The organism is Mycobacterium sp. 141, assembly GCF_000382405.1.
In the GTDB taxonomy this organism is placed as follows: domain Bacteria; phylum Actinomycetota; class Actinomycetes; order Mycobacteriales; family Mycobacteriaceae; genus Mycobacterium.
The window spans coordinates 1-56,328 of record NZ_KB908264.1 but is presented as its reverse complement, the minus strand read 5'-3'; the positions used below and the strand labels follow the sequence as shown (position 1 = coordinate 56,328).

The following is a 56,328-nucleotide window of genomic DNA, read 5'->3' as shown; positions in this document are numbered from 1 at the left end:
GCCTTCCTGTCAAGGAAGGGTTCATTCACCAGGAGATCATCCAGCGCGAGATCGTGCCCACCGTCATCGCGGGCAAGCTGTTCTTCACTCGCCGTGACGCGTTGCAGTGGCTGCAGCGTCAGCGCCGCAAATCGCGCATCGCCGCCAACCTGAAGCGGCGCGAACGCGCCAAGCGTGACATCGAGGAGGCCACTCAAGAGCTGGCGCAACTGGACTCGTAAAACCTGATCACAAAAGGCGGTGAAGCCTAGTCAATAAACACAACGTGACCCGCTCACTTTTGACGGGAGAGAACGGATCACGTTGCAACGGAAGTGAACACGATTATGCCAGACTCTAACGCCGGTGTCGGCCCCAGCAGTGATGTGAGTCAATCTGCCGCTGAGGGTGTTGCGCCGCGGTCCAAACCATTCAGCACCAGCGATCATGCAGGACAAGTACGCCTGTCGCACTTTCTGGCCCGGTACTTCGACGGGCACCTGATCTATGTCAACAACACTCCGACCGGCTGGTTCTACTGGACCGGGACACATTGGCAGGAAGACGACATCGGCAGAAGTGTGGAGGCGGTCAAGGCCACCTTGAAACGCGCGGGAATCCGGGCGGTCGAGTTGCAGGCCACCGATCCCCAGCGAGCCGACAAGCTGCTGGTCGACGTGAAGAAATGCTGGAGCACCGCCAGCGGTGTGGCCGGTGTGCTGAAGATGGCCGAAAGCAATCCGGTGTTCGCGCGCTCGGTGCAGAAACTGGACGCAGACCCTTACCTGCTGAACATGCCCAACGGCACGCTTGATCTGCGTACCCTGCAGGTCAAGGACCATGATCCGGCAGACCTGCTCACCCGAATCACGCTCGGACGCTACTTCGGCGACCGGCGAGACAGCATCGGCCCGGTGTGGGACGCCCACCTTGACCGCATTCTGCCCGAACCGGTGCGCCGGTACTTGCTGCGGGTGTTCGGCAAAGGAGCACTGATCGGCACGCTGCCGGAACCGAACATGCTCGCGGTGCTGCACGGCCCGAAAGGCCGAAACGGCAAGAGCAAGACCTACGAGGCCATCATCACCGCCCTGGGCGGTCTCAACGGATACGGCTATCAAGCGAACTCCGAACTGCTGCTGGAGCAGAAAGGATCACCGCACCCGACACGGCTGTTTTCGTTGCGCGGCAGACGGTTCGTCGTCACCGCCGAGATCAACGAGGGACGCAAGCTCAACGCCGCACTGATGAAGGAACTGACCGGCAACCAATTCATTAACGCCCGCGCTATGCACAAGAACGAGGTCCAGCTGCCGGTGACGTGGCTGCTGGTCATGGTGACCAACAACCTGCCGCAAGTGGACTCCAACGACATGGGCGTGTGGAAGCGCATGAAGACCATCCCGTTCATGGTCGAGTTGGCCGAGAAGGACCAAGACGATCAGCTGGCCGCCAAGCTGGCAACGCAGCGTGAGGCAGACGGCATCCTCACCAGCCTGGTGCAGGGATACCGCGACGCCGTTCGCAATGGGCTGGGAGAGCCCGAAGAGGTCCGTGTGGCGACCACGCGCTACCGGATGACCAACAACAAGGCGGGCAGGTTCATCGATGAACGCTGCCTTGTCGGCGCGGAAGCCGCTGCCGCAGTGGAAGACCGCGGCGCACATTATCCGACGTCAACGGAAATCGTCGACGCCTACGTCAAGTGGTTCTACGGCGAGCATCCAGCAGCCTCTGCGATGCCTTTGGGGCCGAAACAATTCAGTCAGGCGTTGAAGGGCCTTGGTTTCGAGCGCAAACAGGGTCTGCCGGACAAGACCTGGCGGTGGGGAAACTTGGTTCTGCGGCAGGAGGAAGAAGATGTCTGACCTGGGATTTCGTGCCGTCACGGTTTGCACCACTTCGCGCCTATTCTCCCGATTTGCTTATAGGCATTTCAGAGAATAGGCCGCAAGTGGTGACAAGTGGTGAAAACCCTCTGACCTGCAGAAACGCTGCAGGAGAGAATTGCGATCGGGAGTAAACAGCATGAGTACCAACGACGACGGCATCATCGACGCCGAAATCGTCGACGACGACCGCCTTCCGGCAGTGATCGAGCGGGCATCAAACTCCGAACCCATCGAACTGCCCAATCGGCAAGACTCATTGCTGGCTGGAAATCCGGACAGACGATGCGTGGCAACCAACTCCAGAGGAGAACGGTGCCGCAAGTTCGCCATATACGGAGCAACGGTGTGCCGCACCCACGGTGGAGCGACGAAGAAGGTCAAGGAGGCCGCACGCATCCGCGTCGAGAACGCCTCAAACCGCCTGATGGGAAAGCTGATCGAGTTCGCCTTTGACGACACCAAGCCGCCAGACGTGCAACTGAAGGCCATCCAAAACAGTCTCGACCGAGCCGGTCTGAAGCCTCCCGCTGAAGTTGTTCTGTCCCAAGGCGAAACGAAGCCCTACGAGCAGGTCTTCGACAGCATCGGCGGTACACCGCCGGGCGAATCACTGGATACCAATATCGGTAACGGTGCAGCCAGCCATATCGCCGAATCTTCTCCCCAAGGCGACTTTTCCGCGCCAAGCCAACCACCACCGACCCACACCCAACCAACACCCAAGCCGCAGCCAGCGCGGGAAAACCCCGGATGGCCAGAAGGCCAGGACGGCGGACAGTCTTCGCACGGCGGACCGCTGGAACAGGCCGACAGCCACCAGGACGACCGCGAGCGTGACGCACAGCCACGCCACGAGGCACGCTCACGCCGCACAGACCACGACGGCCCACGCCCACCGGCTCGCACTCTGCACATCACTGGTGACGCCGCCATGCATGTAGCTGCAGAACTGACCCGAGAGCAACGAGCCATCGAGAGCCCGCACAAGCGGTATCCACGGCCATAGAGGCAGTGGAGCCGTCAAGTGATATTTGCCCAGGTCAGACATTGTAGCCACCGTTGTGCCAGTCGGCTAGAAGTTAAGGCGTAAGGCGCAACCGAGCGGTTACGCCCCGACGAGAGGACACGACATGCCGACGAAGGTAGAGAACCGAGAAGTAATGCAGCCGTTGATGTTTGGCTATACACGAGTGAGCACAGATGAGCAGGCGATGAGTCGCAACGGTCTTGACGCGCAACGTGACGTTATCGATAGTCAGGCGGCACGGCGCGGCTGGACTGTGGAGCATTTCGCCGACGAAGGCGTATCGGGTAAAGCCATCGGTCCCAAACTTCAGGAAGTGTTGCAACTTCTAGCGTCTGGGCAGGGTGACGGTTTGGTGGTTGCCAAGCTGGACCGCTTAAGCAGATCAATCGTCAACGCTTCCAACATCATCGAGTCAGCGCAGGCACAAGGATGGTCGCTGGTGGTCCTTGATCTCGGCGTGGACCTCACGACAGCAGCGGGCCGGATGCAAGCGATGATGCTGGTCAACTTCGCGCAGTATGAGCGCGAACTCATCTCGGAGCGTACGAAAGCCGCGCTGGCAGCCAAAAGGCGCAGAGGTGAGCGCATCGGACGGCCTAGAGCTGCATCGGCTTCGGTGGTTCGGCGTATTGTCCAAGACCGCAATGCCGGCTTGACCTACGACGCTATTGCTTCCGCTCTGACCGCAGACAACGTCCTATCGCCGCTAGGCAATCCGACTTGGCAACCAAGCACCGTTCGACGTATCTACACCAGCGCCACAGCTGAGGCGGTGTCGGCGTGAAGCGACACATCGAAGGCGTGGAGCAGCCTGACGCCGAGAAGACAGAACCTCAACCGAGCAAACCGCCAACCTGTGACGGTATGGCCGATCTGCCGGTCGCCGATGAGGAAGAGGGCGCCTCGTCCGCAGGGGAGGAAACTCGCTGATGGCTTACATTCGCGAACGCAGTACCGGCAAGCTGGATAAGTTCGGCAATCCCGTTGTGTCGTATCAGGTTGTCTGGCGTGAGCCCGTGCGGGATGAATTCGGAGCACCGACCGGCAAGCTCAAGCAAACCAGCGAGACCTTCCCGACCGAGCGCAAAGCCAAGGCGCACATGCGGAAAGTCGAGAACGATCTGGATACCGCCGCAGGCGTGAGCCCTAGCGCCGCAAAGGCAAAGGCCAATACCGCGCTGGGAACCTACGCCCGGCAATACCTGGACAGCCTTGTCGGCACTATCGACTCCAACACCATCGAAGGCTACGAGAAGATCTACCGGACACACATTGCCCAGGTGTTCGGCGCTACGCCCGTGGCGGCGATCACCACGGCTGACGTTGCGCGCTTTCGTGCTGCTCTTCTACGGCCGCATGTCCGCCGTCACGGCAGGTCCAAGGCCACCACACCGCGAACCGGCTTGTCCGGGGAGCAGAAGCTTGTCACCCGCAGCCCTAAGACCGTGAAGCACATTGTCGGAACCCTCAAGCGCATCCTTGATGTGGCGCAGGACGATCAGGCCATACCGGCTAACCCTGTGGTGTCCGGTCGTCGCCGCACCACCAAGCGCAGCGGCACGCCGTTCAAGCACCGACCGCTGTCGGCCAACCAGGTAGCGGCGGTATTCGATTGGATCGCCACCGAGCATGTGATGGTTCGCGGGGAAGGCAACTCTTCCGGACCGAAGGGCAGCACCTATGTCCGGCAGGCTAATCCGGTGTACGCGCTGGCCGTGCTGTTCGCCGCCCACACCGGCGTGCGGGCTTCCGAACTGCAGGGTCTGCAGGTGCAAGACGTGACCCTTTCCGACATACCGGGAACGGTCGGCAGCATTCGTATCCAGCGCACCGCCATGCGCAAACAGGGGCAGTGGATCTACGGCACACCGAAAAGCGATGCATCAAGTGACCGGGTGGTGCCGCTTGCACCGTGGCTGGCCGACGAGCTGCGGGACTACCTCACCGACGTTCACCCGTTCGGCAGCAAGGCTGGAAACGCCAGCAAGCACCACCCCAACGCTCCTCTGTTCCCGGGTCGGCGGAATCGCTATGTGTTCGATTGGGCTAAGCCGGTGTGCGCCGCGAGCCTGTACGAGCACTATTTGCAGCCCGCTTGCCGTGCGCTTGCGCTCGGTAACGTTCGTTTCCACGACCTGCGCCACACGTTCGCGACCATGAACCTGAGCGCGGGCGAGCACTACATGCAGGTGAGCAAGTGGCTAGGCCACTCAACGTTCGTGCTCACCCTGACCACGTACGCGGACTACATCAACGAGGACGAAATGGCCGCACCGAAAGTGGGCCGGGGAACTCCAACGGCTGGCAACGTCATCGCCCTCCAAAAACCAGTTAGCAATATGGCGTAACGCGAGAACGAGTTTCAGGAATGTGGCGCCCCGCCGCGTGGACAATAGACGGGTTACTAGCCGCGTCATACGATCGCGCATGTGATCACGCGGCAGACGGTCGATAAGACTCGGTTCAACCCGAACATGGGAGAACTGCCTTATAACCTGCGACAAAGCGACTTCGAGGCTGCGATGCAGGATGTCTACGATTTCTTCTACGACGTCAACACCAACCTAGTGGGGCGCAACTTGTCGCGGCTGGACGACATGATGCGACCGGCGGCGGTCTCGGGGCTCATTTCTGACATGTTGAGCGAAGCCATGGCAAAACATTCGCGTTCATTGACAGTGAATCAACACTTCAACGGGCATCCAGATCTTGTCGTGAGGGGCCGGTACCCTAATGACGCAGTCAAAGCAGGCGAAGACGGCGTTGAGATCAAGTCAACCCGGAAGCGCGGTGGTGCAGTCGACACCCACGGCGGTCGGCGCCAGTGGATGTGCGTGTTCGTGTACGAAGTTGATGACGTGACGGAACCGGCAATCGATCGTGCGCCGCTGATCTTTCGAGAGATCTACCTCGGGCACGTAGACCTTGAGGACTTTAGGTCGAATAGACGGAATACGGATGTCGGGACTCGCACAGCGACGCTTGATCGCGCTGGAATCGCTAAGCTGCGCGAGAACTGGGTGTACCTCGATCCCGCAGCTTAAAACCAGCGCAACTCATCACCAAGCGCTTCTCCGAGGCTCTGCGCCAAGAGTGGCGGTACAGCGTTTCCTACCTGCAGGCGTTGACTGGTTACAGGTCCGATGAAGTGGTAGCGGTCCGGAAAGGACTGCAGACGCGCACCCTCTCGCGTTGTCAGGCCGCGATGCTGGGTCGGATGGATGCAGCGTGTGCCTGATGGCTTGCCCAAATTCTGCGTGACAGCGACAGCGGGAAGCCACGACGCAAGGCGGCTATACGAGTTATGAAATCCGCCAGTCGGCTGGTACCTCGGCGGAATGGACCGGCGATTGCCGCCGTCGGGAATGTACGAAATCGCCTTCACCAGGTAGTCCGGGTGCTTACTGACAGTATGACCTTGAAGGTATCGGCTCTGCCGACGCATGTCCTTTTGGTAGGGCGTGTACGGCTCTTGGCCGTATTCCGTCGTGCCCTCAGCCGCGCTCAGCTGCGGCAAATCGCCTATCGCGTCGTCAACCGATACGAACGTATTGACATCATGGGTGACAGGCGGACCCTGGAAAATTCCACGGCTCTTGTGTCCGACGAAGACCACCCGCCGCCGAAGTTGAGGGACACCGTGTTCAGCAGCGGTCAGGATCATGAACCTGACCTGATAGCCGAGGGCTTTGAAGCTTTCCGCGACCTCTTGCTCAAAGCTCATGTCTTTGAGGCCAAGTACGTTTTCGATGACGAAACCATCGGGATTGATGCCCTTTACGATCCGCCGAAACTCTAGGAAGAGTACATTTCGCGGGTCCTGCCGGTTACGTTTGCCTACCGTGCTGTAACCCTGGCACGGTGGCCCACCGACGATCCAATCTGGCTTCTGCGGTAGCCGGCGTTTCAGTTCGGCAACCGTCAGCTTACGGATGTCGCTGTGGATGACCGGGTGGTCGGGCATGTTGTGCTGATAAGTCTCTATCGCGTCCACCCAGTGATCGGACGCGAGCAGGCACTGCATCCCCGCCTGCTGCAGACCCCATGAGAGCCCTCCGGCCCCGGCGAACAGGTCGACAAACGTCTCCACCATGGCGATGAGATTATTGGACGGACAGGTGTGAGGCGTGCAGGCGCGCCGTACATACTTCGCACATATGTTCGATCATGGTCAGAGGATAACTTCGACAGGTGACAAGTTCGTCATGGGCCACAAACAGTGGCGTCCGTGCGTCAATGCTGGCAAACCGCTCGCGAGACACCCGGCCCGAGGTGGCGTTGCGGCGAGAACTTCACCGTCTTGGGCTTCGGTACCGCGTGAATACGAGACCCATTCCGCAAATCCGCCGCACGGCTGACGTAGTGTTCCCGCGTCGTAAGGTCGCCGTTTTTCTCGACGGCTGTTTCTGGCACGGCTGCCCTGACCATTACACGGCCCCGCGAGCAAACGCGACATTTTGGCGGGAGAAGCTTCGGCGCAACGTCGCGCGAGACAGGCAGGTTGACGAGGTGCTCGTAGAGGCCGGATGGCGTGTGCTTCGCGTCTGGGAGCATGAATCCCCTGCGCCTGCTGCCGCGCGCATCGCGCAGATTGTGCGCGAGCGCCCGCCGCGCTAACTGTGTAACATTCGGCCGCGTCAGCACCGTGTCAGCAGACGGTCGGCAACTTGCCGACGAGGGCAAACAGATGCCACAGCCGCTAATGGATCGCTCATGGCGTTTCTGCATGGTTTGAAATGGGCTTTTGCAGCCGCTAATGGATCGCGGCGCGGTAATGCAGCTACCGCACGAAGGCCGGAAGGTGCGACTTAAAATCCGCACAGTGTCGGTTCGAGTCCGACTGGGGGCACTTCGAAAGTGCTGGTAGAGGCGAATTTTGACCGCTGGAAGCAGGCTCGTTCGACCCATTTCGGCCGCCGTGACAGCAGCGCGGCAGCGAAACGGCACATTGGCACTAATCGGAAAATGCGCACTTCGAGAAGGTGTGTGGTTCTGTCACGGCAGTTGTGTCGGTGCCATCAGGCACCATGATCGCCGTGAACGATGAGACTTGGGCCGGTCGCCGCATGTTGGATGAAAGGACACGGCGGATCGCGTACCGGGTCCGGTTTGGCAGGCTCGCAGGGACGTATGACGATGCTCCACCAGAATGACGACCTCCAGATTCGGCACAACATGCTGGCTGATCGGATTGAGGCATGCACCAAATGCAAGGGCATGAACAAGAAAGGTAGGACTCAAGCTTCGCCGGGATTCACACCCCTGAACCCGGGGCAGTCCCCAACGAAAGGCTGAGCAATGATAGGAACGCGATTTAAGACCGTTGCGGCTACGTTGGCTGTTTTCGTTGGTGGCTCTGCGGGTCTCGCTACACAAGCACCGGCCGATCCGATGCCCCCCTGCGGTTACTACAGCAATCTGCCGTGGTCGCAGTGCAACAAAATCTCCCCGTTTCAGCGCTATCCGGGTCAATATGATCCGACCGGGCGCACACCCGGCATGATGGGACCAGGTGGATACGTACCGATTCAAGGCGGTCGATAGACGACGGCGCCCCTACGATCAGTTGGTATGACCACCAAGCCCGCTCTGCTGTTGGTGTTCGCCGCACTGGCCACCGCTGCCCCGATCGTCGCGTCTGCGCCGGCCTCAGCTGCCCCGTGCCCCGATGTCGCGGTGGTGTTCGCTCGCGGCACCAATGAGCCGCCCGGTCTCGGTAGCGTCGGCGGTCCGTTTGTCGACGATCTGCGTGCGCGGGTCGCTCCGCACACAGTCGAGGGAACAGCCGTCGACTACCCGGCTAGCAATGACTTCGGCACCAGCCCGCCTGCCGGCGCCGACGCGGCGCGGTCACTCATCGAGTCCACCGTGACCAACTGCCCGAACACGAAGATGGTGCTCGGTGGCTACTCGCAGGGTGCGGCGGTCATCGAACTGGCCACCAACGAGATGTCTCCGCAGATCGCTGATCACGTGGCGGCCAGCGCACTGTTCGGTACACCGCGCACCAGCTTCTCGGGCACGCTTGCTGGGGGACCGCTGCCGGCGTTGGCGCCGCAGTACGCCGCCAACTCCATCGATCAGTGCAACCAGGATGACCCGATCTGTTGGGAAGGCGGCTGGGACATGGGCGCCCACGTGTCCTATGTGCAGTCCGGAAAGGTCGCGCAGTCAGCCGACTTCGTCGCTAGTCGGCTTTAGACGCACTGGCGTCATCGGGCGTCGGTGAATTCGGCATACTCCGGATGCTTGTCGATGTATTCGGCCACCATCCAGCAGGTCGGCACGATCCGTAGGCCGGCCGCACGCGTCGAACGCAAGGCTTCGCCGACGAGGATCGTCGCAAGTCCGCGACCTCGATACTGCGGCAGAACCTCGGTGTGCGGGAAGATGCGTCGGTCGTCGACGTCGTGGAAGTCGGCGCGGCCGACGGTATTGTCGTCGACGTCGATGGTGAACCGGTCAGGATGTTCTGTGACGGTCGTCTTTGCGCCGGTTCTGTCGAGCATCCACCCACGATAGCCGCGGGGCAAAATTCGACACCGAGACCTTGCCGGGGGTCAGCTCAGGGCTACCGGCCCACCTACCAGACGCGCACGTAGTCCACGAGCATGTCGGCAGGGTAGGTACCGCTACTGGGATCTTCGCCGCCGGATCCCGCGACTGCGAGGTTCAGCACGACGAACATCGTGTAGCCGGGCTGATTGAACGGCCAGTCCGGCAGTGAACTCGCGGGGACCTCGAAATAGGGCTTTGCGCCGTCGGTGTAGTCCTGCCAAAACCGCGCGCTGTTGCCATCCCATTGGGTGCGCCACGTGTGCCAGGCGTTGTCGACCGCGATGTTATGGGTCTCCCATTCGCCACCGTTCGACTTGGCATGCACGGTGGTCGCCGACGGCCACTTACCGTTGCCGTACCACTCGACGATGTCGAGTTCACCCTGCCCCAGGCTGCCCAGCCAGAAGGCCGGCCAAGCGCCCGCAGTCAGGCAGTTGAACTTGATTCGCGCCTCCCAGGTGTGGCCGGCACCGCCTTCCCACACGCTGGCCAGCTTGGCGCCGTAATAGGTGTCGCCGTCCTTCGTGGCTCGGATGACCAGATTGGACTTGCCGTCGATGAAGACGTTCTTGCGGTCGTCGCGGTACTGGCCGATACGGCCGGGCTGTTCCCAGTAGGTCGGGTCTTGGATGGTCTCGCGGGCCTTCGCGATGGTCCACTTCGAGGCATCCGGCGCCGAGCCGGCAGCCCCGTCGAATTCATCCACGAACACGTAGTTCATTGCGGCTTGCGGCGCTTTCGGCGCCGGAACAGGCGGCGTCAGGGGCTTGGTCGGGAAAGCTTGGGCAAGTGGGGTGGGCATAGCCGCCGCCACTACGCCGAGACCCGACAACATCATCAGTTTTCGACGATCCAAGTTGGCCATAGCTGATCACCTTAACCGGGGACCGTGCGCAGATACGGACCTCACGCTTGCCGGCCGGCAGTACGCGCAGGTCAGAGGGCCTTATTCAAAGAACGTTTGACGTTGCAGACGAAGTCTCGCCTGCCGGGTCAAAAGTTTTGACGCTCCGCAGGCACACCTGTCGATCAGTGCTCACGTCGGGAAATACGAGGCGACGCGATCGCTGAGTGCCGATCCTGCGTCGAGTTCACGCTCGAGCGGGCACCGCCACCAGGCCTCGGGACTGGGCCGAGGTGACCATCTCCGCCCACCGCAGCTCGACCCCCAGCATGACCACCATCGCCGTCACAGCAGCGGCGCCGGAGACGAGCCCGTCGACCCACGGAGCACCGAGCTGGCTCGCGGCCAGCAGGATCAGCACAGTGGTTGCTGCGAGTGCGACGCCCAGTCGGCGATGCCGTCCTGCCGGCGCGATATCGGCGGCCACATCGGTGGCGTGGGTCAAACCGGTCATGGAGTCCACCATGCCGCTGCCAGCTGAGGAAAGGTGAAGCGTCGGCTATGGATATCCGATGTTCTTTGCTGGCTGTGCTCGATGTGGAATCCGCAACTCGCTACCCGTGTGCCTATGGCCCCAGGACGTTGCTGGGATCGGTAGCGCTTACCGCGCCGTGTACTTGACGCACCGGCGATACCAGCGGGTTTGCCCGGTGCAAGGAGTGAACGAATGATCGAAGTTTCGCAGCGACTCGCGGTGGGATTGACGACAGCAATAATGTTGGCGGGCAGTGTCGTAGGGCTGGTGGGCGCGGGTATATCCCCTGCGATGCCGGACATCATCATTTCGTGCCAGCCCTGGTGCTTGTGATGTTCTGACAGGAGGCTGCCGATGGCTCAACAACTCACCCCGGCGGGGGTGGATCCAGCCTCGTGACGTGATCGCCCCGCCACTGATAGCGCACGCTGGTGCCGCTGGCGGGCGAACAGGCATTGCATGCACCGGGGACCTTGTAGTCGAGGACCACGGTGTCGTCAGTGGTCCTCGCGGTGTTCTCCCTCGACGGTCACCAGGGCTGTCGACAGGATGGCGCATGGATTGAAATCGAGCCTGCCAACGCCACAGGAAATCTCATCGACTACCTCCCTGGCAGCCAGGTGGCTGTGCCCGGCCGCGTTCGAGGCTAAGACCTGGAAACCCGATCGCCGCGATGAGTATGGTCCCTGCGGCGATCGGGTTTCGTCTCAGACGCAGTCGACGCAGATCTGTTGGCTACCCTGCTGCAGCGCCAGGCGGTTGCGGTGCTGCACCAGGAAACAGCTGGAGCAGGTGAACTCATCGGCCTGCTTCGGGATCACTCGCACGGTGAGTTCTTCGCCGCTGAGATCGGAGTCCGGCAGGTCAAAGGAATCGACCACCTCATCCTCATCGATCACCGCCGTGTCGGTGGCTACCCGTCGCTGGGTGGCGAGCTCCTCAAGTGACTCCTCGGTCGACTCGTCAGCATCCTTGCCCCGAGGTGCGTCGTAATCAGTTGCCATTGATGACCCTCCCTATCGAGACCTGTGCACGCAGAACGCCGACAAACCGTTTATTGTTCCCGGCTGGTTTCCGGCGCGAAGCATAGACGAAAAACCGGTGCACATTGTGGTTTGGCCGGTGTTTCGGTGTCGGTACTACGTTCGGGTTGAGCCGAATGGTGGCGTACGCAACAATCCGTCCAGCAGGCTGTCGCGTGTCATCGACGACTGCCGCGATCAACGATGCGCTGCTCGAACACGAGGTGATATTCTTCCTGGCCCCAGCGCCATCTGGACGATGACGGACAGCCGGCCTTCCGCGCGCTTACTCGGGGCGCTGACGCGACATCGAGGCGTTTTCCGGTAGCTCATCCGCGCTGGGTGGGCATGTCACACGGGCCGCCGTTCGGCGCGGGCTCGCCACCACGTGGCCGCGGACGCCGCGTTGATCATGGGCGGTACCGGCCATCCGCTGAGTCCGCCACAGGACAGCCCGCAGTTCATCGACAGCTGCACAGACAACGCCACCAACAACTACATCGTGCTCACCGGTTACTGCGGGCCCGAGTCGTGCACACCCACCGCCGTATCCACCCCCGAGCAGTTCATGCCGGTGTCGGGCACTATGCCGTTCGACGAGTCGGTCGCGCAGGGAACGGCGAACCTGAACCAGGCGATCACCGTACAGTCGGCCGGAACCCAGATCGTCGTCTTCGGCTACTTGCAAAGCGCACGCATCGCGTCGATCAAAAAGCGCAATCTGGCCCGTGCCGGATCCCGTTCTGGTGGTGCTGGATGCGCCGATGCGCGTGCTGGTGGAATCGGGCTACGACCGGACCGCGAACTCCGTAGAGACCGGTGTCAACTTCATCGTTGCGATCCCGACCGGGATTGACGACGGAGCGCAGGAAGTGGCCAACATCCGGCCGTTCGGCACCGCACCGGTCGATCAACGCAGTCCCTACGGTGTCGGGGGTCCGCCGGTCAACACGGGATCATTCAACTCCAACAGTGTTCCGGTGTCGGCAGCCGCCGTGTCGACACCGAATGTGGTGCCGACGCTCAAAACAGTATCGCCGGCTGCCCAGCCTGCCGTTCGGACATCGTGGGGGAGTCACAGGCTCTTCGCCTCAGTAGAACTCAACGGTGTCAACCAGATTGCGCATCGGCCTGCCGTCGAGGAGCCTGCCGGCGTTGTCGGCGAACAGATCGGCGATCAAGCGGTCCTCTGCTGAATTCAGCGCCGCGGTGTGCGGGCTGATGAGGACGTTCGGGTTGGCCCACAACGGGCTGCCGACAGGGAGTGGTTCGACCGCGAACACATCCAGCGCGGCGAAACCTACCTGGCCGTCACGCAGTGCCGCGATCAACGCCACCTCGTCGATCACGGTGCCCCGCCCGAGACTGACCAGAGTGAACCCGGGTTTGGCAGCCCGCAGCACATCCTCGCCCACGAGCTTGTCGGTCGCGGCGGTGCCAGGCAGGCTCACGACGATAGCGTCGACGCCGGTCGCCGCCTCCACGAGATCGTCTGGATGGACGATCTCGTCGACGCCGTCGACCGGCGTTCCGGAGCGGCTGGTGCCAATCACGTTGGCTCCCAATGCAGAGAGCTTGGCCGCGACGGCACGACCAATCGCGCCAAGCCCGACGAGTAGCACCCGCTGCTGGCTGAGCAACCCCATTTCCCAGCGGCTGGACCATTGTCGCTCGGCCTGCTGGGCCACCAGTTTCGGCAGCGTCTTGGCCCCGGCCAACAAGCCGAACAACGCGTACTCGGCCATCGGCTCGGCATGAACGCCGGCCGAGGTGGTGAACCGAATCCGGTTCAGATCGGCTTCGGTCAGTCGAGCAGCCTTTATCTGGGCACCACCGCCGGCAGCCATGGTGTGCACCCACAGCAGTCCGGGATTGTGTTCGGCGGTGCGTTTGAGTGCCGGCGGCGTCTCGTCGGGCACGCCGTAAAGCGCCTGTGCGGAGTCGACAAGTTCGTCGAATGCGCGTTGTTGGTCTGCGGTGCGGTGGAAGGCGGGATCGCCGGCGTGGTCACCAGCGAACCGCTGGGGAGGCAACAGCTTCTGGTCCCGGATGAAGTCGATACGGGGTTCGTGCCGGACGATCCGCTCGATCAGTTCCTCACTGACCGGGGTCGAGGCCACCACCCGAAGCCGGCTCGGCCTGGCGGTGGAAGGGTCGGTTGGTTCGATCATCGTGGTCCCCACTGCGTTTCTGGTATTGCGAACAGCATTCGGGTCTCGTACTGCACGCATGGCTGCAGCGACTACGCGAAGGGCACTGACCCGCGGTAGCCAACCGTAACCCACCAGTTGGCCGGAGATCGCCCGTGAACCCGAGTCACGACGATAGCGTGAGGTCCGTCTATCTTGATCGGAGGCAATATGCGAGTCACCCCCTCGCCGGGCCGCACCGCCACGCGGGCACCACGGCCCTTGCACCGACTCACGGCCGTCGTGGTGGCCGTGTTCGTCGGGCTGATCGGCATTGCACTGAGTTTCACTGCACCCGCCTGGGCGGCCGGGGAACACTACGTCATCGCCACCGACACCACCTTCGCGCCGTTCGAATTCCAGGACGCGCAGGGCAAATTGGTGGGCATCGACATGGACCTGATCCGGGAGATCGCCAAGGATCAAGGCTTCACCGTCGACATCAAGCCCCTGGGCTTCGACGCTGCGTTGCAGGCGGTACAGGCCAACCAGGCCGCCGGGGTGATCGCCGGAATGTCCATCACCGACGAACGCAAGAAGGTCTTCGACTTCTCCGATCCGTACTTCGAATCGGGTGTGCAGATGGCCGTGCTGAAGACCAACGACGACATCAAGTCCTACGCGGACCTGCGCGGCAAGCGCGTCGCGGTGAAGAACGGCACCGAGGGTGCTCAATTCGCGGCCTCCATCAAGGACAAGTACGGGTTCGACATCGTGTCGTTCGCCGACTCGTCGTCGATGTTCGACGAAGTGCGCACAGGCAATTCGGTGGCTGTCTTCGAGGACTACCCGGTGCTGAACTACGGGATTCAGCAGGGCAACGGGTTCAAAACCGTGACGCCCAAGGAGAGCGGATCGAGCTACGGGTTCGCGGTCAACAAGGGCCAGAACGCCGAGCTGCTCGCGAAATTCAATGCGGGCCTGAAGAACCTCAAGTCGTCGGGCCGTTACGACCAGATCCTCGAGACCTACCTCGGCAAGGGTACGACCGAGAACGACAACTCGTTCCTCGGCCTGCTCAAGAGCACCTTCCCGATCCTGATGGCCGGCTTGAAGATGACCATCATCCTGACGGTCATCTCGATCGCCATCGCGCTGGTGCTCGGTATCATCTTCGGGTTGTTGCGGGTATCGCGGTCGATATGGCTGCGTGCCATCGGCACCACATTCGTCGACATCTTCCGTGGCACACCGCTTCTGGTTCAGGCGTTCTTCATCTACTTCGGTATCCCGGCCGCACTGGGCTTCCAGATGACGGCGATGACGGCGGGCATCATCACGCTGTCGCTCAATGCTGGTGCGTACATGACCGAGATCGTGCGCGGCGGCATCCAGTCGGTGGACAGAGGTCAGATGGAGGCGGCCCGCAGCCTGGGCATCGGCTACCTGCCGACCATGCGGAAGGTGGTTCTGCCGCAAGCGATCCGGACGATGATCCCGTCCTATATCAACCAGTTCGTCATCACGTTGAAGGACACCTCGATCCTGTCGGTGATCGGTATCGCCGAGCTCACCCAAACCGGCCGGCTGATCATCGCTCGCAACTTCCAGTCGTTCAACATGTGGCTGATCATCGGCATCATCTACTTCATCGTGATCATGGCGCTCACAAAGCTCTCGGACCGACTCGAGAAGAGGCTTGTCAAATGACCCAGCTCGTCCCGGAATCGGCATCGGCCGAACCTGAAGGCGCCGTCAAGATCCGCGTCGAGGGACTCAAGAAGGCCTACGGCGACCTGGTGGTCCTCGACGGCATCAACACCACCATCAGTCAAGGTGAGGTGGTCTGTGTCATCGGCCCGTCCGGCTCGGGGAAGTCGACCTTTCTGCGGTGCCTCAACAAGCTCGAGGACATCACCGACGGCAAGGTCACGGTCGACGACTACGACCTGACCGATCCCAAGGTCGACCTCGACAAGGTGCGTCAGCACATCGGCATGGTGTTTCAGCACTTCAACTTGTTCCCGCACATGACGGTGATCCAGAACGTCACGCTGGCACCGCTTTTGACCAAGAAGATGAACAAGGCCACCGCCGAGAAGCGGGCCCTGGATCTGCTGAGGCAGGTGGGGCTGGCGGAGAAGGCAAACGTCAAGCCGGCCACGCTGTCCGGCGGGCAGAAACAACGCGTCGCCATTGCGAGAGCACTCGCGATGAACCCGTCGATCATGTTGTTCGACGAGGCCACCAGCGCGCTGGACCCCGAAATGGTCGGCGACGTACTCGAAGTGCTGCGCGCACTGGCCGCCGAGGGCATGACGATGGTGGTGGTCACTCACGAGATGGGCTTCGCGCGGGAGGTCGCGTCGCGGGTGATCTTCATGGCTGACGGGAACATCGTGGAAGACGACACGCCCGCCGAGGTCTTCGACAGCCCCAAACATCCACGGCTGCAGGAGTTTCTATCGAAGGTGCTGTGAGCGTCAGCCCTGTTCGACGACGTTGCCCTGACCGGAGTTGGCGATCTGTGGTTCACCCGAGTGGAAGGTGAGCCGATTCTCCATCCCGGAGACGCCGATGGTGTCGACGGCGTCGACGGTGATCGTGTTTTGGATACCCGACACCGTGATGGTGGTGCAGTGCCCGGTGATCGTCACGGTGTTCTGGATGCCTTGCACCGTCACGGAGCTGTCGTTGCACGCGATGGTGCGGTTCTGGTTGATCCCCGTCACGGCGACCGGCTGGCCGGGTGTCACCGGGCTCGACGAGGCGGTGGGCGGCGTGGGGCCGGCGGTCTGGGTGGTGTGCAGAGTCGTCTTGGCGGGGCCGCTCGTCGTCGTGCCGCTCGCCCCGGTGTTCTTCTCGCCGCCGAACATCAGGTAGGCCGCGACGCCACCGGCCACGAGAAGCGACGCCAGCACCGCTGACAGCACCAGAACACGTACCGAACTGGCTGAGCCTCGCTGCGGTGATGGATAGCCTGGGTACTGGCCGGGGTATTGGTTGCCGTAAGGCGGCGGAAACTGCTGAGCCGAAGTCCACGGCTGGGCACTCTGACCCGTTCCCAACTCCGACGCGGAGGCGGCGTCGGCGAGTGGGCGTTCCAGGTCCCGGATGCGGGCCTCGGGGTCGTCCTGCGGGTCCATGCGGTGATGCTCGCACACGTGGGATCGGGGGCGGGCGGTTGGTGGCGGACTATGTGAGGTGGATCACGATCAGCGAACATCTGCCCCATCCGGCGTCAGCTTCCCCAGCCGTAACATGGCGTGGACCGGCGCGGCCACCCGCCGTCGCCTGCAGATTTGAAAAGTTTGCTGGCGTGTCGGGGTGTGATTTATCGCTCATTTTTCCGGGGAATGGCAAGAAGTCATTTCGCCCCCCGTATTCCGCGATGTCAGGCAGGTGGTAGCCATTGGCAGCATCTTGGCAGGTAACTGGCGTGCAATGTATTGCTACCAAAACATAACGACGATGTAACGAAGAATTTTCTAAGCGCAGACTGAGAGATCGGCTCGGCAGTTGGCCGAGGCGTCGACTTCTTGATGAAGCGCGTGCATTTTCGTCGCTAGACTTGACCCAACCCGCGCCGTCCTGGCGCAGAGAGACCCCTGAATCTAGTGCCGGTGAAAGTCATGCCGGCGGAGGTGCCGATGACCATGGCAAAGAACTTCCTGCGCGCGATCAGCAATCTGGTTCATCGTGACGCCCCTGTCGCCGATGATGCCGCCGGCAGCGTCGTATTCGACGGCGTCCTCGACGACCTCGATGTCGCCGGTCTGGTGGAAGTCCGGCGTGGCCCCATCGGCGACATCGCCGTGGACGCTGACCGCGACACCATCGTGGTGACCAACCACGGCACGGACTGCCTCACCGTGATCAACCCCGACACTCTGCAGGTCGTGGGCTCGGTACGGCTCGGCGGTGAACCGTTCGCAGTCGTCGCTGCTGACGACCGTGCCTATGTCAGCGTCGCCACCGCTAGCCACGACGCGATCGCCGTCGTCGACGCCATCTCCGGTGCGGTGCTCGCCGAGTACCCGCTTGCGCTGAGCGTGACCGCATTGACGGTCAGCCCGGACGGCAAGCGGGTGTTCGCCGGACGCAGCGGCCATGACCGCATCGACGTCGCCGTCATCGACGTGACCGCCGAGCGGGTCGGCACCATCGACATCGCCGCGGGCGTGGGCATCAACCTCGACGCACTTCGGGTCGATGCCGCCGGTAAGCGGCTCTACGCCGCCACCTCGGGTCCGCGCGGCAGCCGCCTCGTCGTGATCAACACCGAAACTGCACAGGTCGAGTCCACCGTGTGGATCGGCGCCCCGGTCCGCGACATCGCGCTGGGTGCCGACGGAATCGCCTACGCACTGACGTCGGATCTGCAGTCCCGCGGTCAGGTGCACGTCGTCGACACTGCGGCGGGCACCGTTCTCGGGGCGATCGCTGTCGGCGGGGCGCCCACGCAGCTCGTGCTCAGCCCGGATTCCACGCGCGCCTACGTCGTCGACTACGACCGCGTCTGGGTGCTGTGCACGCTGACCAGCCAGATCATCGGCAGCGTCGAGGTCGGCGCCCAGCCCGCCGCGGTCGCTGTACGCGCCGACGGTAGCCAGGTCTTCATCGCCGACTACGCCGGTCACGTCAACGCGTTCGACGTGGCAGCCGAGCTGCCCGCGCTGTACTCACAGCTGACCTCGGCGCCGATGGCGCTGCGCGAGCTGGCCACCCGCGAGCCTGTCGCCGTCTAAAACTCCGCGACTTCGTTCCCGCGAGCAGACGTGAAGGTCCCTCGACACGCCGGTGTCGGGGGACCTTCACGTCTGCTCGCGAGGGAAGCTCGACAGGGCACGCTGGACGTCATGGTCACGAGGAGGACTTCCCACCCATGAATGCAATCGAACTGAACGACGGCACCCGCATCCCGCAGTTGGGATTCGGGGTGTTCAAGATCGAGCCCGACAGAACGGCGGCGGCGGTCAAGGTTGCGCTAGACGTCGGTTACCGCCACATCGATACCGCCGAGATGTACGGCAATGAGCGAGAAGTCGGTCAGGGGATCCGCGACGCAGGCCTGGACCGTCGCGAGGTGTTCGTCACCAGCAAGCTCAACAACGGTTTCCACCGGCCTGACGATGCCCGACGGGCGTTCGACAACACGCTGAGTGCGCTCGGGTCTGACTACGTCGACCTGTTCCTGATCCATTGGCCGCTGCCGATGCTGTATGACGGCGACTTCGTCTCGACCTGGCACGTACTGGAGGAATTCGCCAAGGACGGCCGCGCACGCAGCATCGGGGTATCGAACTTCCAGCCGGCACACCTGGAGCGGCTCGCGAGAGAATCCGACACCGTGCCGTCCGTCAACCAGGTCGAGGTTCATCCGTACTTCACCAACGAAGAGGTTCGCGCGTACGGGCGAGCCCACGGCATCACGACCGAGGCGTGGTCGCCGATCGCCAAAGGCCAGGTGCTCGACGATCCGGTTGTCATGAGGATCTCCGATACCGTGGGCCGGTGCCCGGCACAAGTCGTGCTGCGCTGGCATATCCAGCGCGGCGACATCGTATTTCCGAAATCAGTGTCGCCGGAACGGGTCAGATCCAACTTCGAGCTGTTCGACTTCGAGCTGACCGAATCCGACATGGATGCGATCTCGGCCCTCGACCGCGGAGAATCCGGAAGAACTGGCCCCAATCCCGATACCTTCGATCGAATCCCGTCGTGATTCATCGGGGACGGATTCGGTAGGGACAACTACCCGCGCCGGCAGCCGTGGGGCTGGTGAGCCGAGCCGGCCCGCTCAGCGTTGGCAGTTCAGGGAGACCGACACCGTCTGGCTGGTGACGACCTGCACCAGCATGCGGTTGTTGCCGTTGCTGTTGCCGCGGCCTGGGCCGGTGTAGGGCACCCATTGGGTGACCTGCTGCGGGTTGCGGACGCTGGTGACGACACACTGGTCGATCGGCGCCGTTCCGACGCGGTCGATGTTGACGGTGTAGCCCTGCGACTGCAGTCGGCTGATCACTTGCTGCGCCGTCTCGTCGGCTGAGGCGAGCCCGGCGGATGCGCACACCAGCCCGATCACAGCCGATGCCACCGCACCAAGGGCCCACGTCACTCGCATTGCCGCACCTCTCGTCTCAGTTACTTCACATCTTCCTCTCCGTACATCGTTTCGGGAACCCGGTTCGTTCCCGGAGACCACCCCGATAGCATCGCGCCCGTGGACAGCACCATGCAGAACCGGCCGTTGACCATCACGGCGATCTTGCGGCACGCCTGTAGCGCCAATGCCGACCGAACTGTCACCACAGCCACCGGCCAGGGCGGTTACCGAACCAGCACCTACCGGGAACTCGGCGAACAGGCCGCCCGGCTGGCGCACGCCCTGCGCAGCCTGGGCATCACGGGGGATGAGCGGGTCGGCACGTTCATGTGGAACAACACCGAACACCTGGCTGCCTATCTCGCGCTGCCGGCGATGGGGGCGGTGCTGCACACCCTCAACATCCGGTTGTCCCCGGAACAGATCGCCTACATCGCCAACGAAGCGCAGGACCGAGTGATCATGGCCGACGCGTCGCTGGTGCCACAGCTGGCACCCGTGTTGCCACTGCTAAAGACGGTGCACACCGTGATCGTATGTGGGAACGGTGATGTGAGCCCGCTGGCCGGGGTGGCGGTGGTGCGCTACGAGGAGCTGCTCGCTTCGCAGCCGGTCGAGTTCGATTGGCCCGACGTCGACGAAAACTCCGCGGCGGCAATGTGTTACACGAGTGGCACCACCGGCAACCCCAAGGGCGTCGTGTACAGCCACCGGTCGAGTTATCTGCATGCGTTATCCACCTGCACCGCCAATGCGCTCGATGTCAGTGCCGGTGATGTGGTGCTGCCGATCGTGCCGATGTTCCATGCCAATGCCTGGGGTTTGCCGTATGCGGCCCTGATGGCCGGAGCGGATCTGGTGATGCCGGACCGCTTCCTTGACGGCGTCTCGTTGATCGGGCTGATCGAATCGCTGCGGCCCACCCTGGCCGGCGCAGTCCCGACCATCTGGAACGATGTGATGCACTGCCTGGAAAAGACGCCCGGACACGATATTTCGTCGCTACGCCTGGTTGCCTGTGGCGGTTCGGCGGTACCTGTCTCGCTGATGCGCACTTTCCAAGAGCGCCACGGCGTCTACATCCAGCAGGCGTGGGGCATGACCGAGACCTCACCGCTGGCGACAGTCGCCAAACCACTGCCCGGAGTGTCCGACCAGCGGCACTGGGCGATGCGGGCGACCGCCGGCCGGGCCATGTGCGGTGTCGAGGTCCGCATCGTCGACGATGCCGGCAACCCAATGCCGAGCGACGGTAAAGCCGTGGGGGAGCTCGAAGTACGCGGACCATGGATTACCGGAAGTTACTACCAGGGGCGGGACGCGGAGAAGTTCGACACCGGCTGGCTGCGCACCGGCGATGTCGGCTGCATCGATGAAGACGGCTACGTCACGCTCACCGACCGGGCCAAGGATGTCATCAAATCCGGCGGTGAGTGGATCTCCTCGGTGGAGTTGGAGAGTCTGCTGATCGCCCATCCCGCCGTGCTGGAGGCCGCCGTGGTCGGGGTGCCCGACGACCGATGGCAGGAACGTCCGTTGGCCGTGGTGGTGCTGCACGAGGGCGCCGCGGCCAGCCCCGAAGAACTGCGAGAGTTCCTGGGTGGCAAGGTGGTTGGCTGGTGGTTGCCGGAGCGCTGGACGTTCGTCGAGCAGGTGCCGCGCACCAGTGTCGGCAAGTACGACAAGAAGACCATCCGGGCCCGGTACGCCGACGGCGCCTATGAGGTGGTCACTCTCTAGCGCGGGCAGACGATCGTCAACATCAGATCGGCCAGCCGGTTCGGCCGATCGATCGTCGAGAAGGTGCGGGTGAACTCAACAGCACCCCGGCTGCGCCCGCTGGTGTTCATCGACTCGCCGGCAGGTTCTTCAGTGCCTTGCCCACGGGTGGTTCGGCGCAGCCTGATTCGAACTAGCCGCAGAGCTGGTCGGCTGCCGCGCGCACCGCGACGATGACCGCAGCCTGACGGCCGGGTTCCAGCTCTGCCCAGGCCTTGTTGTAGGTGCCGGGGCCGGGTGTAGCGCCAGGAGTCTGCAGAGCGGCAAGATACGGCTCGATCTGGGCCTTAGGGTCGCCGCCCTTCTCGTCCATCCAGACCTTGGCGGCATGGCAGGCCTGGAAATACTCCTCTTCGGTGGACTGGGCGTCGGCCTCTACGGCGGTGGTGACCCCGCCCGGCGAGGTCGCCACTTGACCCGGCACGGCGGTGGGGGTGGCCGACCGGGTGGCAGTGGTCGGCGTTGCGGCGGACGAGGCCGGGGGATGACCCTGATCACCCGTCGACGAACATCCCGTCAACATCATGAGGCCGGTTACGGCGACTGCTCCAGTCGTCCACAGCAGGGCCCAGGCGTTACTGCGCATGGCGCCAATCTATGCAACACTGGCCGCCGTGGCGGAACGGACCGGTTCGCAGGGGTGTTGTCGGGCTCGCTAGCACGCCCTTGCCCAACCTGTCCGTAACGTCTGTTCTGGAGTTTTCTCGCATGGTTTCCACCCTTGCTCCCGCCCCTGTTCCTGCCGTGTCAGCACCGACCCGGCTGCGCCTGCCCGATCTACTGCTCACCACTGACCGCGCCGCCGACGGCTACCAGGCTCTGAAGGTGGCCCAGCTGGTCTAGGAGTTTTCGTTGCTGCTCAACAGCGGACGCAACTTCTCGGTCTTGTCCGGCGTCCAATCGGGCGGCTGCAGGATCTTGGCCCAGGCATTGGCGACATCCTTGATGTACACGTGGCCGTGTCCGTCGGGCACGTTGACCGCGACGGCCATGTCCGCGGACACCTGCAGGAAGGTCACCACCGGGATCCACTGCATGCGCCCCGAGACGTCGTAACCACGAGGCTCTTTGAGCCAATCCGGCTCGGAGAACAGCAGATCCGGGTTCCACCACGCGATCGGATCCGACGCGTGCTGCAGGTAGACCGTGCGGGGAGTGTGCCACGGGTCGGCAGGCCGGTCCAGGTTCTCCGGCCGTGCGGAGAATCGGACGTACTCGCCTTTCTCGTAGATCGGCAGCCACTCCGGGGAGCCGGCATCGCGGTTTCGGGTCAGATCCGTCCAGATGGTGTTGTTGAATGTCGGGCCCGAGAACAGCGCGCCGTCGGTGCGGGCGATCAGATTGTTCAGGCTCAGGAACGGTGCCTCGCCACCGAACGAACCCAGGCTCTCGCCGAACACCACGAGCTTGGGGCGCTTGCCCTCCGGTCGCTGCTTGACGAGCTCGTCGACCGCCTCGAACAGCGCCTGCCCGGCCTGACGCGCATTCTCCTTGTCCACCAGGAACGAGATCCAGCTGGGCAGGAACGAGTACTGCATCGACACGATTGCGCTGTCGCCGTTGTACATGTACTCCAGCGCCGCGGCTTCAGCGTCGTTGATCCAGCCGGTGCCGGTGGTGGTCGCCACCGCCACCACTTTGCGGTCGAGCCCGCCGGTGCGCAGCAGCTCCTGGGCGGCCAGTGCCGCAGTGGCCCGGATGCCCTCGGCGGAATGCAGCCCGGCGTACGCCCGGATCGGTTCCATCGCAGGCTTTCCGTTGAACTCGCTCAGCTTCTCGACACTCGGCCCGCCGGAGACGAACACCCGGCCCTGGTGGCCCAGCGTCTCCCACTTCGCCAGCGATCCCGGGCCGCCCGACCGCAGTTTCGATGTCGGAGCCGCAAAATCAGGGTCGTCCTCGTTGTTGATCGCCGAGAACGTGCTGTTGATCTTCTCCATCGTGAACCGGACCACCACACCGTTGAGCAGTGCGATGTTGAACGCCAACAACAGCACAACCACCGCCACTGCCGAAACACGCGGGGGCGCAAAGCGATTGAGCTGGCGCACGAGAAACCGCACGAGCCTGCCGATCAGCTGCCCGATCTCCACGAACATGAACAGCAGCACCACCGACAAAACCGCGGTCAGCGGGTGGTCCCAGAACGTCAGCCGCGGCACGCCCATGAAGTCCCGAACCTCGTCCTGCCACACATGGAAATAGACGATCATCAGGATCTGGCCGACGATGCCGACTACCACGAGGCTCACCCATGCCCAGCGCGGTGCGCGCGGACTGGTGTCCGCCGATCGCATGAACCGCACGAGCCACACGCCGAAAACGCCGAGGCCGTAGCCGATTGCGCCGGCGGCGCCGCTCACCAGACCCTGGAACAGGGGACCGCGCGGTAGCAGCGACGGCGTCATCGACAACCACAGGAACGCCAGGCCGACCGCCGTCCCGAAGAACGTGTAATGACGTTGCCACCAGACGGGTTTGTCCGTGGCAACTGGCTGTGCGTCGGGCGTCGCAGCTTCGGGCTCGGCGATGTCGGTCACCCCCGTACCTTAGCGATGGGTGAAGTTGGGGGCGCGTTTCTGGGTGAAGGCCGCCATGCCTTCCTTCTGGTCGGTCGTGGCGAAGGCCGAGTGGAACAGTCGGCGTTCGTAGAGCAGCCCCTCCGCAAGCGTCGACTCATAAGCACGGTTGACGGCTTCCTTGGCCATCCGCGTCGCCGACAGCGACATCCCCGCGATCGTCTCGGCCACCGCGAGGGCCTCGTCGATCAGCGAATCCGCCGGGACCAGGCGCGACACCAGCCCGGCCCGTTCGGCTTCGACCGCGTCGATGGTTCGGCCCGTCAGGATCAGGTCCATGGCCTTGGCCTTGCCGATCGCACGTGTCAGTCGCTGGCTGCCGCCCATGCCGGGCAGCACACCCAGCTTGATCTCGGGCTGGCCGAACTTGGCGGTGTCGGCAGCGATCAGGATGTCGCACATCATCGCCAGCTCGCAGCCACCACCCAGGGCATACCCGGCGACGGCGGCGACGGTCGGGGTCCGGGTGGCGGCGAATTTCGACCACAGCTCGAACAAGTCGGCCGCGTACACGTCGGCGAACGACAGCTCCGCCATCTCCTTGATATCCGCACCGGCGGCGAATGCCTTCTCGTTACCGGTGACGATGATCGCGCCGATGCCCGGGTCGTTGTCGAGTTCGGCTGCGGCCGTGGTGACTTCGTTCATCACCTGGCTGTTGAGCGCGTTGAGCGCCTTGGGTCGGTTGAGGGTGATGGTGGCGACGCGGTCGACGCGGGTCACCAGGATCGTCTCAAAGCTCATGGGATGTCCTCTCAGAACGTCAGGTCGGGATCCGCCGGAACGAAGTATGCGTCGACGTCGGCCTGGGTTACCTCCGCAATCGATGGCGGGAACCAGTGTGGGTCGCGGTCCTTGTCGACCAGTTGGGCGCGGATGCCCTCGACGAAATCATGCGAACGTACCGATGCACATGACGTCCGGTACTCCTGCTGCAGCACCTCCTCCAGCGTGTCCAGCTTCGCGGCCCGGCGCACGGCTACCAATGTCACCGCGAGCGAGACGGGGGAGCGGGTGGCGATGAGATTGGCGGCGTGGCCGGCGGCGGTGCCGCCAATGTGACCGGCGGCGGTGCCGCCAGTCTGGCCGACCGGGCCCGCGTCGTGGTCGCGCAGCTCGGCGAGGATGTCGGCGACGGTTTCCCCGGCATAGCAGGTGTCGATCCAGTCCCGTTGCGCCAGTAGTGGACTGGGCGGCGGTTCGACGGCGTGGCCGGCCAGGGCACTGTCGAGACCGTCGTTGACGATGGACTCGGTGAACTCGGCGAGATCGGCATGCGGCACATAGTGATCGGCGAAGCCCATCGCGATGGCGTCGGCCCCGCCGAACGGTGCGCCGGTCAGCGCGGCGTGCAGGCCGAGTGCGCCCGGGGCCCGCGACAGCAGATAAGTACCGCCGACGTCGGGGATGAACCCGATACCGACCTCTGGCATCGCCATCTTGGTGGTGTCTGTGACCACCCGGACGCTCCCGTGGGCCGCGACGCCGACGCCCCCACCCATCACAATGCCGTCCATGATCGCCACGTACGGCTTGGGATAACTGCCGATCCGAGCATTGAGCCGGTACTCGTCGTACCAGAACTTGCGGGCGTCGGCCCCGTCCGCCTTGGCGCTGTGATAGAGCGCCACCACATCGCCGCCTGCGCACAGCCCGCGCTCGCCGGCTCCGGTGAGCAGCACGGTGTGGATCGTGTCGTCGTTCTCCCATGCGTCGAGTGCCGCGGCGATTCCCGCGACCATCCCCTCATTGAGCGAGTTGATCGCCCTCGGCCGGTTCAGGGTCAGAATGCCGACCCCGTTACGGACATTTACTAGGATGTCCTCGTTTTCTGTCACGGGGCCAATCTAGTTCGACGCCCGTTGGTCGCTTACGCCGGGTAGGGTTTGCTTCAACATCAAGTCTGTACGTTTCCTGGGAACGTGTTCGGTTCTGCGGGAACCTGTGCAGATCGCCGTTCGTTGACCGAAGTAGTTCACTGCCGAACACGGCACATAGGAGAGGACCCGACGGTGCGCGAGACCAGCAACCCGGTATTCCGGTCTCTGCCCAAAACGCAGGGCGGATACGCACAATTCGGTACCGGAGCCGCCGGCTACGGCGCTCAGCAGGTACATGCACAGCCTTATACCGAGTACCCCGACCAGCGGCAGACCGGTGTATCGCGTCCACTGACCATCGATGACGTTGTCACCAAGACCGGCATCTCGCTGGCCATCGTGTCGGCGGTCGCGGTCGTCGCCTACTTCTTCGTGGCAGCCAATCCGGCCCTGCTGATGCCTGCGTTCTTCATCGGCAGCTTCGGCGGCCTGGCGCTGGTGTTGATCGCCACCTTCGGTCGTAAGCAGGACAACCCGGCGATCGTGCTGTCGTACGCGGCGTTTGAAGGCCTGTTCGTCGGCACGGCGTCGTTCCTGTTCGCCAACCTGGTGTCGACCGGTGGCCCCGCCATGATCTTCCAGGCCGTGGTCGCGACCTTCGGCGTGTTCTTCGGCATGCTCGTCGTCTACAAGACCGGCGCTATCCGCGTCACGCCCAAGTTCACCCGCATGATCGTCGCCGGCATCTTCGGCGTCGTCGCCCTGGGCATCGTCAACATCCTGTTCGCGATCTTCACCGGCAACGCCCCGCTCACCAATGGCGGTGGGCTGGCGATCGGCTTCTCGCTGCTGTGTATTGCGTTGGCGTCGTTCAGCTTCCTGATCGACTTCGACGCTGCCGACCAGATGATCCGTGCCGGTGCGCCGGAGAAGGCCGCGTGGGGCATCGCCTTGGGCCTGACCGTCACGCTGGTCTGGCTGTACATCGAGATCCTGCGGCTGTTGAGTTACTTCAACAACGACTAGTTTCTTTTCGCGAGAAGGGCGTCCGCGACCTGCGGGCGCCCTTCTCCTTTCGCGTCGAGAATGTGTGGGGCCTGTTTGGGGGTCTTCACTCTGCGGTTGGGGCCGTTAGCTTCTCGTATTTTTGCGCCCTGTGGGCAGAGTCAACGCCGAAGGAACTAGGAGAGCCGCTCCACGACCATCGCCATGCCCTGGCCGCCACCGACGCACATGGTCTCGATGCCGAGCGTCTTGTCGTAGGTCTGCAGATTGTTCAGCAGGGTTGCGGTGATCCGGGCGCCGGTCATGCCGAACGGATGGCCCAAAGCAATTGCGCCGCCTGAGACATTGAGCTTGTCCTCATCGATGCCCAGGGCCCGGGCCGAACCAAGTACCTGCACCGCGAACGCCTCGTTGATCTCGTAGAGGTCTATGTCGCCAATACTCATGCCTGCGTTGGCAAGAGCCTTCTTGACGGCCTCGATCGGGCCGAGACCCATGATCTCCGGCGACAGGCCGGATACACCGGTCGACACGATGCGGGCCAGCGGCGTGAGCCCGAGTTCGCGAGCGCGCACATCGCTCATCACCACGAGTGCCGCGGCGCCGTCGTTCAACGGGCAGGCGTTGCCGGCAGTGATGGTGCCGTTGGGCCGGAAGACCGGCTTGAGCTGGCTGATCTTCTCGTAGGTCGTGCCGGGCCGAGGGCCGTCATCGGTGGACACCACGGTGCCGTCGGGCAGGGCCACCGGCACGATCTCGCGCTCGAAGAATCCGGTCTTGATCGCCTCTTCGGCCCGGTTCTGCGACCGCACGCCCCAGTGATCCTGTTCTTCGCGGCTGATACCGGTGTGTAGCGCGACGTTCTCGGCGGTCTGGCCCATGGCGATGTATACATCGGGGATGTTGCCGTCTTCCCGCGGGTCGTGCCATTCCTCGGCGCCCGCGGCGGCCTTGTCGGTGCGGGCCATTGCGTCGGCATAGAGCGGGTTCTTGGTGTCGGGCCAACCGTCGGCGTTGCCCTTGGCGAACCGCGACACGGTCTCGACGCCGGCCGAGATGAATGCGTGGCCCTCACCGGCCTTGATCGCGTGGAATGCCATGCGGGTGGTTTGCAGCGACGACGAGCAGTAGCGGTTGACCGTGGTGCCGGGCAGAAAGTCGTAGCCCAGCTGGACCGCGACGGTGCGACCGATGTTGAACCCGGCCTCGCCACCAGGCTGGCCGCAACCCATGACGAGGTCATCGATGTCGCGGGGGTTCAGGGCCGGCACTTTGTCCAGCACAGCCTTCACCATCTGAGCGGCCAGGTCGTCCGGCCGCATCTCGACGAGCGATCCCTTTCCGGCACGGCCGATCGGCGAGCGGGCGGTGGCGACGATGACGGCTTCGGGCATGGCAAGCTCCTAGATCGTGTTCTAGAAATGAACCTAGCCCGCGGGTACCACGATGGGTGCGGGTACTCCGGTCGGCCGCCGCCAGAGCCTGCTCACGCCGCCGAGCCGCGACAGCAACGACGCGTCGTCCGCCGAACCGGTCTCCAGAGCTGCGTCACCGTCCCAGTTGCCCAAGGCATTACACAGCGCCGGTAGCAACTGGCTGGCCGCCAGAGCGTAACCGGCCGCCGATGGGTGGAACATGTCCTGCGAGAACAACAGTTCGGGGGTCTTGTAGAAGTCGGGTGCCAGCAGATCGGAGAACGGCACCGGCACACCGCCCGCGGCCCGCACGGCACCGGCCTGGGCGCGGGCCAGCCGCAACCCCCGGCCGTGTGCGAGCCAGCGCAATGGTTGGGGAATCGCCTTGATGACACCGAAGTCCGGGCAGGTGCCCACGACCACGACCGCACTCGCGGACCGTAACCGGCGTACTGCCACGCCCAGCCGCCGCGCCGAGGGGCCGATGCCGTTCGGTTTGGTGATGTCGTTGGCACCGATCATGATGACGGCCGCATCCGGCGGTGGGCCGGCCACGAACATCGCGTCGATCTGCCCCGACAGCCCTTTCGAGGTCGCACCGACAATTGCCTTGGTGCTCAACCGGACCCGCTTACCGAACTGCTCGGCGATGCCGCGGGCGATCACCACACCGGGCACCTCGTCGGCCACATGGCAGCCGTAGCCCGTGGCGGTCGAGTCGCCGAACACCATCAGATGTATGTCGAACGGAATTCCGCGCTCCCAACGCTGCACCGGGCCACCGCCGGGCGCGTAGACGCCGTCGGCGCGGGGCGGGATGTCCCACGCCTTCGGGATGACCCGACGGGCCTGATCGGCCTGCCCCGACAGCAGATTGCGCGCTCCGATATACGCAGAGCCGGTGGACACCAGGGTCGCCGCGGCCGCCATGGCGAACGTCATTCGACTCGGGGTGCGGACGCGAGGAGCACTACCGGCACTGCGGACGCGAGGAGCACTACCGGCACTGCGGCTGCGAGGAGCACTACTGCTTGAGCCCACACCGCAAGTTTAGGTGCGACACACCAGCTTTTGCGTGCGGCGAGCGGAGACCACCGATTACGTTGCGGTATCAAGTCCGGTATCAATTCAGATTATTTGATTGTTGAACTGACTGAGGATGGCAAGCTAAGTTACCCGGGTTGTCTGAGTGACGTAGCACACCTAGCACTACAAAGACGTAGGAAGTGGTGGCGATGACTGCACCGAGTAAGGTCGCGAGGTCCCGTCGTGCTGGTATAAGCCCAGCTAGAGTGCACCGCGCGCGCAAGTACCCCGTCAGTGACCTGGCGCCCGTCGAGGTGGTCGAAGACGGTCCGAGTCTCGCCGGCCGACTGACTTCGCTGGCGGCAATGCTGACTATCCGACCCGTTGTAGCAATTGGTAGCTATGCTCCGCATTTGCCGTGGCCGTTCGGTGTTGTCAACTTCGCCGCGCGGCTCATGCGGCCCGCCCCCGGCACCATCAAGGCGACGGTCGGCCTGCCCAACTGCACCGCGCACCTTGTGCGCGCCAAGGGTGTGCTGCCCGCCGACGGCAAGCGAAGCGTCGTCCTGTACCTGCACGGTGGCGCGTTCCTGACGTGTGGTGCGAACACACATTCCGGCATTGTGACGTCGCTGTCGCAGTACGCGGACAGTCCGGTACTGGCGGTGGATTACCGCATGGTCCCCAAGCATTCGGTGGGCACCGCGATCGACGACTGTTACGACGCCTACCAATGGCTGCGGCTCACCGGATACGAGCCCGAGCAGATCGTGCTGGTCGGTGACTCGGCGGGCGGTTATCTGGGGCTGGCTCTGGCCGAACGGCTCCTGGCCGAGGGAGAGGAACCGGCGGCGCTGGTCACCATGTCGCCCTTGTTCGAGATCGACAACACGGCGCGGGCCAATCATCCGAACATCCACCGGGATGCCATGTTCGTGCCCAAGGCGTTCGACGCCCTCGTCAAGCTCGTCGACCGCGCGGCCGACCGCAAGGGCGAGGAAGTCTACGAACCGCTCGACCACATCGAGCCCGGTCTCCCGCGCACGCTTATCCACGTGTCCGGTTCCGAGGTTTTGATCAGCGATGCGCGGAAAGCTGCCCACATGCTCGCCGCTGCCGGCGTTCCGGTAGAGGTGCACATTTGGCCCGGTCAGATGCATGTCTTCCAGCTTGCGGCGCCTCTGGTATCCGAAGCGGCCCGGTCGCTGCGCCAGATTGGCGAGTACATTCGCGAGGCGACCTGGTAACCCGCGCGCGGGCCTGAGACGATGTGACTATGCGCATCGCCAAGCACGTCAGTGAGCTCATCGGCAATACCCCTCTGGTACAGCTGAACTCGGTTGTCCCAGAAGGTGCGGGCTTGGTTGCCGCCAAGATCGAATACCTCAACCCCGGCGGCAGTGCCAAGGACCGCATCGCCGTCAAGATGATCGACGCCGCTGAGGCCAGCGGTGAACTCAAGCCGGGCGGCACCATTGTCGAGCCGACCTCAGGCAACACCGGGGTGGGACTGGCTCTGGTGGCCCAGCGCCGCGGCTACAAGTGCATCTTCGTCTGCCCCGACAAGGTCAGCGAGGACAAGCAGAATGTGTTGCGCGCGTACGGCGCTGACGTCGTCGTGTGCCCGACGGCGGTAGCGCCGGATCACCCGGACAGTTACTACAGCGTCTCCGACCGGCTGGTCACCGAGATCGACGGGGCCTGGAAGCCCGATCAGTACTCCAACCCGATGGGGCCGGCCAGTCATTATGCGACCACAGGCCCGGAGATCTGGGCCGACACCGACGGCAAGATCACCCATTTCGTAGCCGGTGTGGGCACCGGAGGCACCATCACCGGCACCGGTCGCTACCTCAAGGAGGTGTCTGGCGGAAAGGTGCGGATCATCGGCGCCGATCCCGAGGGCTCGGTGTACTCGGGTGGGACCGGCCGGCCGTATTTGGTCGAGGGGGTCGGTGAAGACTTCTGGCCGAGCGCCTACGACCCGACCGTGCCCGACGAGGTCATAGCGGTCTCTGACGCGGATTCGTTCGAGATGACCCGGCGGCTCGCGCGCGAGGAGGCGCTGCTGGTGGGTGGATCATGCGGGATGGCGGTCGTTGCCGCCAACGAGGTGGCTCGCAAGGCGGGGCCCGACTCGCTGGTGGTGGTGCTGCTGCCGGACGGCGGACGTGGTTATCTCTCAAAGATTTTCAACGACGCGTGGATGTCGTCGTACGGTTTCCTGCGCAGCCGGTTGGACGGCTCGATCGAGCAGGCGACCGTCGGGGATGTGTTGCGCGGCAAGTCCGGTGCGCTGCCCGACCTGGTCCACACCCATCCGTCGGAGACGTTGCGTGACGCCATCGGAATCCTGCGCGAGTACGGGGTGTCGCAGATGCCCGTCGTGGGTGCCGAGCCTCCGGTGATGGCCGGCGAGGTGGCCGGCAGCGTGTCGGAGCGAGAATTGCTTTCGGCGGTGTTCGAGGGCCGGGCGAAGCTTGCCGACGCGGTTTCCGAGCACATGGGTCCGGCGCTACCGTTGATCGGCGCGGGGGAGTTGGTGAGTACCGCGGCGAAGTCGCTGCGTGAGTGCGACGCAGTGATGGTCGTCGAAGACGGCAAGCCGGTCGGCGTGCTGACGCGGCACGATCTGCTCGGATTTCTGTCGGAGGGAAACGCCCGGCGTTGAGTATCGGGTGAGAAGTCTTGCAATGAGCGACTTCTCCGGTAATGTCAGCCAGCGCTGTCCAGCAAACTCGACTGCGGAGGGGGTCCGCGACCGATCTGTCGACACGGCCTTTGCCGCGGGGGGCGTGTGAATGTGCCCCCTGGTGCGTAACCTCCCCTGTGAGCCGTTCCGCCCCCTGTACATCTAGGTGAGTGGTGACCGGGTGACGGTCGCTACCCGAGATAGGAGCCATCAACGTGAGCAATCAACCGCCACCCGGAAACTACCCTCCGCCACCCCCTGGAGGATTTCCGCCGCCTCCGCCGCCGGGTGGCGGCGGGTACCAGCCGCCGCACGGTGGTGGTGGCTACCCGCCACCGCCTCCCGGTGGCCCCGGCGGTTATCCGCCACCCCCGCAGGGTGGTTACCCACCTCCGCCGCAGGGTGGTTACCCGCCGCCACCGCCTCCCGGTGGCCCCGGCGGTTATCCGCCTCCGCCCCCTCCGGGCGCACCCGGCTATCCGCCTCCCGGTGGCCCGGGCTTCGCGCCCGGCGCGGCGTACAGCGTGGGGGATGCGTTCTCGTGGGCGTGGAACAAGTTCACCAAGCACCCGGCTGAACTGATCGTGCCGACGCTCGCATTCGGCGTGGTCTATGTGGTGCTGGAGTTCCTCATCCAGTTCATCTCCGGCATGTTCACCACTGTCGACAGCAGCTCGTACGACGAGTACAGCTACTCGACCAGCTTTTCTATGGGCGCGGGCGGCATCGCCGTCTCTGTGATCGGCGGCCTGGTCATGCTCGTAGTCGCGGGCGCGATTCAGTCGGCGTACTTGAGCGGCATTCTTGACATCGCCAACGGGCAGCCCGTCACCATCGGGTCGTTCTTCAAGCCGCGCAACGTGGGCAACGTCATCATCGCGTCGCTGGTGTCCGGGATCATCGTCACCATCGGCATTTTCCTTTGTGTCGTTCCCGGCCTTATTGCGGCAATCATGTTGATGTTCGGCACCGTTGCCGTGCTCGATCGCAACCAGTCGGGTATCGAGGGTCTGTCGACGAGTTTCAATATCGCCAAGGCGAACTTCGGCCCGGTCGCGCTGACTTGGTTGGTCACCATCCTTGTGATGATCGTCGGCGCCCTGGTGTGTCTGGTCGGCCTGTTGGTCGCCTCCCCAGTGGCGATGCTGATCACGGTCTACGCCTTCCGTCGGCTCAGCGGCGGCCAGGTTGCTCCGCTGACTCCGTAGTACCCGTCAACGACATTGCGCCCACGGTGCGCTTGGCCGAGAGGTCAGCACCGTGGGCGCAGTGTTCGGACGGCATCATCTGGCCATGGCCGCGCCCAACCCGGCCTCCTGCATGCCGTGGTTCGATCGGGTGGCGTTCCTCACGGGTGGGCACGTGGCGCGGTGCGCCAGCAGCGGTGGTGACAGGGCGTGCCAAAAGAACCGGCCAGCCAATCGGTTTCGGCATGTGTCTGGTGCGGCAGACCTTCGCCGACAAGATCATGTCGGCGGTGCGCGTACCGGTGAATCCACTGGGCGCCGGGCCGTACCCGTGCTGGCCCGGATAGGCTCGACGGGTTATGAGTGAACAGCGCAAGTGGCACGGTCTGGCCACGAAAGCCATCCACGCCGGTTACCGTCCCGATCCGGGTACGGGAGCCGTCAACGCCCCGATCTACGCGAGCTCGACCTTCGCCCAGGATGGTGTCGGTGGCCTGCGCGGTGGATTCGAATACGCCCGCACCGGCAACCCGACGCGCGCCGCCCTGGAAGCGTCGCTGGCCGCGGTCGAGGAGGCCGACTACGGGCGTGCGTTCAGTTCGGGTATGGCAGCCACCGACTGTGCCTTGCGTGCCGTGCTGCGTCCGGGCGACCACGTGGTGATCCCCGACGATGCGTACGGTGGCACCTTCCGGTTGATCGACAAGGTGTTCTCTCAGTGGGGAATCACCCACACACCGGCGCCGTTGTCGGACCTCGACGCGGTGCGTGCGGCGTTGACCCCTCGCACCAAGCTGATCTGGGTGGAGACGCCGACCAACCCGCTGCTGACCATTGCCGACATCTCGGCGATCGTGCAGATCGCTTCCGCGTCGGGGGTGAAGGTGTTGGTGGACAACACGTTTGCCTCACCGGCATTGCAACAGCCGCTGTTGCTCGGCGCGGATATCGTGCTGCATTCCACCACCAAGTACATCGGCGGGCACTCCGACGTGGTGGGTGGCGCCCTGCTGACCAACGACGAGGAACTCGACACGGCGTTCGCGTTCCTGCAGAACGGCGCCGGCGCGGTGCCGGGCCCGTTCGACGCCTACCTGACCATGCGCGGGCTCAAGACCCTGGTGTTGCGGATGCGCCAGCACAGCGAAAACGCCGCTCTCATAGCCGAATTCCTCGTTGGACACCCCGCCGTCGAGTCGGTGCTGTACCCGGGGTTGGACACCCACCCCAACCATCTGGTCGCGGCCCGGCAGATGAGCGGGTTCGGGGGCATGGTGTCGGTCAGGTTGCGGGGCGGTCCGCACGCTGCGCGTGAATTGTGCTCGCGCACCGAGATTTTCATCCTCGCCGAGTCGCTCGGCGGGGTGGAGTCGCTGATCGAGTATCCCGCTGCCATGACCCATGCCTCGACGGCGGGTTCGCAGTTGGAGGTCCCTGACGATCTCGTGCGTTTGTCGGTCGGGATCGAACACCCCGCCGACCTGCTGGCCGACCTGGAACAGGCGCTGGCCTAGACCGCGAGCAGACGCGAAAGTACCCGACACGCCGGGATTTCCGGTACCGCAGTGTCTGCTCGCGCAAAGGACGGGATCACGCCATCAATGCCGGGCGCAGTGTCGACGTCGTCACCGCCAGGTTCATCTCCGGCAACCCTGCGGCGGTGTCGTCGACCCACGCTCCGGTGGTGATCTCCGTCGCCCGCGCGTGCACCCAGCGCCAGCCCCGCTCGTTGAGGCTGAGCACGGCGCCCAGCCCGTCGACGGCATGCAGCAGGCAGATGATGGCGGCGATCGCGGGAACCGGGTTCTGCCCGTCGAACAGCGCGCCCAGCAGGGCGTCCCGCGCTCGACCGACCCGTTCCCGGTTGGTCAGCGGCCAGCAGTAGGTGGCGCGAAAACCTTTGCCGGGCATGCGAACCCGACGAATCTGACCCATGCGTTCCAGGTGCAGCTCGAGGTTGGGCTGGTTGATCTTGGCGAGCTTGCTCAGCGCCGAGTCCGCAGACAGCGGGCGCCGTTGTAGCAGCTCGAGTGCCGGACCGGTCACCGGATCGACCGGCCAATCGCCGGCGAGGGCGACGAGCAAACCAGGGTCGATGGGCTCACCGGCCAACGCCGGGCGGATCTGGCACCCATAGGCCAGATCTAGAAGAGTGGCGGCAGCCAGAACCCGTTCACGGCGGCGCCGGTCCAGACCCGGCTGCGCGGAGGCGTTGTCCAGCAACAGCAGAAAGAGATCCTCGGCGATTTGCGCCATTGCCCCGACTGTAGTGCTTGCCCCCGAGCCGTACGTTACGAGTGGTACGGCTCAGCGCTGACCAGCGTGACCTTGACGACGTTGCCGTTGGGCACGGTGTAGGTGCGGGATTCGCCGACCTTGGCGTCGATCAGGGCCCCGCCCAGCGGTGAGTTGGGGGAGTAGACCTCGAGCTTGCCGTCGCTGATGCCCTCCTGTCGGGTGGCGATCAGAAAGGTCTCGGTGTCGCTCGTGTCGTCGTCGTAGTAGACCTTGACCACAGAGCCGGGCAGCGCCACGCCGGACTGCTTGGGAGCCTCACCGACCTTCGCGTTGTTGAGCAGTTCCTGCAGCTGCCGGATGCGGGCCTCCTGCTGGCCCTGCTCCTCGCGGGCGGCATGGTAACCGCCGTTCTCGCGCAGGTCACCCTCTTCGCGGCGGTCGTTGATCTCGGCTGCGATGATCGGCCGGTTCGCGATCAGCTGATCCAGCTCGGCCTTCAGCCGGTCGAAAGCTTCCTGGGTGAGCCAGGTGACCTGGGTGTCGGTCATGTCTTCGCGCTCCTGTCCATCTGGTCCTAACGGTGCTCCCCGCACCGTTTCGCGTACAAAAGTTCTCAGTTTCGGGCCGGGGAGCATGCGCGTGTATCACCGCTAGCGCAAGCGATTTCTGCGCGCTGATGCAGCAATACACGGCCCCAGCGCGGAACCGTGTATCGGTCGAGCCTACCACCGAACAGACAGGCGATCTTCATGTATTTGCCGTCCGGCATTTGTTGAGCGTGGGCGAATCGCGGCTCGCGTGCGTCCTGGAATTAGGGCGCTACCAGGTACGACGGCACGTTGGTGCCGCAGCCGTAGACGTCGCCGATGACGGGTGGCTTGCTCGCCTTCACCACGGCGGTGACTTGGACCGTCTTCTGATCCGACGGGCCGACCAGGATCTCGCGCCGTCCGGTCTCGCTGCCGTCGATGGAACGGGCTCGCACGATGCATACGACCGGGCGTGACGGGTCCGGCCGGGTCACCCCGATGGTCACCGAGACGCTGTCGTCGCCGATCAATTCATAGGCGGTGAGCTCGCTTTTCACGTCGCCGCCGTCGAACTTGTGCCATGCCGTGACCGCAAGGATCACGCCGGCCACCACCACGAGAGCGACGAGGGCGACGAGGATCCAGCGCCGGGTGCGGCCCGGCAGAGACTGCCGCCCATACCGGGCGACGGGACGTTCGATCATCAGAACTGGAACTATAGGCGGGAGAGCCCGCACCCAACGGGCCCAGGTGTTGGATTACGTAAGAGGTCGCCGTAGTTAGATGAGACGCAATGAGTGAACTGCGGTTGATGGCGGTGCACGCCCACCCGGACGACGAGTCCAGCAAGGGTGCGGCGACCACCGCGCGCTACGCAGCCAAAGGTGTGCGCGTCATGGTTGTCACGCTGACCGGCGGCGAGCGCGGAGACATTCTGAACCCGGCGATGGACCTACCGGAGGTGCACGGCCGGATCGCCGAGGTCCGACGCGACGAGATGGCCAAGGCCGCCGAGATCCTCGGCGTCGAGCACCACTGGTTGGGCTTTGTCGACTCCGGACTACCCGAGGGGGACCCGCTGCCGCCGCTGCCGGACGGCTGCTTCGGCGTGGTGCCCATCGAGGAGCCCATCTCGCGGCTGGTGCGGGTGATCCGCGAGTTCCGTCCGCACGTGCTGACCACCTACGACGAGCACGGCGGCTATCCGCACCCCGACCACATCCGCTGCCACCAGGTGTCGGTCGCCGCATACGAGGCCGCCGCCGACTACATGCAGTTTCCCGGCGCGGGGGACCCGTGGAGCGTGTCCAAGCTGTACTACAACCACGGGTTCCTGCGACAGCGCATGCAACTGCTGCAAGACGAGTTCGCCAAGAATGGCCAAGAGGGCCCGTTCGCCAAGTGGCTCGAGCATTGGGACCCCGCACATGACATTTTCGCGAGCCGGGTCACCACCCGGATCGAATGCTCGGAGTACTTCAGCCAGCGTGACGACGCGCTGCGCGCACATGCCACCCAGATCGACCCTCACGGTCACTTCTTCCACGCGCCGATCGAATGGCAGCAGCGGTTGTGGCCGACCGAGGAGTTCGAGCTGGCCCGGTCCCGGGTGCCGGTAAGCCTGCCCGAGGATGATCTGTTCATTGGGATTGAAAAGTGATAAATACCCTGACGGCCGTCGTGACCCTGCTGGCCGACGAGCCCCGCAACACCGGACCGGACTTCGGTAAGGCCAGCCCGTTCGGCCTGCTGATCACAGTCGCACTGCTGGTCGGGACGTTTGCCCTGGTCTGGTCGATGAACCGGCACCTGCGCAAGCTGCCCGAATCGTTCGACCGGGAGCGGCCCGAACCCGACCAGGCCGTCGACGACGGTACCGTGGATAACACGGCAGACGACCCAACCGACCACACCTCCGAGGAGCGATCCGACGACCCGCAGCCCCGTGAGTCCGGGGGGTAACACCCTCGCGGGGGCCACCAGCCCCTACCTGCGCCAGCACGCCGACAATCCGGTGCATTGGCGGCAGTGGTCGCCCGAGGCACTGGCCGAGGCGGCTGCGCGCGACGTCCCGATCCTGTTGTCCATCGGCTACGCGGCGTGCCACTGGTGCCACGTGATGGCCCACGAATCCTTCGAGGACCCTGAGGTTGCGGCCGCGGCCAACGACGGGTTCGTCTGCATCAAGGTCGACCGCGAGGAGCGCCCCGATCTCGACGCCGTGTACATGAATGCCACGGTGGCTCTGACGGGGCAAGGTGGCTGGCCGATGACGTGCTTCCTGACACCTGACGGGCGGCCGTTCTTCTGCGGCACCTACTACCCGAAGCTGGGGTTCCTACAGTTGTTGGCGGCGGTGGCCGAAACCTGGCGCGACCGCCGCGGCGAGGTTGAGCGCGCGTCGGATCAGATCGCGACCGAACTGCGGTCGATGTCCGCGGGGCTGCCCAGCGGTGGCGGGCCCGTGGGACTCGAGCTGTGCGATCACGCGGTGGCCGCAGTGCTGCGCGACGAGGATCGCGCGCACGGCGGTTTCGGCAAAGCTCCGAAGTTCCCGCCATCGGCGTTGCTGGAAGGCCTGCTCCGGCACTACGAACGTACGGGCTCCATCGCGGCGTGCGCGGCGGTGGAGCGCACCTGCGTGGCCATGGCCCGTGGCGGCATCTACGATCAGTTGGCCGGTGGGTTCGCCCGTTACAGCGTCGACCCGTACTGGGTGGTGCCGCACTTCGAGAAGATGCTCTACGACAACGCGTTGCTGCTGCGGGCGTATGCACACTGGTTCCGGCGCACCGGTGATCCGTTGGCGCGCAAGGCCTCCGAGGAGACGGCCGACTTCATCATCGCCGGCCTCGGAGCCGGCGGAATGTTCACCTCGTCGCTGGATGCCGATGCGGGTGGTCGCGAGGGTCTGACGTACGTGTGGACGCCCAGCGAATTGTCCGAAGTGCTCGGTGACGACGACGGAGATTGGGCAGCTTCGCTTTTCGCTGTCACCGCCGATGGAACCTTCGAGCACGGTGCGTCGGTGTTGCAGCTGCCCGTCGATCCCGACGACGTTTCCCGGTTCGCATTGGTCCGCTCGAAGTTGTTGGCGGCGCGTGGTTCCCGTCCACAACCCGCGCGTGACGACAAGGTGGTCTCGGCGTGGAACGGGTTGGCCATCACCGCGCTGGCCGAAACGGCGGTGGCCCTGGACAATCCCGAATTCCTGACTGCTGCTTCGGAATGTGCACGGCAGCTGCTGGATCTACACGTCGTCGACGGGCGGCTGCGCCGCGCCAGCCTCGGCGGCCGGGTGGGGGACAGCGCGGCGATCCTGGAGGATTACGCAGCGCTCGCGACCGGTCTGCTGACGCTGTACCAGCTCACCGGAGCGTGGCTGCCCGAAGCGCTGGAGCTGCTGGAGGTAGCGCTGCGGCATTACGCCGATCCGCAGCGGCCGGGCCGCTGGTTCGACACCGCCGACGACGCCGAACAGCTCATGGTGCGCCCCGCCGACCCGACCGACGGCGCCACGCCGTCAGGGGCGTCCCTGATCGCCGAGGCACTGCAACTGGCGGCGCACCTGACCACGTCGGAAACCTACGCGGCCGCCGCGCAGGACACGCTGGCTTCGGCGACGCCGATCCTGGCCCGGGCGCCCCGCTCGGGCGGGCACTGGCTTGCGGTGGCCGAGGCCCAGATCCGCGGGCCCATCCAGGTCGCGGTGGCGTGCGACCCGACATCGGCCGAATTGCTCACCGCGGCACGCACGCTCGCGCCCGGCGGGGCCATCGTCGTCGGCGGCCCAGCGAACTCGTGCACCTTGCTCGAAGGGCGCGACCGGGTCGACGGAGCCGACGCGGCGTACGTATGTCGTGGCCGCGTGTGCGATCTGCCGGTCACCACGGTCGAGGATCTCGCGACGTCACTGGCCGGTCAACCGCCAGACGGCCGACTGGGCGCCGTGTAGCCTCGCGGCCATGCCGAACGTCGAGCACATCACTCAGACCGTCAACCGCTACCTCGAGCTGGTCGCCAACGGAAGTGCCGACGAGATCGCCGAGCTGTACGCGGACGACGCGACGGTCGAGGACCCGGTGGGCGGCGAGGTGCACATTGGACGGGCCGCCATCCGTGGCTTCTACGCCAACGTCGAGAACATCAAGAGCAAGACCGAGCTGGTGACCCTGCGGGTGGCCGGCCACGAAGCTGCGTTTCATTTCCGGCTCACGATGGACTTGGGCAACAGCAGCATGCGGATCGACCCCATCGACGTCATGGCGTTCGACGGCGACGGCAAGATCTCTGCGATGAAGGCCTACTGGTCGCCTGCTGACACCGTCAAGCTCTAAGGGCGGGCTCAGAACACCGCGAACCACATGGCGATGTAGTGGCAGATCGCCGCTACGGCCGTACAGGCATGGAAGAACTCGTGATGTCCGAACGTCGCCGGCCACGGGTTCGGCCACTTCAGGGCATAGAGCACGCCGCCGATGCTGTAGAGCGCGCCGCCGACGATCAGCAGCACCACCGCCGCCACGCCTGCGCCGTGCATGATCGGCCCGATGAACCAGGCCGCCACCCAGCCCAGCAGAATGTAGAGCGGCACTCCCAGCCAGCGTGGTGCCGACGGCCAGAACATCTTCAGCAGTACGCCCGCGGCTGCCCCACCCCAGACGATCCAGAACAGCACCATGCCTTGGGATTCCGGAAGGGCCAGCAGCGCGAAGGGTGTGTAGCTGCCGGCGATGAAAACGAAGATCATCGAATGATCGAGCCGCTTCATCCACTTGCGGGCATCCGGGGATTTCCAGGTCACCCGATGGTAGGTGCCGCTGACGGCGAACATCGCCACGATGGTGAATGTGTAGAGCAACGTCGCCAGACCGGCGCGGGTGGATTCCACCGACCATGACACCGATACCAGTGCGGCACCGGCGATGAATGCGACGATCGCCGAGTACACGTGTATCCAGCCGCGGGCGCGGGGCCTGCCGATGAACTGTGCGACGCCTTCTGCAACGGCCTCGGGCAGGTCTTCGGCTGGGTGGCTCGGGGCGGCTGCAGCTCGATAAGGCGTGGTGGTATCCATCGGCGCGGGTTGATCGGTGCTCCTCGCGTCCGCGGGGTAATCGGTGCTCCTCGCGTCCGCGGGGTAATCGGTGCTCCTCGCGTCCGCGGTCATGTCACCTCCATCAACAGCCGTGGGGTTATCCCGACGGCCACAGTAGTCTGGATTCTCGTGGACATCATTCCCCCGCGCCTCAAGGAACCGGCCTACCGGCTCTACGAGATGCGGTTGCGTCAGGAGTTGGCGCAGTCCAAAGCTCAACTGCCGCGCCATATCGCGGTGCTGTGTGACGGCAACCGGCGCTGGGCGCGTGAGGCAGGTCACGACGATGTCAGCATCGGCTACCGCATGGGCGCGGCCAAGATCGCCGAGATGTTGCGGTGGTGTCAGGCCGCCGGCATCGAGATGGCCACCGTGTATCTGCTCTCGACCGAGAACCTGCAGCGCGACCCCGAAGAGTTGTCCGGGCTGATCGAGATCATCACCGACGTGGTGGAGGAGATCTGCGCACCCGCCAACAAGTGGAGCGTGCGCACAGTCGGCGATCTGTCGTTGCTCGGCGATGCACCGGCCCGCCGGCTGCGGGAAGCCGTAGAAAGGACGGCATCCACCGCCGGCGGGTCTTTTCACGTGAATGTCGCTGTCGCCTATGGCGGCCGGCAGGAGATCGTCGATGCCGTGCGCTCGCTGCTGAGCAAGGAGCTGGCCAACGGCGCCACCGCCGAGCAGCTCATCGAAGCCGTCACCGCCGAAGGCATCTCCGAGAACCTGTACACCTCCGGCCAACCTGATCCGGATCTGGTGATCCGGACCTCGGGTGAGCAACGGTTGAGCGGATTCCTGCTGTGGCAGAGCGCTTATTCGGAGATGTGGTTCACCGAGGCGTACTGGCCGGCGTTCCGGCGGGTGGACTTCCTGCGCGCTCTGCGCGATTACATCTTGAGGCACCGCCGCTTCGGCAAGTGACACACTGGGGTTCATGGCTGCGCTGTCGGCGGTGGTCTTCACGCTCAGTTGGTGGCTGGGGCTCTATCTCCTTGCCCGGGACCCGCGTAAGCCCGTCCTCGTGTGCGCCGCGATCGGGCTGACCAGCTTCGCCGTCGTCGTCGCGCTCGACGCCGTCCGAGTGGCGAGCCGATCGGACCTGCTCAGCCGCATCGAGATCTACCTGGTGGCGCTGCCCGGCATCGCCTGGTTCGCGGTCATGCTCGAGCTGTCCCGGCCGAGTGACACCTGGCGTGCCCGCGCCGGGGAAGTCGCGGCGATCTTCGCCGTCGCCGTGCTGGCTTTCGCCGGGGCTGCAATGGCGGGCAGCGTCGACGGGCCATTGCGCACCGGACACTGGGTGATGTTCGCAGTGATCTCGCTGGCCTCGCTCGGCGCGATGGTCAAGGCCGTGCTCGGCGGCGCCAAGCCCGGATCGGTGGTCGGCTTCATCATCGTCGCGACCCTGTTTTTCGCGCTCGGCAACGCGATCATCGTCATTCCCCTGGGCCTGGTGCCGAGCTGGCTGGCGTTGGCGTCCACCGGTTTTGACGTCGCGCTGCTGGGTATCGCGGTGGCCATCTGGGACGCGTTCGACGAAGGGCAGGCACTGCGCGCCGACATGCGGCGCTCGATTCTCGGCACATTCGTGATCGCGGTCCCGTTCGGCGCGCAGGCACTGATCGGTGCCGCCGTGCTGGCCGGCAGCGGCCGGATTGCGATGACGGTCCTGCTGTTCACCAGCGTCGCCGTCGCCGTCGCGGTAGAGGTGCTGGCCGACCCGCTGGCCGGGCTGCTGGACCGGCTGGCATTCGCCCGCTCGCCGGCCCTGCGCGCCGACCGTGAGGCGCTGCGGCGGACGGAGGCGGCGCTACCGCTGCGCTTGGGCGGCCCGCTCGACGATGTCGACGACGACGCGTTCGCCCGGCTGACCCGCCGCGCTCTGGGGCATTACGGCGACCTGCCCAAACTCATGGCCAGCCCGCTGACCGCGCTGCCCGCCATCGACGCCCGGCTGGCCGAACGCGGTGCCGCCGATCAACCGCTGGAGCGGGCAAACGAACTCAAAGCGCTGTTGGCCGATCGCATCGCGGCCCTCAAGCCGCGTGACGGCGGTGACTTCGGCACCACCGAGCAGTGGCGCCACTACAACTCGCTGTACTTCCCCTACGTCGTCGGCGTGCGCGCGTACGCACAGAACGCCACTGCCGCGGGCCTTGACCCCGTCGCCCGGCAGGCGTGGCAGTGGTTGGTCACCGAGGTGCCCCAGCGGTCCCTGCACAACTGGCAGAACGCCGCGGCCAAGGTGATAGCCGCCGACCTGCGCGCGACCTTGGCGCGCACTCCGAGCTCAGCGAGGCAATAGGGCCTGACCTGCGGTTGGCAGTGCTTGGCAGTGTCCGGCGTCGATCTGGCAGTGCGCCCGAGAGCAATGTCGGAGGTGTTCGAAGGCTCGATACCGCCTCATTGCCGAGGAGCCAGCCATGACCGCTTTCGTCACCGGCAATGTGGCCTTCGGCATCGTGGCGCGCGCCGTCTGGCGTGACTCCGTACCCGCCGGTGCGGGGGCCGAATCCGTAGAGGTTGCGGCTGCGGTCCTCGCACCGTGCTCACTCACAACACCCACCAAAGGAGAATCATGACCGCCATCACCACGGCCCGCACCGCGAGCGCGTACGACATCCTGCTGCGGTTGGCCATGCGCGTCGACGCGATTATCGTCGGCGTCACCGGCATCGTCCTGCTCGCCACGGCCGGGTGGTTCTCGGAACTCACCGGCCTGCCGAAGTCGATCGAGTACGGCATCGGCGTCTTCTCGGTCGGCTACGGCATCGTGGTATTCGCGCTCGCGGCCCTCGAGCGGGTCCGCCCGGTGGGCATCGGGACAGCTGTGGCCAACGCGCTGTGCACCGTGATCGCTGTGGCCGCCGTGCTCACCATGCCACTCACGATGGCAGGCGCGGTGATTGTGATCGCCACGGGGATATATACCGCGGTGATGGCCGAATGGCAGTTCATCGGAGTCCGCCGGATCCCGGCCTGATCGCTGTCCGACGCGGCGTCCGTGATCCAACGTCGTATACGAACAAGGCCTTTGACGTCGTTCCCGGCTCATAATCGTCGAGTGGAATTGCAGTGGACGCCGGAGCACACCAAGCGGATGCGGGCCGTGCGGGTCGGCTGGGACGGAACTGAAGTAGGCGCACCTTGTTTCCCGCCCGATTGGGAGACCGAGCCTGGCGACCTCGACCTGCTACGCGTGGCCACCGAGTTCGGTACCTGTGCCCCAGGCGAATACAGCTATGAGCGACCGCCGGCCGACCACGAGTACTCATTCTTCGTGGCGGAACTGCCGGAGTCGAGCTCGTTCGGCTTCACCGATCAGCACCGCACCCTGCTGGCGAAGATGAGCTGGGAACTGTCTGATCCCTACTTCGGCGAGGAGGTACCGGGCTGTGATCCGAAGCGGCCGTATGGCGCCTTCACCTTCTACCAACTGGAGATGGCCCTGCACCTGGGGCTGATCCCGCCGAAGAAACCCGAGGGCGAGGATCCGATGACCGCCGAACTGATCGACGCGATGACCGAACTGCACCAGCGCATGCAGCCCGGTCTGCAGGTGTTCCTGGAGCATTTCGTGATTGCCGACGGTCAGCGATTCGTCGGGAACGACTGGGGCGGCTGGGAACGCGTCTGAACGGTGGCTACAGCTTGCGCAGCCGCAGCCGGTTGATGGCGTGGTCGGCGTCCTTGCGCAGCACCAGGGTGGCGCGCGGCCGGGTCGGCAGGATGTTCTCGATCAGGTTGGGCCGGTTGATGGAATGCCAGATGTCGCGTGCGGCGAACACGGCCTGTTCGTCGGTCAGGGTCGAGTAATGGTGGAAGTGTGACGTCGGATCGGCGAAGGCCGTCGAACGCATCGTCAGGAATCGTGAGATGTACCACTGCTCGATGTCTTCGATGCGGGCGTCGACGTACACCGAGAAGTCGAACAGATCCGACACCATCAACGCCGGACCGGTCTGCAGGACGTTGAGCCCCTCGAGGATGAGAATGTCGGGATGGCGGACGACCTGCTTCTCGCCGGGCACGATGTCGTACAACAGGTGCGAGTAGACCGGTGCGCAGGCCTCGTCGACCCCTGATTTGACCGCGGTGACGAACCGCATCAGCCCTCGCCGGTCGTAGCTCTCCGGAAAACCCTTGCGGTGCATCATGTTCCGGCGGTTGAGCTCCTCGTTAGGGTACAGGAACCCGTCGGTGGTGACCAGATCGACGCGCAGGTGATGCTCCCAGCGGGCGAGCAGGGCCTGCAGCACGCGCGCGGTGGTGGACTTGCCCACCGCCACGCTGCCGGCCACCCCGATGACGAACGGTACGGGCCGGTCCGGGTTCTGCTGCGGCTCACCGAGGAACTCGGCGGTGGCGGCGAACAACCGCTGACGCGCGGCCACCTGCAGGTGGATCAACCGGGCGAGCGGCAGATAGACCTCTTCCACCTCCAGGAGATCGAGCTTCTCGCCCATGCCGCGGAGGCGCACGAGCTCATCCTCGGTCAGTTTCAGCGGAGTCGACATGCGCAGCGAACGCCACTGACTTCGGTCGAACTCCACATAGGGGCTCGGCTCGCTGGGCCGCGGCATTCGGCCAGTCTTGCATTTACGGTTGACGGTATGGCTAACGGGACCGACTCAACCGGCTTCATCCGTGAATATCTCCTGCTGGGTTTGCGGTTCGATCGGATCGAGGAGGGCTACGTCGACTCCTTCACAGGAGATCCGGCACTGCGCCGCCAGGTCGGCGACGAACCGGCCCCCGATCCGGCTGATCTGGCCCGGCAGGCCGACCGGCTGCTCACCCGGATTCCCGACGATCTGGACCGCGACCGGGCCGAGTACATTGCCGCCCACCTGCGCGCACTGAACTGTGCAGGCCGCAAGTTCGCCGGCGAGCAGGTCGGCTTCGTCGACGAGGTGCAGGCCTATTTCGACGTTCACATCAGCAAGGGCGATCCGGAGCGTTATCACGCCGCGCACGCGAAACTCAACGAGGCGCTGGGCGGCAGCGGACCGCTCGCCGACCGCATCCAGGCTCACCGCACCAGCGATGAGATCCCGCCGCAACGCCTCGAGGCGTGCATTCATGCGTTCTCCTCGGCGCTGCGTGATCGGGTGCGTGCCGAATACGCGCTGCCCGAAACCGAGACCATCACCTATGAGGTGGTCACCGACAAGCCGTGGTCGGGGTTCAACTACTACCTGGGCGATTACCGCTCGACGGTTGCGGTCAATGCCGACCTCAAACAGCAGATGGCCAACTTGCCCAGGCTGGTCGCCCACGAGTCCTATCCCGGCCATCACACCGAGCACTGCCGCAAGGAGGCGGGCCTGGTGGAACGGCAGGGGCAGCTGGAACAGACGATCTTCCTCGTCAACACCCCGCAGTGCCTGATGGCTGAGGGGTTGGCCGACCTGGCCCTGTACGCCGCGATCGGGGACGGGGCGAGCGAAGCGACGGGGGAAAAGCACGGATGGGGTGCCTGGGCTTCCGAGATCTACGCCGATCTCGGCCTACGCTTCGACGGCGCCCGCGCCGAGGCAGTGTCGGAAGCGCTGGCCGGGCTGGCCGACGTGCGTCAGGACGCGGCGCTGATGCTGCACGACGAACACCGAGACGTCGACGATGTCGTCGCATTTCTCAAGCGCTGGCTGTTGGTCAATGATGAGCGCGCGCGACAGATGCTGCGCTTCCTGTCCTCGCCGCTGTGGCGGGCCTACACCAGCACCTACATCGAGGGGTACCGGTTGCTGCGGAGTTGGCTGGACGCCCGGCCCGACGATGTGTCGTTGGCTTTCCGGTTCGGCCGGCTGCTCGACGAGCCGCTGATCCCGTCGACGCTGCGGGCTTGATATCGCGCCCAGCGGATCTCGGCGGCGAACCACGGTCACGGCGGCGAACCCCGGCCACCTTGTCACGCTGGAGTGGCTGTCGCCGTCGAGTGTCACGCTGGAGTGACGCACAGGGGCGCGGTAGGGGCGGCGTTGGGTGATGACGGGTGCGGTCAATGCCCACGGCCGCTCCGACTAGGCTCAACCCCATGGCAGCAGACTCGTCATCCTCCTCATCTCCTGTGCCCGCGGCCTCTGGCGCCGATTACGCCGACACCTCCAGTGCCGCCTATCAGGCCGCGCTGCGGGTCATCGAGTCCGTCGAGCCCCGGATCGCTGCGGCAACCCGCAAAGAGCTTGCCGACCAACGAGATTCGCTCAAGCTGATCGCGAGTGAGAATTACGCGTCGCCGGCGGTGCTGCTGACGATGGGGACCTGGTTCTCCGACAAGTACGCCGAAGGCACCGTTGGGCACCGCTTCTACGCCGGCTGCCAGAACGTCGACACCGTCGAAGCGTTGGCCGCCGAGCACGCCCGCGAATTGTTCGGTGCACCGTACGCCTACGTACAGCCGCACTCCGGCATCGACGCCAATCTCGTTGCGTTCTGGGCGATCCTGGCCACCCGGGTGGAAGCGCCGGGACTAGCCGAATTGGGCGCCAAGCATGTCAACGACCTGTCCGAGGCCGACTGGGAGACGCTGCGCAACAAGCTTGGTAATCAGCGGCTGCTCGGTATGTCGCTGGATGCCGGCGGGCACCTGACCCACGGCTTCCGGCCCAACATCTCCGGCAAGATGTTCCACCAGCACAGCTACGGCACCAACCCCGAGACCGGGTTCCTCGACTACGACGCCGTCGCCGCTGCTGCCCGTGAATTCAAGCCGCTGATCCTGGTCGCCGGCTACTCGGCATACCCGCGCCGGGTGAACTTCGCCAAGATGCGCGAGATCGCCGACGAGGTGGGCGCGACGCTGATGGTCGACATGGCGCACTTCGCGGGTCTGGTGGCCGGCAAGGTCTTCACCGGTGACGAGGACCCGGTGCCGCACGCGCATGTCACCACCACGACGACGCACAAGTCGCTGCGCGGGCCGCGTGGCGGCATGGTGCTGGCCACCGAGGAGTTTGCGCCCGCGGTCGACAAGGGTTGCCCCATGGTGCTCGGTGGGCCGCTGTCACACGTGATGGCTGCCAAGGCTGTCGCGTTGGCCGAGGCGCGCCAGCCCGCGTTCCAGTCGTACGCCCAGCAGGTCGCCGACAACGCCCAGGCCCTGGCCAACGGCTTCACCAAGCGCGATGCCGGGCTCGTCACCGGCGGCACCGACAACCACATCGTGCTGCTCGACGTGCGGTCGTTCGGCCTGACCGGCCGCCAGGCGGAATCGGCGCTGCTGGACGCAGGCGTCGTCACCAACCGCAACTCCGTCCCGGCCGACCCGAACGGCGCCTGGTACACCAGCGGCGTTCGGCTGGGCACCCCGGCGCTCACGAGCCGCGGATTCGACGCCGACGACTTCGACCGGGTCGCCGAATTGATCGTCGATGTGCTGTCCAACACGCAGCCCGACGGTTCCTCGAAAGCCAAGTACAAGCTGGCCGATGGCACCGCCGAGCGCGTCCGGGCTGCGTCGGCCGAGCTGCTCGAGACCAACCCGCTGTACCCGGGGTTGACGCTCTGACGGGACTCGCGACACGCCACCGATCCGATTTCGAGAAACATGTGAACTAGGGTTACAGTTACTCTATGGCACAGAAACCTGTCCCTAATGCGCTGACCCTCGAGCTCGAGCCAGTTGTGACGGCCGAACTGCGCCGCCACATTGACTCCGAGGATCTCTGGTATGCCCATGACTATGTGCCGTTCGACCAGGGCGAGAACTTCGCGTTCCTAGGCGGACGGGATTGGGATCCCTCTCAGGTGACCCTGCCCAAGAACGTCACCGATGCTTTGGAGATCCTGCTGATCACCAAGGACAACCTCGCCGGGTACCACCGCGAGCTGGTCGAACATTTCATCCTCGAGGAGAAGTGGGGCCGGTTCCTGGGTCGCTGGACCGCCGAGGAGCATCTGCACGCGGTCGCGCTGCGCAACTACCTGGTGGTCACGCGTGAGATCGACCCGACCGCCAACGAGGATGTCCGCGTCGAGCACGTGATGAAGGGCTATCGGGCCGACGCCTACTCTCAGATCGAGACGCTGGTGTTCATGGCGTTCTTCGAGCGCTCCCACGCGGTCTACTGCCGCAACCTGGAGGCGCAGGTCGCCGAGCCGGTGCTCGCATCGTTGATGGGCCGGATCGCCGGCGACGAGGAGCGACACGAGGAGTTCTTCGCCAACCTTGTGTCGTACGTGCTGGAGCAGCACCGCGACGAGACCGTCGCGGCGATCGCCGCCCGCGCGAACGAGCTCGACGTCATCGGTGCCGACATCGACGCCTACCAGGACAAGGTGGCGTTGGTGGCCGAGTCCGGCATCTTCGACAAGGCCGCGCTGCGCAAGGTGATCTCTGACCGGATCACCGCTTGGGGTCTGGCCGGTGAGGACCGGCTCCAGGAGTTCATCAGCACGTAACGCGTTGGGCGCCAAGCGCGCGGCGCGCCGATCAGCAAGCCCGCCGTGGCGGGAGTAGCGTCGATTCCGATGGCTAGCGACATGCTCTGCTGTCCGGGCGGTACCGATCGTTTTCTTTGCGAGAGGACCGGCCCCGGTCCTGGTGCCGCAGCGTCCACCGAGAAGTTCGCGTGGGGCCGCGTAACGAGCTTCGCCTCTAGGAGCGCCACGTGACTGATTTGCCTGTCCGTACCTATGTGCTCGATACCTCCGTGTTGTTGTCCGATCCATGGGCATGCACGCGGTTCGCCGAGCACGAGGTGGTGGTTCCGCTGGTTGTCATCAGCGAATTAGAAGCCAAACGGCACCACCATGAGCTGGGCTGGTTCGCCCGGCAGGCGCTGCGGATGTTCGACGATCTGCGGCTCGAACACGGACGGCTGGACCAGCCGATACCCGTTGGGACACAGGGTGGCACGCTGCAGGTCGAGCTGAACCACAGCGATCCGACCGTGTTGCCGCTCGGCTTCCGCACCGAGAGCAACGATTCCCGCATCCTGACCTGTGCAGCCAACCTGGCGGCAGAGGGCAAACGAGTGACGTTGGTGAGCAAGGACATTCCGCTGCGGGTCAAGGCCGGCGCGGTTGGCCTGGCGGCCGACGAGTACCACGCTCAGGATGTCGTGGTCTCCGGCTGGACCGGGATGACCGAGATGGATGTCGCGTCCGAGGAAATCGACACCCTGTTCGCCGACGGTGAGATCGATCTGGCCGAGGCACGCGATCTGCCGTGCCACACGGGAATCCGCCTGCTGGGTGGAAGCTCGCATGCGCTCGGCCGGGTCAATGCCGACAAACGCGTGCAACTGGTCCGCGGTGACCGCGAAGTGTTCGGCCTCCGGGGAAGGTCAGCCGAACAACGCGTCGCACTGGATCTACTGCTCGACGAGTCCGTCGGGATCGTCTCGCTGGGCGGTAAGGCCGGCACCGGCAAGTCGGCGCTGGCGCTGTGCGCGGGCCTGGAGGCCGTGCTGGAACGGCGTACCCACCGCAAGGTCGTGGTGTTCCGCCCGCTCTATGCGGTCGGTGGCCAGGAACTCGGCTACCTACCCGGCAGCGAGAGCGACAAGATGGGCCCGTGGGCACAGGCTGTCTTCGACACCCTGGAGGGCCTGGCCAGCCCAGCAGTGCTCGACGAGGTGCTGTCCCGCGGCATGCTCGAAGTGCTGCCGTTGACCCACATCCGCGGCCGGTCGCTGCACGACTCCTTCGTCATCGTCGACGAAGCCCAGTCACTGGAACGCAACGTCTTGCTGACGGTGCTGTCGCGGCTCGGCGCCGGCTCACGCGTGGTGCTCACCCATGACGTCGCGCAACGGGACAACCTGCGGGTCGGCAGGCACGACGGTGTCGCGGCGGTGATCGAGAAGCTCAAGGGCCACCCGCTGTTCGCCCACATCACGTTGCAGCGCAGCGAACGCTCGCCGATCGCCGCGCTGGTCACCGAGATGCTGGAGGAGTACAGCCCCGGCGCCCTGCCCTGAGTGATTTGTGTGCGTTTACTGGCGCTCACCGCTGGTAAACGCACACAAATCGCAGGGCCGGTAGGCTGCCGGGGTGGCGAGACTCCCCGACAGCCAGGCGTGGCGGTGGACCGTCGTCGGCATTTTCGTCGCCGTGGTGGTCCTGGTCGGCGGTGCACTCACGGGTCACATCCGGAAAGCCTCGGCCGATGATGTCGACTGTGCAGTGGAGAAGTGCATCGCCTTCACGTTCGACGACGGCCCCAGCCCGTACACCGATCGGCTGTTGAAGATCCTGCGGGACAACGACGCCAAGGCGACGTTCTTCGAGATCGGCAACAAGGTCGCGGCCAACCCTGCGGGCGCCAAGCGGGTGGTCGAGGCAGGCATGGAGCTCGGCCAGCACACCTGGGAGCACCCCAACATGACCACCATCCCGCCTGAAGACATCTCGTCGCAGCTGTCCAAGGCCAGCGATGCCATCGAGGCGGCGACCGGTCAGCGGCCGAAGCTGTTCCGCACCGCAGGCGGGCTGATCAACGACGCGGTGCTGGCCGAGGCCAAGAAGCAGGGCCTGGCCGACATCAACTGGGACGTCATCCCATTCGACTGGGCCAACGACTCGAACACCGCGGCCACCCGGTACATGCTGATGACTCAGATCAAGCCCAACTCGGTGGTGCTCTTCCACGACACCTACTCATCCACCGTCGATCTGGTGCAGCAGTTCATCCCGGTGCTCAAGGCCAATGACTACCACCTGGTGACGGTCACCCACCTCCTCGGACCGCGGGAGCCGGGTACCAGCTACGGCAGCCGCGAGAACGGTCCACCCGTCAACGGTCTGCAGGACATTCCGCCCGCCAGCATCCCGGAGCTGTCGGCGACGCCGTCGCCGGCCCCGATGCCGAACTTCCCGATCACCGACATCCCCGGTGCCAACTCCGGTGGGGTGAACAACGGGGCGTGAGCCGGTGAGATGTGCATCGCACCCGCTAGAGGACCAAAGACCCTAACCCGATCGGTCGTCGGAGACAACGCTGGTGGCATGCCCGACACCACGCTCGACAGCGCCACCATCGTCAAAGCCGTTCAGCTGGCCTCGCGTGCCCCGTCGCTGCACAACACTCAACCGTGGCGGTGGGTGTACACCTCCGGCGCGGACGGGAGGGGCACAAGCAGCTACGGCTTGGAGCTGTACCTCGATCCGGAACGGGTCGTGCGTTCCACGGACCGTTCGGCGCGGGAGGCTGTCATCAGCTGCGGGGTGATGTTGGACCATGTCGTGGTCGCTATGGCAGCCGCCGGCTGGGCTGCCGACGTCGAGCGGTTCCCCGACCCGAACCATCCGGATCACCTGGCGACGCTGCAGTTCAGCCCGCTGGGTTTCGTCACCGATGCCCACCGGCGGCGCGCCGATGCGATCTTGGCCCGTCGCACCGACCGGCTGCCGATGGCCGCGCCACCGGATTGGGAGTCCTTCGAACCGATGCTGCGGACCTGGCTGGACACCGGGCCGGTGCATCTGGACGTGCTGACCGAGGACATGCGGTCAGAGGTGGCCGATGCCGCCATGCTCAGCGAGTCGCTGCGGCTCTACGACTCCGGATATCACGCTGATCTGGCTTGGTGGACAACGCCTTTCGCGACAAGTGACGGCATCCCGCAGAGTGCGCTGGTATCGGCGGCCGAAAGTGAACGTGTTGCGCTGTCCCGGGCGTTCCCCGTCACCGCCCACACCGATCGGCGCCCGGCCATCGCCGACGACGCGGCACGTGTCATCGTGCTGTCGACCGACGGCTTCAGTCGCGCGGACGCGTTGGACGCCGGTGAAGCACTGTCGATGGTGCTGCTGGAGGCCACGATGGCAGGCCTGGCGACCTGCCCGGTGACGCAGATGACCGAGCTGCATGCCAGCCGTGACGTCGTTGCCACCCTGATCGGTCGGGACGCCTGCCCGCAGGTACTGGCCCGGATCGGGCTCGCCCCGGTGCTCGAAGAGGTGCCGCCGCCGACCCCGCGCCGGCCTGTCACTGACTTCCTCACTATTGCATAGAGATTCGTCATGCTGTTGCGATCGGTCCCGACAGCGGTGAGACTCGGGAGATGATCAGAGTCTTCCTGGTTGACGACCACGAGCTGGTGCGCCGCGGCCTGATCGATCTTCTCAGTGCCGATCCGGAGCTGGAGGTGATCGGCGAGGCGGATTCGGTGGCGCAGGCCCTGGCCCGGGTACCCGCGAGCGCGCCAGACGTCGCGGTGCTCGATGTGCGCTTGCCCGACGGCAACGGCATCGAGCTGTGCCGGGAGCTGTTGTCGCGCATACCCGATCTGCGGTGCCTGATGTTGACCTCGTTCACCTCCGACGAGGCGATGCTGGATGCCATCCTCGCCGGTGCCAGCGGCTACGTCGTCAAGGACATCAAGGGGATGGAGCTCGCGCAGGCCATCAAGGAAGTCGGGGCCGGCCGGTCCCTGCTGGACAACCGGGCGGCCGCGGCGTTGATGGCCAAGCTACGCAGCAACGCCGAGCGTGCCGACCCGCTGTCAGGCCTGACTCAGCAGGAACGGGTTCTGCTGGAGCTGCTGGGCGAAGGCCTGACCAACAAACAGATCGCAGCCAGGATGTTCCTCGCCGAGAAGACCGTGAAAAACTATGTGTCGCGCTTGCTGGCCAAGCTCGGCATGGAGCGACGGACTCAGGCTGCAGTCTTCGTCTCCAAACTGGACCGACCCGGCTAGGTTGGTCGGGTGGCCGACGATCTGCGAGGAACGCTGTCGCAGTTGCGATTGCGTGAATTGTTGACCGAGGTCCAAGAGCGGGTCGAGCAGATGCTGACTGGTCGGGACCGCCTTGACGGGCTGGTCGAGGCGATGCTGGCGGTGACCTCAGGGCTCGAGCTCGATGTCACGCTCAGCACCATCGTGCACACCGCGATCCAACTGGTCGATGCCCGTTACGGTGCCCTGGGTGTCCGCGGCGAAGCTCATGAGCTGACGCAGTTCGTCAACGAGGGCATCGACGACCCCGTGCGGGCGAGCATCGGGCACCTGCCCGAGGGACGTGGCGTGCTCGGCGTGCTGATCGACGATCCGAAGCCCATCCGGCTCGATGACATTCGCCTGCACCCGGCGTCGGTGGGTTTCCCGCCGAACCACCCGCCGATGCGGACGTTCCTCGGTGTCCCAGTCCGGATCCGTGACGAGGTGTTCGGCAATCTCTACCTCACCGAAAAGATGACCGGCCAGCCCTTCAGTGAGGACGATGAGGTGCTGGTGCAGGCGCTGGCAGCAGCCGCGGGCATTGCCATCGAGAACGCCCGCCTCTATGAGCAGTCCAGGGCCCGGCAGGCTTGGATCGCCGCCACTCGAGACATCGGTACCGAGTTGCTTGGCGGTACCGATCCAGCAAGGGTGTTCCGGCTGGTCGCTGACGAGGCCCTCAAGTTGACCGGGGCCGACGGCACGGTGGTCGCCGTGCCGGCCGACGCCGAGGCCGACCGCAGCGACGTCGCCACGCTGCTGGTGGCTGCCACCGCAGGTGCAGTGAGTGGCTGCGGTACCGAGTCGATTCCGGTGGCAGGCACGGCTGTCGGGGAGGTCTTCCGGGTGGGCAGGCCGCAGCGCCCCGATCGATTCGAGTTGTGCGGATTCGTCGGTCCGGCGCTGGTGTTGCCGCTGCGCACCACCGACACGGTGGCAGGCGTCCTGGTGGCCTTGCGTACCGAGGGCGGTCCCGCCTTCACCGACGAGCAGATGGACATGGCCGCGGCGTTCGCCGACCAGGCCGCATTGGCCTGGCAGCTCGCGAGTTCTCAGCGCCGCGTTCAGGAGCTGGAAATTCTTTCCGATCGCGAACGCATCGCCCGCGACCTGCACGACCACGTGATCCAGCGGCTTTTCGCCGTGGGGCTGGCGCTGCAGGGGACGATTCAGCGGGCCCGCTCAGCAGATGTGCAGCGGCGGCTGAGTGAAAGCGTGGATGACCTGCAGGCGGTGATCCAGGAGATCCGCACGGCCATATTCGACCTGCATGGGCGTTCGGCGGGGACGACGCGGCTGCGCCAACGGCTCGATGAGGTGCTGGTGCAGTACTCCGACAGTGGTCTGCACACCACCACCCAGTTCGTCGGCCCCCTGTCGGTCGTCGACGCGGTGCTTGCCGACCATGCTGAGGCGGTCGTGCGGGAGGCGATCAGCAACGCGGTACGGCACGCTGCGGCAACCGAGCTCACCGTGCGGGTGGAAGTGGCCGACGATCTGAGCATCGTGGTGACCGACAACGGATGCGGCATCACCGGTGCGGTCAGCGAAAGCGGATTGGCGAACCTGCGTAACCGGGCCGAGGCGGCCGGTGGCCGGCTGAGCATCGAAAGTCGTTCCGATGGTGGCACAGTGCTGCGCTGGACGGTGCCGTTGCCGGCTTAGATCAGGCTTAGACCCGCAGGGTGCGGCGCGGTGTCGCGGGCAGCGGCGCGGCGTCTTCGGCGACCCGGCCGACCCGGATGAGCACCTGTGGGTACTCGCGCCCGTCGAATAGCTCCTCTCGCAATGCGGCTCGGGTCTCCGTGATTTCCAGGGGTTCGGTGATCGGGCAGCACGCCATGTCTGCGATCGTGGCGGTGAGCAGTAGCAGGCTGGTGGCCTCACCGGCGCGCAGCCGTGCCAAGGTGTCGTCGTCGCGGGTGCCGAGCGCCAGCACCACGGCATGGTCGGTACAGCCCGGACTGTTGGGTGGTTGCGCCAGAACGGGACCGGCGAACAATCGACCCGGTATGGGCGCGTCGGGATCCGATGTCGGGGTGTTGTGTGCGGGTACTCCGGCCAGCGACGCATAGCGACCGCTCCACCGGTTCAGCTCGCTCAGATAGGCGCGGTCTTCAATGTGGCGGGAAACCGCTTGTTTCACAATCGTATTGAGGCTTGTCAGGCATTCCACTCGGCGCAACGTCACCCCGG

The 56,328-nt window shown here is 64.8% G+C and carries 56 protein-coding genes and 3 pseudogenes (1 of these 59 only partly in view); 38 read left to right on the top strand and 21 right to left on the bottom strand.

Translation table 11 applies throughout. The features are described from left to right. The 7 genes from H276_RS0114385 to H276_RS0114355 all read left to right on the top strand — a co-directional run. On the top strand, window positions 1-221 hold the 3' portion of the coding sequence (locus H276_RS0114385; protein WP_019972008.1) for a hypothetical protein. The gene continues 76 nt to the left of window position 1, outside the view; 221 of the gene's 297 nt are visible here — the last part of the coding sequence; the start codon falls outside the window, past its left edge; the stop codon is at window positions 219-221. A gap of 144 nt (window positions 222-365) precedes the next feature. Further along, window positions 366-1,847 carry a phage/plasmid primase, P4 family gene (locus H276_RS23025; protein WP_019972007.1) on the top strand — a complete coding sequence of 494 codons (1,482 nt, stop codon included), beginning with the start codon at window positions 366-368 and terminating at the stop codon, window positions 1,845-1,847. Between the two features lie 160 nt (window positions 1,848-2,007). Then, window positions 2,008-2,877: a hypothetical protein gene (locus H276_RS0114375; RefSeq protein ID WP_019972006.1), complete on the top strand. Its 870-nt coding sequence runs from the start codon at window positions 2,008-2,010 to the stop codon at window positions 2,875-2,877. 154 nt (window positions 2,878-3,031) lie between these two features. Continuing rightward, window positions 3,032-3,682: a recombinase family protein gene (locus tag H276_RS0114370; protein ID WP_081625480.1), complete on the top strand. Its 651-nt coding sequence runs from the start codon at window positions 3,032-3,034 to the stop codon at window positions 3,680-3,682. Next, complete coding sequence (locus H276_RS24725) at window positions 3,679-3,828, top strand: hypothetical protein (protein ID WP_019972004.1); 150 nt, start codon at window positions 3,679-3,681, stop codon at window positions 3,826-3,828. Before H276_RS0114370 ends, H276_RS24725 begins: the two co-directional genes overlap by 4 nt. After that, window positions 3,828-5,246, top strand: coding sequence for a tyrosine-type recombinase/integrase (locus tag H276_RS0114360; protein ID WP_019972003.1), 1,419 nt, complete (start codon window positions 3,828-3,830; stop codon window positions 5,244-5,246). Before H276_RS24725 ends, H276_RS0114360 begins: the two co-directional genes overlap by 1 nt. Before the next feature lie 81 nt (window positions 5,247-5,327). Then, window positions 5,328-5,942 (top strand): hypothetical protein, encoded by a 615-nt coding sequence (locus tag H276_RS0114355; protein ID WP_019972002.1) that lies wholly within the window; start codon window positions 5,328-5,330, stop codon window positions 5,940-5,942. On the opposite strand, the gene H276_RS0114350 is transcribed toward H276_RS0114355, so the two are convergent. Next, window positions 5,939-6,991, bottom strand: a complete 1,053-nt coding sequence (locus H276_RS0114350) for a DNA cytosine methyltransferase (RefSeq protein WP_019972001.1) — start codon at window positions 6,989-6,991, stop codon at window positions 5,939-5,941. The genes H276_RS0114355 and H276_RS0114350 overlap by 4 nt on opposite strands. Window positions 6,992-7,134: 143 nt before the next feature. Here H276_RS0114350 and H276_RS24130 point away from each other — a divergent pair, with 143 nt between their 5' ends. Both H276_RS24130 and H276_RS0114345 read left to right on the top strand, forming a co-directional pair. Next, complete coding sequence (locus H276_RS24130; protein ID WP_081625476.1) at window positions 7,135-7,515, top strand: very short patch repair endonuclease; 381 nt, start codon at window positions 7,135-7,137, stop codon at window positions 7,513-7,515. A 954-nt stretch (window positions 7,516-8,469) separates the two neighbouring features. Beyond that, window positions 8,470-9,099, top strand: coding sequence for a cutinase family protein (locus H276_RS0114345; RefSeq protein WP_019972000.1), 630 nt, complete (start codon window positions 8,470-8,472; stop codon window positions 9,097-9,099). Between the two features lie 11 nt (window positions 9,100-9,110). Here the strand turns inward: H276_RS0114345 and H276_RS0114340 are convergent, their stop codons facing one another. The 5 genes and pseudogenes from H276_RS0114340 to H276_RS0114325 all read right to left on the bottom strand — a co-directional run bounded on the left by H276_RS0114340 (window position 9,111) and on the right by H276_RS0114325 (window position 11,839). After that, entirely contained in the window at window positions 9,111-9,407 is a 297-nt protein-coding gene (locus tag H276_RS0114340; protein ID WP_019971999.1) for a GNAT family N-acetyltransferase, read from the bottom strand. Window positions 9,408-9,481: 74 nt separating this feature from the next. Continuing rightward, a complete protein-coding gene (locus H276_RS0114335) occupies window positions 9,482-10,321 on the bottom strand; it encodes a family 16 glycosylhydrolase (protein WP_026356997.1) in 840 nt (279 codons plus the stop codon). A gap of 226 nt (window positions 10,322-10,547) precedes the next feature. Then, complete coding sequence (locus H276_RS0114330) at window positions 10,548-10,814, bottom strand: hypothetical protein (RefSeq protein ID WP_231376680.1); 267 nt, start codon at window positions 10,812-10,814, stop codon at window positions 10,548-10,550. Window positions 10,815-11,202: 388 nt separating this feature from the next. After that, window positions 11,203-11,340, bottom strand: a pseudogene (locus tag H276_RS25680) (LppP/LprE family lipoprotein); the annotation flags it as partial. Window positions 11,341-11,542: 202 nt separating this feature from the next. Continuing rightward, window positions 11,543-11,839, bottom strand: a complete 297-nt coding sequence (locus tag H276_RS0114325; protein WP_019971996.1) for a DUF4193 domain-containing protein — start codon at window positions 11,837-11,839, stop codon at window positions 11,543-11,545. Between the two features lie 406 nt (window positions 11,840-12,245). Here H276_RS0114325 and H276_RS0114320 point away from each other — a divergent pair, with 406 nt between their 5' ends. Next, a complete protein-coding gene (locus H276_RS0114320; protein ID WP_026356996.1) occupies window positions 12,246-12,713 on the top strand; it encodes a PE-PPE domain-containing protein in 468 nt (155 codons plus the stop codon). Between the two features lie 235 nt (window positions 12,714-12,948). On the opposite strand, the gene H276_RS0114310 is transcribed toward H276_RS0114320, so the two are convergent. Beyond that, window positions 12,949-14,028: a D-2-hydroxyacid dehydrogenase gene (locus H276_RS0114310; protein ID WP_196807918.1), complete on the bottom strand. Its 1,080-nt coding sequence runs from the start codon at window positions 14,026-14,028 to the stop codon at window positions 12,949-12,951. Between the two features lie 189 nt (window positions 14,029-14,217). Here H276_RS0114310 and H276_RS0114305 point away from each other — a divergent pair, with 189 nt between their 5' ends. Next, a complete protein-coding gene (locus H276_RS0114305) occupies window positions 14,218-15,696 on the top strand; it encodes an amino acid ABC transporter substrate-binding protein/permease (protein ID WP_231376679.1) in 1,479 nt (492 codons plus the stop codon). Further along, window positions 15,693-16,466, top strand: a complete 774-nt coding sequence (locus H276_RS0114300) for an amino acid ABC transporter ATP-binding protein (RefSeq protein ID WP_019971992.1) — start codon at window positions 15,693-15,695, stop codon at window positions 16,464-16,466. Before H276_RS0114305 ends, H276_RS0114300 begins: the two co-directional genes overlap by 4 nt. A gap of 3 nt (window positions 16,467-16,469) precedes the next feature. Here H276_RS0114300 and H276_RS0114295 read toward each other — a convergent pair whose 3' ends face one another. Then, on the bottom strand, window positions 16,470-17,132 hold the full coding sequence (locus H276_RS0114295; RefSeq protein WP_019971991.1) for a DUF3060 domain-containing protein: 663 nt from the start codon (window positions 17,130-17,132) through the stop codon (window positions 16,470-16,472). Window positions 17,133-17,636: 504 nt separating this feature from the next. Here H276_RS0114295 and H276_RS0114290 point away from each other — a divergent pair. Beyond that, on the top strand, window positions 17,637-18,734 hold the full coding sequence (locus tag H276_RS0114290; protein WP_155943098.1) for a YncE family protein: 1,098 nt from the start codon (window positions 17,637-17,639) through the stop codon (window positions 18,732-18,734). Between the two features lie 137 nt (window positions 18,735-18,871). Then, window positions 18,872-19,711 (top strand): aldo/keto reductase, encoded by an 840-nt coding sequence (locus H276_RS0114285; RefSeq protein WP_019971989.1) that lies wholly within the window; start codon window positions 18,872-18,874, stop codon window positions 19,709-19,711. Between the two features lie 75 nt (window positions 19,712-19,786). Here the strand turns inward: H276_RS0114285 and H276_RS0114280 are convergent, their stop codons facing one another. After that, the gene (locus H276_RS0114280; RefSeq protein ID WP_026356995.1) at window positions 19,787-20,110 is read right to left on the bottom strand and encodes a hypothetical protein; all 324 of its coding nucleotides are present in this window, start codon (window positions 20,108-20,110) and stop codon (window positions 19,787-19,789) included. A gap of 99 nt (window positions 20,111-20,209) precedes the next feature. Between H276_RS0114280 and H276_RS0114275 the strand changes: the two genes are divergently transcribed. Beyond that, window positions 20,210-21,832 carry a fatty acid--CoA ligase gene (locus H276_RS0114275; RefSeq protein WP_019971987.1) on the top strand — a complete coding sequence of 541 codons (1,623 nt, stop codon included), beginning with the start codon at window positions 20,210-20,212 and terminating at the stop codon, window positions 21,830-21,832. A 172-nt stretch (window positions 21,833-22,004) separates the two neighbouring features. Here the strand turns inward: H276_RS0114275 and lpqV are convergent, their stop codons facing one another. Beyond that, on the bottom strand, window positions 22,005-22,457 hold the full coding sequence (gene lpqV, locus H276_RS0114265; protein WP_019971985.1) for a lipoprotein LpqV: 453 nt from the start codon (window positions 22,455-22,457) through the stop codon (window positions 22,005-22,007). A gap of 122 nt (window positions 22,458-22,579) precedes the next feature. Here lpqV and H276_RS25675 point away from each other — a divergent pair. Continuing rightward, window positions 22,580-22,678, top strand: a pseudogene (locus H276_RS25675) (cysteine dioxygenase); the annotation flags it as partial. Window positions 22,679-22,710: 32 nt separating this feature from the next. Here the strand turns inward: H276_RS25675 and H276_RS0114255 are convergent. The 3 genes from H276_RS0114255 to H276_RS0114245 are packed head-to-tail and all read right to left on the bottom strand — an operon-like array spanning window position 22,711 to window position 26,288. Beyond that, on the bottom strand, window positions 22,711-24,411 hold the full coding sequence (locus H276_RS0114255; protein WP_019971983.1) for an alpha/beta-hydrolase family protein: 1,701 nt from the start codon (window positions 24,409-24,411) through the stop codon (window positions 22,711-22,713). Between the two features lie 9 nt (window positions 24,412-24,420). After that, window positions 24,421-25,194: an enoyl-CoA hydratase gene (locus H276_RS0114250; protein ID WP_019971982.1), complete on the bottom strand. Its 774-nt coding sequence runs from the start codon at window positions 25,192-25,194 to the stop codon at window positions 24,421-24,423. Window positions 25,195-25,205: 11 nt separating this feature from the next. Then, complete coding sequence (locus tag H276_RS0114245; protein ID WP_019971981.1) at window positions 25,206-26,288, bottom strand: enoyl-CoA hydratase/isomerase family protein; 1,083 nt, start codon at window positions 26,286-26,288, stop codon at window positions 25,206-25,208. 174 nt (window positions 26,289-26,462) lie between these two features. Between H276_RS0114245 and H276_RS0114240 the strand changes: the two genes are divergently transcribed. Then, window positions 26,463-27,296 carry a Bax inhibitor-1/YccA family protein gene (locus H276_RS0114240; protein WP_019971980.1) on the top strand — a complete coding sequence of 278 codons (834 nt, stop codon included), beginning with the start codon at window positions 26,463-26,465 and terminating at the stop codon, window positions 27,294-27,296. A gap of 155 nt (window positions 27,297-27,451) precedes the next feature. On the opposite strand, the gene H276_RS0114235 is transcribed toward H276_RS0114240, so the two are convergent. Then, entirely contained in the window at window positions 27,452-28,669 is a 1,218-nt protein-coding gene (locus H276_RS0114235; protein ID WP_019971979.1) for an acetyl-CoA C-acetyltransferase, read from the bottom strand. Between the two features lie 33 nt (window positions 28,670-28,702). Next, window positions 28,703-29,632, bottom strand: a complete 930-nt coding sequence (locus H276_RS0114230) for an SGNH/GDSL hydrolase family protein (protein WP_019971978.1) — start codon at window positions 29,630-29,632, stop codon at window positions 28,703-28,705. A 293-nt stretch (window positions 29,633-29,925) separates the two neighbouring features. On the opposite strand from H276_RS0114230, the gene H276_RS0114225 reads away from it, so the two are divergent. From H276_RS0114225 to H276_RS0114205, 4 genes are all read left to right on the top strand, one after another. Continuing rightward, a complete protein-coding gene (locus H276_RS0114225; protein ID WP_026356994.1) occupies window positions 29,926-30,963 on the top strand; it encodes an alpha/beta hydrolase in 1,038 nt (345 codons plus the stop codon). A gap of 29 nt (window positions 30,964-30,992) precedes the next feature. Continuing rightward, window positions 30,993-32,387: a cystathionine beta-synthase gene (locus tag H276_RS0114220; protein WP_019971976.1), complete on the top strand. Its 1,395-nt coding sequence runs from the start codon at window positions 30,993-30,995 to the stop codon at window positions 32,385-32,387. A 236-nt stretch (window positions 32,388-32,623) separates the two neighbouring features. Further along, window positions 32,624-33,616 (top strand): membrane protein, encoded by a 993-nt coding sequence (locus H276_RS23020; RefSeq protein WP_026356993.1) that lies wholly within the window; start codon window positions 32,624-32,626, stop codon window positions 33,614-33,616. A gap of 338 nt (window positions 33,617-33,954) precedes the next feature. Continuing rightward, the gene (locus H276_RS0114205; RefSeq protein ID WP_019971973.1) at window positions 33,955-35,109 is read left to right on the top strand and encodes a cystathionine gamma-synthase; all 1,155 of its coding nucleotides are present in this window, start codon (window positions 33,955-33,957) and stop codon (window positions 35,107-35,109) included. A 76-nt stretch (window positions 35,110-35,185) separates the two neighbouring features. On the opposite strand, the gene H276_RS0114200 is transcribed toward H276_RS0114205, so the two are convergent. The 3 genes from H276_RS0114200 to H276_RS0114190 form a co-directional block, all read right to left on the bottom strand. Continuing rightward, window positions 35,186-35,851, bottom strand: a complete 666-nt coding sequence (locus H276_RS0114200; RefSeq protein ID WP_019971972.1) for a GPP34 family phosphoprotein — start codon at window positions 35,849-35,851, stop codon at window positions 35,186-35,188. A 35-nt stretch (window positions 35,852-35,886) separates the two neighbouring features. Continuing rightward, window positions 35,887-36,381, bottom strand: a complete 495-nt coding sequence (greA, locus tag H276_RS0114195; protein ID WP_019971971.1) for a transcription elongation factor GreA — start codon at window positions 36,379-36,381, stop codon at window positions 35,887-35,889. A 263-nt stretch (window positions 36,382-36,644) separates the two neighbouring features. Further along, window positions 36,645-37,067, bottom strand: a complete 423-nt coding sequence (locus H276_RS0114190) for a DUF4307 domain-containing protein (protein ID WP_019971970.1) — start codon at window positions 37,065-37,067, stop codon at window positions 36,645-36,647. Between the two features lie 89 nt (window positions 37,068-37,156). On the opposite strand from H276_RS0114190, the gene mca reads away from it, so the two are divergent. From mca to H276_RS0114170, 4 genes are read left to right on the top strand one after another with little or no spacing between them, the layout of a single operon-like run. Beyond that, on the top strand, window positions 37,157-38,023 hold the full coding sequence (mca, locus tag H276_RS0114185) for a mycothiol conjugate amidase Mca (protein ID WP_019971969.1): 867 nt from the start codon (window positions 37,157-37,159) through the stop codon (window positions 38,021-38,023). Continuing rightward, the gene (locus tag H276_RS0114180) at window positions 38,020-38,325 is read left to right on the top strand and encodes a hypothetical protein (RefSeq protein WP_019971968.1); all 306 of its coding nucleotides are present in this window, start codon (window positions 38,020-38,022) and stop codon (window positions 38,323-38,325) included. The genes mca and H276_RS0114180 overlap by 4 nt, the downstream gene beginning before the upstream one ends. Then, the gene (locus tag H276_RS0114175; RefSeq protein WP_019971967.1) at window positions 38,309-40,318 is read left to right on the top strand and encodes a thioredoxin domain-containing protein; all 2,010 of its coding nucleotides are present in this window, start codon (window positions 38,309-38,311) and stop codon (window positions 40,316-40,318) included. The genes H276_RS0114180 and H276_RS0114175 overlap by 17 nt, the downstream gene beginning before the upstream one ends. Before the next feature lie 10 nt (window positions 40,319-40,328). Beyond that, the gene (locus H276_RS0114170; RefSeq protein WP_019971966.1) at window positions 40,329-40,700 is read left to right on the top strand and encodes a nuclear transport factor 2 family protein; all 372 of its coding nucleotides are present in this window, start codon (window positions 40,329-40,331) and stop codon (window positions 40,698-40,700) included. Window positions 40,701-40,708: 8 nt separating this feature from the next. Here the strand turns inward: H276_RS0114170 and H276_RS0114165 are convergent, their stop codons facing one another. Next, window positions 40,709-41,440, bottom strand: coding sequence for a hemolysin III family protein (locus H276_RS0114165; RefSeq protein WP_019971965.1), 732 nt, complete (start codon window positions 41,438-41,440; stop codon window positions 40,709-40,711). A 150-nt stretch (window positions 41,441-41,590) separates the two neighbouring features. Here H276_RS0114165 and H276_RS0114160 point away from each other — a divergent pair, with 150 nt between their 5' ends. The 5 genes from H276_RS0114160 (at window position 41,591) to H276_RS0114140 (ending at window position 45,101) form a co-directional block, all read left to right on the top strand. Continuing rightward, entirely contained in the window at window positions 41,591-42,385 is a 795-nt protein-coding gene (locus H276_RS0114160; RefSeq protein ID WP_019971964.1) for a (2Z,6E)-farnesyl diphosphate synthase, read from the top strand. 13 nt (window positions 42,386-42,398) lie between these two features. Continuing rightward, window positions 42,399-43,769 carry a hypothetical protein gene (locus tag H276_RS0114155; protein WP_019971963.1) on the top strand — a complete coding sequence of 457 codons (1,371 nt, stop codon included), beginning with the start codon at window positions 42,399-42,401 and terminating at the stop codon, window positions 43,767-43,769. A gap of 118 nt (window positions 43,770-43,887) precedes the next feature. Further along, on the top strand, window positions 43,888-44,046 hold the full coding sequence (locus H276_RS24710; RefSeq protein WP_019971962.1) for a hypothetical protein: 159 nt from the start codon (window positions 43,888-43,890) through the stop codon (window positions 44,044-44,046). Then, a complete protein-coding gene (locus tag H276_RS0114145; RefSeq protein WP_019971961.1) occupies window positions 44,043-44,447 on the top strand; it encodes a hypothetical protein in 405 nt (134 codons plus the stop codon). Before H276_RS24710 ends, H276_RS0114145 begins: the two co-directional genes overlap by 4 nt. A gap of 81 nt (window positions 44,448-44,528) precedes the next feature. Next, window positions 44,529-45,101, top strand: a complete 573-nt coding sequence (locus H276_RS0114140; protein WP_019971960.1) for a hypothetical protein — start codon at window positions 44,529-44,531, stop codon at window positions 45,099-45,101. Window positions 45,102-45,108: 7 nt separating this feature from the next. Here the strand turns inward: H276_RS0114140 and coaA are convergent, their stop codons facing one another. Continuing rightward, window positions 45,109-46,047: a type I pantothenate kinase gene (gene coaA, locus H276_RS0114135; RefSeq protein ID WP_019971959.1), complete on the bottom strand. Its 939-nt coding sequence runs from the start codon at window positions 46,045-46,047 to the stop codon at window positions 45,109-45,111. Window positions 46,048-46,077: 30 nt separating this feature from the next. On the opposite strand from coaA, the gene H276_RS0114130 reads away from it, so the two are divergent. The 8 genes from H276_RS0114130 (at window position 46,078) to H276_RS0114095 (ending at window position 55,797) form a co-directional block, all read left to right on the top strand. Then, the gene (locus tag H276_RS0114130) at window positions 46,078-47,313 is read left to right on the top strand and encodes a hypothetical protein (protein ID WP_019971958.1); all 1,236 of its coding nucleotides are present in this window, start codon (window positions 46,078-46,080) and stop codon (window positions 47,311-47,313) included. 188 nt (window positions 47,314-47,501) lie between these two features. Next, window positions 47,502-48,974: a glycine hydroxymethyltransferase gene (locus H276_RS0114125; RefSeq protein WP_026356991.1), complete on the top strand. Its 1,473-nt coding sequence runs from the start codon at window positions 47,502-47,504 to the stop codon at window positions 48,972-48,974. 65 nt (window positions 48,975-49,039) lie between these two features. After that, entirely contained in the window at window positions 49,040-49,867 is an 828-nt protein-coding gene (locus H276_RS0114120; protein ID WP_019971956.1) for an acyl-ACP desaturase, read from the top strand. Window positions 49,868-50,076: 209 nt separating this feature from the next. After that, window positions 50,077-51,390: a PhoH family protein gene (locus tag H276_RS0114115; RefSeq protein WP_026356990.1), complete on the top strand. Its 1,314-nt coding sequence runs from the start codon at window positions 50,077-50,079 to the stop codon at window positions 51,388-51,390. A gap of 73 nt (window positions 51,391-51,463) precedes the next feature. After that, on the top strand, window positions 51,464-52,339 hold the full coding sequence (locus H276_RS0114110; protein WP_019970990.1) for a polysaccharide deacetylase family protein: 876 nt from the start codon (window positions 51,464-51,466) through the stop codon (window positions 52,337-52,339). Window positions 52,340-52,417: 78 nt separating this feature from the next. Continuing rightward, window positions 52,418-53,425, top strand: a complete 1,008-nt coding sequence (locus H276_RS0114105) for an Acg family FMN-binding oxidoreductase (RefSeq protein WP_019970989.1) — start codon at window positions 52,418-52,420, stop codon at window positions 53,423-53,425. Window positions 53,426-53,475: 50 nt separating this feature from the next. Beyond that, window positions 53,476-54,111 carry a hypoxia response regulator transcription factor DosR/DevR gene (locus H276_RS0114100; protein WP_018598863.1) on the top strand — a complete coding sequence of 212 codons (636 nt, stop codon included), beginning with the start codon at window positions 53,476-53,478 and terminating at the stop codon, window positions 54,109-54,111. Between the two features lie 9 nt (window positions 54,112-54,120). Continuing rightward, window positions 54,121-55,797: a GAF domain-containing sensor histidine kinase gene (locus tag H276_RS0114095; RefSeq protein ID WP_019970988.1), complete on the top strand. Its 1,677-nt coding sequence runs from the start codon at window positions 54,121-54,123 to the stop codon at window positions 55,795-55,797. A 7-nt stretch (window positions 55,798-55,804) separates the two neighbouring features. On the opposite strand, the pseudogene H276_RS23015 reads toward H276_RS0114095, so the two are convergent. After that, window positions 55,805-56,328: pseudogene (locus tag H276_RS23015) on the bottom strand (NAD(P)H nitroreductase); the annotation flags it as partial.

Excerpts from the sequence above, each read along its gene's own strand:
- H276_RS0114340 (WP_019971999.1), bottom strand. The coding sequence starts at position 9,407 with ATGCTCGACAGAACCGGCGCAAAGACGACCGTCACAGAACATCCTGAC.
- H276_RS0114330 (WP_231376680.1), bottom strand. The coding sequence starts at position 10,814 with ATGACCGGTTTGACCCACGCCACCGATGTGGCCGCCGATATCGCGCCG.
- coaA (WP_019971959.1), bottom strand. The coding sequence starts at position 46,047 with ATGCCGCGGCCCAGCGAGCCGAGCCCCTATGTGGAGTTCGACCGAAGT.
- H276_RS0114285 (WP_019971989.1), top strand. The coding sequence starts at position 18,872 with ATGAATGCAATCGAACTGAACGACGGCACCCGCATCCCGCAGTTGGGA.
- H276_RS0114205 (WP_019971973.1), top strand. The coding sequence starts at position 33,955 with ATGAGTGAACAGCGCAAGTGGCACGGTCTGGCCACGAAAGCCATCCAC.
- H276_RS0114130 (WP_019971958.1), top strand. The coding sequence starts at position 46,078 with ATGGCTAACGGGACCGACTCAACCGGCTTCATCCGTGAATATCTCCTG.
- H276_RS0114280 (WP_026356995.1), bottom strand. The coding sequence starts at position 20,110 with ATGCGAGTGACGTGGGCCCTTGGTGCGGTGGCATCGGCTGTGATCGGG.
- lpqV (WP_019971985.1), bottom strand. The coding sequence starts at position 22,457 with ATGCGCAGTAACGCCTGGGCCCTGCTGTGGACGACTGGAGCAGTCGCC.
- H276_RS0114145 (WP_019971961.1), top strand. The coding sequence starts at position 44,043 with ATGACCGCCATCACCACGGCCCGCACCGCGAGCGCGTACGACATCCTG.
- H276_RS0114300 (WP_019971992.1), top strand. The coding sequence starts at position 15,693 with ATGACCCAGCTCGTCCCGGAATCGGCATCGGCCGAACCTGAAGGCGCC.
- H276_RS0114220 (WP_019971976.1), top strand. The coding sequence starts at position 30,993 with ATGCGCATCGCCAAGCACGTCAGTGAGCTCATCGGCAATACCCCTCTG.
- H276_RS0114375 (WP_019972006.1), top strand. The coding sequence starts at position 2,008 with ATGAGTACCAACGACGACGGCATCATCGACGCCGAAATCGTCGACGAC.
- H276_RS0114155 (WP_019971963.1), top strand. The coding sequence starts at position 42,399 with ATGGCTGCGCTGTCGGCGGTGGTCTTCACGCTCAGTTGGTGGCTGGGG.
- H276_RS0114225 (WP_026356994.1), top strand. The coding sequence starts at position 29,926 with ATGACTGCACCGAGTAAGGTCGCGAGGTCCCGTCGTGCTGGTATAAGC.
- H276_RS0114325 (WP_019971996.1), bottom strand. The coding sequence starts at position 11,839 with ATGGCAACTGATTACGACGCACCTCGGGGCAAGGATGCTGACGAGTCG.
- H276_RS0114105 (WP_019970989.1), top strand. The coding sequence starts at position 52,418 with ATGCCCGACACCACGCTCGACAGCGCCACCATCGTCAAAGCCGTTCAG.
- H276_RS0114305 (WP_231376679.1), top strand. The coding sequence starts at position 14,218 with ATGCGAGTCACCCCCTCGCCGGGCCGCACCGCCACGCGGGCACCACGG.
- H276_RS0114335 (WP_026356997.1), bottom strand. The coding sequence starts at position 10,321 with ATGGCCAACTTGGATCGTCGAAAACTGATGATGTTGTCGGGTCTCGGC.
- H276_RS0114370 (WP_081625480.1), top strand. The coding sequence starts at position 3,032 with ATGCAGCCGTTGATGTTTGGCTATACACGAGTGAGCACAGATGAGCAG.
- H276_RS0114235 (WP_019971979.1), bottom strand. The coding sequence starts at position 28,669 with ATGCCCGAAGCCGTCATCGTCGCCACCGCCCGCTCGCCGATCGGCCGT.
- H276_RS0114310 (WP_196807918.1), bottom strand. The coding sequence starts at position 14,028 with ATGATCGAACCAACCGACCCTTCCACCGCCAGGCCGAGCCGGCTTCGG.
- H276_RS24130 (WP_081625476.1), top strand. The coding sequence starts at position 7,135 with ATGCTGGCAAACCGCTCGCGAGACACCCGGCCCGAGGTGGCGTTGCGG.
- H276_RS0114290 (WP_155943098.1), top strand. The coding sequence starts at position 17,637 with ATGACCATGGCAAAGAACTTCCTGCGCGCGATCAGCAATCTGGTTCAT.
- H276_RS0114250 (WP_019971982.1), bottom strand. The coding sequence starts at position 25,194 with ATGAGCTTTGAGACGATCCTGGTGACCCGCGTCGACCGCGTCGCCACC.
- H276_RS0114170 (WP_019971966.1), top strand. The coding sequence starts at position 40,329 with ATGCCGAACGTCGAGCACATCACTCAGACCGTCAACCGCTACCTCGAG.
- H276_RS0114230 (WP_019971978.1), bottom strand. The coding sequence starts at position 29,632 with ATGACGTTCGCCATGGCGGCCGCGGCGACCCTGGTGTCCACCGGCTCT.
- H276_RS0114200 (WP_019971972.1), bottom strand. The coding sequence starts at position 35,851 with ATGGCGCAAATCGCCGAGGATCTCTTTCTGCTGTTGCTGGACAACGCC.
- H276_RS0114120 (WP_019971956.1), top strand. The coding sequence starts at position 49,040 with ATGGCACAGAAACCTGTCCCTAATGCGCTGACCCTCGAGCTCGAGCCA.
- H276_RS0114295 (WP_019971991.1), bottom strand. The coding sequence starts at position 17,132 with ATGGACCCGCAGGACGACCCCGAGGCCCGCATCCGGGACCTGGAACGC.
- H276_RS0114100 (WP_018598863.1), top strand. The coding sequence starts at position 53,476 with ATGATCAGAGTCTTCCTGGTTGACGACCACGAGCTGGTGCGCCGCGGC.
- H276_RS0114345 (WP_019972000.1), top strand. The coding sequence starts at position 8,470 with ATGACCACCAAGCCCGCTCTGCTGTTGGTGTTCGCCGCACTGGCCACC.
- H276_RS0114125 (WP_026356991.1), top strand. The coding sequence starts at position 47,502 with ATGGCAGCAGACTCGTCATCCTCCTCATCTCCTGTGCCCGCGGCCTCT.
- mca (WP_019971969.1), top strand. The coding sequence starts at position 37,157 with ATGAGTGAACTGCGGTTGATGGCGGTGCACGCCCACCCGGACGACGAG.
- H276_RS24710 (WP_019971962.1), top strand. The coding sequence starts at position 43,888 with ATGACCGCTTTCGTCACCGGCAATGTGGCCTTCGGCATCGTGGCGCGC.
- H276_RS0114350 (WP_019972001.1), bottom strand. The coding sequence starts at position 6,991 with ATGGTGGAGACGTTTGTCGACCTGTTCGCCGGGGCCGGAGGGCTCTCA.
- H276_RS0114360 (WP_019972003.1), top strand. The coding sequence starts at position 3,828 with ATGGCTTACATTCGCGAACGCAGTACCGGCAAGCTGGATAAGTTCGGC.
- H276_RS0114165 (WP_019971965.1), bottom strand. The coding sequence starts at position 41,440 with ATGGATACCACCACGCCTTATCGAGCTGCAGCCGCCCCGAGCCACCCA.
- greA (WP_019971971.1), bottom strand. The coding sequence starts at position 36,381 with ATGACCGACACCCAGGTCACCTGGCTCACCCAGGAAGCTTTCGACCGG.
- H276_RS0114190 (WP_019971970.1), bottom strand. The coding sequence starts at position 37,067 with ATGATCGAACGTCCCGTCGCCCGGTATGGGCGGCAGTCTCTGCCGGGC.